We start from the raw sequence: 57,671 nt of genomic DNA, 5'->3' as shown, positions 1-57,671 counted from the left end.
AGAAGAAAAGCGTATAAAAACGAAGTGGGCAATTTGTAACAATGCTTTACCAAAATATAAGAAGCATCCTATTCTTCGCGTCATAACAGACTTTGAATATGATCAATTTACAGAAGAAAGTATAAAGTCGTTTTTTTCGAAAGAGTATAAAGTGTCCAATTATGCTGATCGCATGGGATATAGGCTTGACGGAGATGTTTTAAATAGAGTTGAAGAGATAGAAATTTTATCGAGCCCAGTTACATTCGGAACAATTCAAGTACCAAATGGTGGACAGCCTATTATATTAATGGCTGATAGACAAACGACAGGTGGTTATCCGAGAATTGGAAATGTAATTTCAGTAGATTTACCTCTTCTAGCGCAGCTGAAACCAGGAGACTACGTAACTTTTGAAAAAATAACTATGGAAGAAGCTGCACAATTATATATAAAGCAGGAAACAAGTATGAGTCTATTAAAGAAATTCATCGCTTTACGAAGCTGAGATTAGGAGGAAAACATCGTGACTAAAATCGATTTAAACTGTGATTTAGGAGAAAGTTTTGGAGCTTATAAAATGGGGAATGATGATGAAATTCTTCCGTTCGTTTCCTCTATAAACGTTGCTTGTGGTTTTCATGCGGGTGATCCGTCCGTTATGAGGCAAACGGTTGAAAAAGCCCTGCAGAAAAACGTAGCAATAGGGGCACACCCTGGATTTCCTGATTTAATTGGATTTGGAAGAAGGAACATGCATGTTTCAGCAAGTGAAGTATACGATTATGTTTTATATCAAATTGGCGCATTAGACGGATTTGTTAAAGCTGCCGGAGCGAAAATGCAACATGTAAAACCGCACGGTGCCTTATATAATATGGCGGCAACTGATTCGGAAATTGCGGATGCAATCGCAAAGGCAATTTATCATATTAATCCTGGATTATTACTTTACGGATTAGCGAATAGTGAGACATTTATAAAGGCAACAGAAAAATATAATATAACTCTCGTACAAGAAGCTTTTGCTGATCGCACGTATAAGCAGGATGGAACTTTAACGAGCCGTACAGAAGAAAATGCTCTTATAAAAAATGAAGATGAAGCAATAAAACAAGTACTTCAAATGGTGAAAGAAGGGTATGTAGAATCGGTTAATGGGGGGAAAGTAGCAGTTCAAGCGCAAACGATATGTTTACACGGGGATGGAGAGAAAGCAGTCCAATTTGCGGGAAAAATATACAGAACATTCGAACTTAATGGTATTTCTATATGCGCACCAAATAAAGTGAAACGTTAATTAGCGGGATTAAAAATGAGAGGAAGTGTTAAAATTGGTGAAATTAATTGGGATTTTACTTGTTGCGGTTGGGTTTTTATTTAGGCTAAATACACTGTTAGTAGTTATGGTTGCGGGTATTGTTACTGGTATGGTTTCAGGCTTAAGTTTTTATGATGTGATCAGCATGTTCGGTAAATTTTTCATAGAAAACAGATATATGTCTATGCCAATCATATTAACTTTACCGGTAATCGGAATTTTAGAGCGTTATGGTTTAAAAGAAAGAGCAGAAGCACTTATAACGAAATCAAAAGGAGCAACAACTGGAAGAGTATTAATGTCATATTTTACGATAAGAGAATCATCAGCAGCACTTGGACTAAATATTGGTGGTCATGCGCAAACGGTAAGACCGCTTGTTGCGCCAATGGCAGAAGGAGCTGCGCAAGGTAAATATGGTAAACTCCCTGAAAAATTGAGAGAAAAGATAAAAGCAAATGCAGCAGCTGCGGAAAATACAGCTTGGTTTTTCGGAGAAGATATTTTTATCGCAACTGGTGCCATTTTATTAATGAAAGGGTTCTTCGATTCAGTAGGTATGCATGTCGGTGTATGGGATATGGCGCTTTGGGGCATTCCAACTGCGATATCGGCACTTATTGTGAGCTGGATTAGGTTTAGAAGGTTTGACAAGTATATAGAGAAAACAATGAAGGCAGAAGAAAACCAAGAGAAGGAGGCTATATAAGATGAACATCATAACAATGGATACAATTTATTATGTATTAGGTATAATCGTTGCATTTATCGCTGTTCGTATTGCATTTGATCGTGAGCATCCAAACCGATTCGGTTCTAGTTTATTTTGGGCATTGTTTGCAGTTACATTTTTATTCGGAAATGTAATCCCTTCGTTTTATGTTGGCTGTATTGTGCTTGTTATGGTTGTTTTGGCTTCATTAAATAAAGTAACAAAATCCGAGGAGAAAGAAGTACCAGTACAAGAACGTGTGAAACATGCTGAGAAATTAAAAAATAAAATTTTTATGCCTGCAATATTAATACCTATTTTTACAATTATCGGAACGTTAACGTTAGGAAAAATCAAATGGGGAAATGTTGCACTTGTTGATCCTGATAAAGTAACATTAGTTGCATTAGCGTTAGGGGCATTACTTGCATTCATTGCGGCGATGCGTATTACAAAAGCGAAAATAACAACGCCTGTTCAAGAAGGAAGTAGGTTACTACAGGCTGTCGGTTGGGCAGTTATTTTACCACAAATGTTAGCAGCACTTGGCGGTATTTTTGCGAAGTCTGGCGTAGGACAAGTCGTTTCGGATCTAGTCGGACAAGTGTTACCGACAGAGTATCCATTCGTTGCTGTTATGGCCTATTGTTTAGGAATGATGCTATTTACAGTCGTAATGGGGAATGCATTCGCAGCGTTTGCAGTAATCACTGGTGGAATCGGCTTACCTTTAATTGTGCAAATGCACGGAGGAAACCCAGCAATTATGGCAGCACTCGGTATGTTTGCTGGATATTGCGGAACGTTGCTTACTCCAATGGCAGCAAACTTTAATATCGTACCTGCGATGCTTTTAGAATTGAAAGATAAAAATGCAGTCATTAAAGCACAAGTACCAATTGCTCTTTCCATTTTTATTATAAATATGTTTATTATGTACGGCCTTGTATATCGTTTCTAATTAGGAGAGTGAAACTATGAAAACAGTATTAGTAACAGGATTTGATCCGTTCGGGGGAGAAAGTATCAACCCAGCTTGGGAAGTCGCAAAAAGTTTGCATGAAAAAACAATCGGAGAGTACAAGATTATTAGTAAACAAGTTCCAACCGTATTTCATAAATCAATAAGAGTATTAAAAGAGTATATAGAAGAGTTGTCGCCTGAAATGATTATATGTATTGGACAAGCTGGGGGCAGACCAGATATTACGATAGAGCGTGTAGCAATTAATATTGATGATGCAAGAATTGCTGATAATGAAGGAAATCAGCCGGTGGATATGCCGGTTGTAGAAGAAGGACCTAATGCGTATTGGTCTACACTTCCGATGAAAGCAATCGTGAAAAAACTTCGCGAAGAAGGTATACCGTCATCAGTTTCACAAACTGCAGGTACATTCGTTTGTAATCATTTATTCTATGGTCTCATGCACGAACTAGAAAAACATGATAAGAAAATAAAAGGCGGATTTATTCATATTCCGTTCTTACCAGAGCAAGCGAGTAACTATCCAGGTCAACCGAGTATGTCACTTTCTACGATTAGTAAAGGGATAGAATTGGCAATTGAGGTAGCGACGGAAGTTGAGGTGGATATTGTGGAAATTGGGGGTACGACGCATTAAATAATAGTAGATTAAAGAGGGCTGATGCAGCCCTCTTTGTGGGTTTGTATTTTGTAATTGAAGATGCAGTATAGAATATAAAGGGAAAGGTTGCAATGGGAGTATTCTAACAAATATGGAATTGTTCCAAATAAAAGGGAACTTTTTAAATAGTTTCTTAATGATGTAGAATTTTCGTCTATATGAATGGATAAAAAGTTAAGTTCTGATAAACTCAAAGACATACAAAGTAATGATTTTAAAATGGTGTGATAAAAATATCACACCATTTTTATGTAAAACAAACAGAGTGAATTTTTTCCATTAGTAAAGTATAACTGGGTAAGAGATAATCATCAGAATTGTTAATTGTACTATGATTTTTCAAAACTGATAAATTTAAATATAAGTACGGTAAGAATGCGATATTTATCTAACTTTTACAAAAAAGAGTAACCCATTTGGCTACTCTTCACATAGAAACTTGTATTTGTTCATTTCAATAAGAGACCGTTATTGAAGTCCCTTCATGAAATTTTGGATTTTTGATGATAATGTAAACAGCAGGATGCTAACTAAAATGGAGATAGCACCAATAATACCAAAGTAAATTGCTTCTGTTGCAGGATTATACAGTTTAACAACTTGGGCATTTATTGCTTGCGCAGACGCAGTTGATAAGAACCATAAGCTCATGGTTTGCGAAGAGAAAGCAGCTGGAGCCAGCTTCGTCGTTATTGATAACCCTGAAGGAGATAAACAAACTTCTCCAATTACAATTAAAAAGAAGCTAAGGACTAACCACATAGGATTCACTAAAGAGTGAGTACCGTTGATTAAAGCCGGAATAATCATAACTAAGAATGATAAACCTGCAAATAGCAATCCAATAGCGAATTTTTTTGCCGTTGAAGGCTGCTTCTTGCCTAACTTTATCCAAACCCATGCAAAAATCGGGGCAAGCGTTACGATAAAGATTGGACTTAATGATTGGAACCAAGCGGAATGCAATGTAATTCCATTGAACTGTAATTGAGTTCGTTGATCCGCGTATGTCGCTAAGATAATAGCACCTTGTTCTTGTATAGACCAAAATATTGTAGCTGCAATAAAGAGTGGTATATACGCAAGAAGACGAGATTGCTCTACTTTTGTTGTTTTAGGACTACGATACATATAAATGAAATAATAGGTTGGAATAACAATCCCTAAGATACTAATCAGGAATGTAAAACGATTTATAGTTAACAACCCAGTTGGAATTGTAACCACACCTAGCAATGTTAATACAACCAGACCAACACTGAAATACTTAATAGTCTTTTTTCTTTCCGAATCTGATAATGGATTAGGTACTTGCGTACCGACTAGACCAAGGTTTTTCTGTTTTGTTCCAACAAATACCCCTAACCCAATTGCCATACCAATTGCCGCAACTCCAAAACCAAGGTGGAAATTATATTGCTGACCTAATGTTCCGACAACTAAAGGTGCAAGTAAGGCACCTAAGTTAATACCCATGTAGAATATACTGAACCCTGAGTCACGACGCGCATCTGTTTCACTGTATAAACTTCCTACGATGTTCGATATGTTAGGCTTTAACAACCCTGTTCCTAGAACTAAGAAGACCATAGAGATAAATAACGCACTTTTACTACCCGGTAAAGCTAAAATAAGATGGCCAATCATAATTAAAACGCCACCAAAGAATACGGTTTTACTTGGACCAAATAAACGATCCGATATCCATCCACCGATAATACTAGACATGAACAGTAAGGAACCGTAAATTGCCATTATCGAGGTTGCGGTAGATTGTTCAATTCCTAATCCACCTTTTGCGACCGAATAGTACATATAATACAGTAAAATAGCTCTCATTCCGTAATGAGAAAACCTTTCCCAAAACTCAGTGAAGAATAAAGAGAATAATCCTTTTGGATGCCCAAAAAATCCTGTTTGAGGAATACTTTGAACAAGTTCGTTTTTTTCTTTCATAATGTTAATATTACCCCTTATTAATTTTTGATATTATACAAGTATAACTTAAGAGGCTCCCGGTAGTCCATAACTATCTAAGCCTACCGATGAAGAAAAGCAGCCTTCTGGCTGCTTTCTAAATGATAACTTTATTTTAATTGAACAGTAGTTATCTTTGAAACTTTAATTACACCCAAAAAAGTTGGAGGTTAATTCATGCAATGAAGTAAGTAAAATGAATTGTACAACACCTACTGTAAACAACTGGTATAATAAGTATAGCAATATACATAGAGGTGATTTTTGTGCAACAATTTGAGGAAGTACGTTCGATATTAGAAAAAGCGAAGAAAATTACGGTGCTGACAGGTGCTGGCGCAAGCACAGAAAGTGGTATCCCAGATTTTCGTTCAGCAAATGGATTATATGCTGATGCGAATGTAGAGATGTATTTGTCAAGAGGCTATTATAATAGAAATCCGAAAGAGTTTTGGAAGCATTATAAAGAAATCTTTCAAATTAATACGTTTCATCAATATAAACCGAATCGTGGGCATCGCTTTTTAGCGGAACTAGAAGAACAAGGGAAAGACATAACGATTTTAACGCAAAATATTGATGGTTTGCATCAAGTAGGTGGTAGTAAACATGTAATTGATTTACATGGAACACTTCAAACTGCGCATTGTCCGAAGTGTAAAACGGGATATGATTTACAATATATGATTGATCATGAAGTACCGCGTTGCGGGAAGTGTAATTTCATTCTAAACCCAGATGTTGTTTTATACGGAGATACGTTACCACAATATCAAAATGCGATAAAACGTTTATATGAAACAGATGTACTTCTCGTAATGGGAACGTCACTCAAGGTACAACCTGTCGCTTCATTCCCAGAAATCGCAAAGAGAGAAGTAGGAGCAACAACAATTTTAGTAAATGAAGAGTTAACAGGGCAAGAATACAATTTTGATTTTGTTTTTCAAAATAAGATTGGTGAATTTGCCAAAGGGTTATCTTCGATTAAATAAGTTTTTGTTTTCGTAAAGAAACTGAGGTGAATGATGTCCACCTCAGTTTTTTTGTATGAATTATATTCATGTTATTGCGTATAAGGGGAATGGTAATAAATAGGATGAGAAAATCAAAAACTGAAAATTAAATCTTTTATTTCTTTTGTAATTAATATAAAATTCTATATATAGCATATAAATAAATTTAATACATAATGGTTCATGCGTAGAAATGTTAATAGAATGAAGCGAGGGAGCAAAATGAGACAGAAAAAGGAGAAACAGAAACAGTCGAAAAAGAAAAAGACTCATATTCCATTTCGGTTAAATGTACTATTTTTTATCGTTTTTCTTTTATTTTCAGCTATTATTATTCAATTAGGTAAAGTACAAATCATCGACGGAGAAACGTATCGAAATGAAGTGAATAAAAAGGAAGATGTAACGGTGAGTACTCCAGTTCCGAGAGGGAAGATGTTTGACCGGGAAGGGAAAGTTATTGTAAATAATAAACCGTTACGAACTGTTACATATACGAAGATGAAAGGAGTGGACTCAAAAGAGGTTTTAATAGTGGCAAGAAATTTAGCAAAGCTAATTGAAATGCCGCAAGAAGATATGGACAAGTTAACAGAGACAGATAAAAAAGATTTTTGGATGCAGTTAAATGAAAAACGCGCAGCAACAAAAGTAACGAAAGAAGATGAGAGTAAATTTAGGAAACAGGAAATAGAAGGGAAAGACTTAGATAAGAAAGTAGAAGAGTTGAGACGAGAAAGAATTACACAAGAAGAATTAAACGAGCTTTCGAAAGAGGATATAGAAGTACTAGCAATTAAAAGCAAAATGAATGCGGGATATAAAATGACGCCACAAATCGTCAAAAAAGATGTAAGTCAAAATGAATATGCAGTAGTGAGTGAAGGATTATCGAGCTTGCCAGGCGTAGATACGACTGTGGATTGGGAGCGCGAATATCCAAATGACAAAATACTACGTTCTGTACTTGGTAGTGTTTCTACTGAGAATGAGGGATTACCAAGGGAGCAATTAGACTATTATTTAGTGCGAGATTATAACCGAAATGATCGTATTGGTAAGAGTTACATCGAAAAACAATACGAAGATGTGTTACATGGAACGAAAGAACAGTCTAAAAATATTACGGATAAAGCTGGAAATATTATTCGGACTGAAAAAGTGACAAAAGGAAAAAGTGGAAATAATTTAATGCTAACAGTTGATATGGATTTGCAGAAAAAAGTGGAGGAAAGTCTTGAAAGGAATTTAAGGGCATTTCATTCTTCTGAACCGATGATGGATCGTGCATTCGTCGTTATGATGAATCCGAAAAATGGTCAAATTCTATCATTAGCAGGAAAGAAAATTGTAAATAAAGATGGCGGGATGCAAATAGAAGACTACGCTTTAGGAACGATGATAAGTTCTTACGAGTTAGGATCAACGGTGAAAGGAGCTACGGTATTAGCGGGATATCAAACAGAAGCTATTAAGCCATATACGCATTTCTTTGATGCACCAATGTACTTTAAAGGAAGTTCGAAGCCGAAGAAATCGTGGAAAGACTTTGGAGATATTGATGATTTAAGAGCATTGCAAGTTTCATCCAATGTCTACATGTTTAATACGGCGTTAAAGATTGCGGGGATTGATTATGTACCAAACAATCCGTTAGATATTAGGCAAGAAACATTCAATAAAATGCGCTATTACTTTAGACAATTTGGTTTAGGTGTACCAACCGGTATTGACCTTCCAAATGAATCGATTGGTCAAATGGGTAGAACAGATAATATACCTGGTTTTTTACTTGACTATGCCATTGGACAATATGATACATATACGCCGCTTCAGCTTGCGCAATATATGTCAACGATTGCAAATGGTGGTTACCGAATGAAACCACAAATTGTACAAGAAATTAGAGAGCAACCGAATAGACCAGAGGAAGTCGGGAAAGTTATGCAATCGATGGAACCAGTCGTGTTAAATCGAGTGGATATGGATCTTTCATATATAAATCATGTGAAAGAAGGGTTTAGAAGGGTTTTCCAAGAGGTAGATGGGACCGGTGCTGGAACTTTTAAAGGTTTACCGTATAAACCGGCTGGGAAAACAGGAACAGCAGAAACAGTGTACGGTGGAGAAAGTGATATTGGAAGAGATGAAAACAACTATCGAAAAAAATGTTATAATTTAACTCTCGCCGGGTATGCGCCATATGATGCTGATCCGGAAGTTGCTTTTTCTGTTGTTGTGCCATGGGTAAATAATGATAAATCAGGTATTAATTCTGCAATTGGTAAAGAGGTTTTGGATGCATATTTTGATTTAAAAACGCAGAGATCGGGTGTAAGTCCAGTCCCAGTAACACAATAGCCGAGTAAGGCACAGTAAAAAATTCAAATTGTAGTATATCACTGCGCAAATGAACAGGTGCAGTGATATATTTTTGAGTTAAAAAGTGTTTTGATAAGGTGGGAATGGATATGAAAGAGGAGAATAAGAGAGGTTGGGGAAAGTACATACTATTTATATTTGTCCTAGTAGTAACGTACCAGTCTTTCACTTTATGTAAAGTGGAAGGAAAATCAATGCAGCCAACTTTACATGAAGAAGACTACGTATTTGTAAATAAAGCTGCGGTACATTTTTCTAGCTTACAGCACGGAGAAATCGTCATTATTAAGGAAGAGGATGAGTCGAAATATTATGTGAAACGTGTAATAGGGCTTCCTGGTGACGTAATTAACATAACGAATGGAACTGTATACGTAAATGACAAAAAGCAAGATGAACCTTATATAAATAAAGAATTATATAACAATACACAAGTGTTTTATAATTTTCAAAAGACAAAGATTCCGCCAAATAAGTTATTTGTAATGGGAGACAATCGTGAACAAAGTAAGGATAGTCGAAATGGTTTAGGATATATTGAAGAAGATAATATAATAGGAAAAGTGGAATTTGTGTACTATCCTTTTTCGAAAATGAAAATCATAAAATAAGTGGGGATTCACAAAACCCCACTTATTAAAGTTTCACTTTATCCCGCATTAACGGGCAGTAAGACTCCCACTTTAAAATTCAGCTGGGGCAAAGAAGTTAGGTGGGAGATCAACTGCCCGTAAAAGCCCGATTGGTGAAGGCTAATAATCAGTGGGGGATGGACAAAACCCCCCACTGATTAAAGTTTCACTTTATCTTCTTTAAAAAACCTTTTGGATTAAATGATATGAAAAACTTATGTTTAGATTCATCGATTATGAAATTGCTATTTTTAGTTAAAAACTCTTCCACAGCTTCCATTGGGCCAGGGCCCCAATCAGGAAGGAGAGGATTTCCGTTAATACTTGTATCTTCTACAATAATGTAACTGCCAGTGGTTACAATAGATTTATAAAGTAAGAGTTCTTTCGATACATGTTCTTTACTATGATCAGAATCTAAAATAACTAAAATCACATCATCAGGTTTGCGCATACTTAATATTGATTGGACGGCCTGTACAGAAACAGATGAAGCTGTTAAATACGTAATTCGATTATGGGATGGCCGATTTGGTTGCGGAGTTATATCGATAGTAAGTACGTGACCTTTTCCAATTAAATCTAACATAGAAGCTAAAAACAGTGCACTACCACCGTAAAAAGTTCCGCATTCAATAATTAAATCAGGCTTTAATTCGTATAATATTTCTTGATACAAAAAGAGATCAGAAGGAAGTTTGCAGATTGGAACCCCGAACCAGTGTGTACCATGTAACCAAACGTTGCTGTCGTAATATTGTTTTAGAAATTCGCTACTAATGTTATCGATTTTGAATTCTCCTTTCTAAAAAGGATTCTTTCATACGTAAAGAGTTTACGTATGAAAGTTGTACTATATATTATGTGGTAAGGGATTATAAGGCGAGTGTTTTCACGTGAAAATAAGCCAAATAACACATGTGGAAAATGAATTGCTTACAAAAGAAGATGTAAATGAAAGGAAATGATCGTATGTATAAGTACACAATTTGCTTCATTAGAAAAGGAGATAGAATACTTTTACTAAATAGAAACAAGAAGCCGACAATGGGAATGTGGAATGGTGTCGGAGGGAAAATAGAAGAGTATGAAACGCCATACGAAGGAGTCATTAGAGAAACCTTTGAGGAAACAGGAATAGAGCTTCCAAGTGTAACGTATAAAGGGAATGTTATTTTTAAAGTTAAAGACGAACCTTTGGGTAGTGAGGGAATGTATGTATTCCTAGCTGATTTACCAGATGGAGTACATATTGATACGCCAGTAAGCACTCATGAAGGTATATTAGAATGGAAGTCAATTGATTGGATATTAGATGGTGATAATAGAGGTGTAGTTAGCAATTTGCATAGATATTTACCGACATTATTAAGTGAGGACAACAATTTAGAGCATATATTCATATATGATAATCGGAATATTATTGATTACAAAACTACACTTTTGATAGAAGATAATACGAAAAAACGATATGAAAAATATCTCGTTTCTCAATAAGAGAAGAAACGTTAAAATACGAAGAGAAAGCCAAATTCTTTATGGGAATTTGGCTTTTTACAAGGAATGCTAATTCAAATTTTACTCTTCATAATTTGCTTTAATAATAAAGCGGTGTTGCTTCACATCGAAATATCCTTTTTGCAAGATGATTTCATGTATGCGATACAATTCCTCGGTATAGCTGTCTACTGTAAATTCAGGAATTTGCCACGAAATTGCTTGCAAGTAATAGACAACAGCACCGACATCATAAAAACGCTGAAGAGGGAATTCTTCTTTCGCTTCTAAAATAGTAAATCCATTTTGTTCTAATTCACTACATGCCGTTTCGAGTGACCAACTTGAAAATTCGCTATTCAGCGGTGTGCCAAACTGCTCATTCAGTTCCGCACAATCAAGACCACCGACTTGTTGTGTAAGAAATGTTCCATTGATGGAAAGACTTCTTTTCACTTCAGAAGCAGAATAGGATTCATGTTGATTCACAATTAAATCAAACTGACCATCTTGAAATGGTAAAGCAGTATCATCAGTCACTTCTACGACTATAACTCCTAAAGGTTCTAATTTCTTTCGTGCAATTGGGACATTCGGAGCATAGCCCTCAGTCGCATAAATAGTTGACGGGAACGGTTGTAACATAGATAAAAACTCTCCGCCACCAGTCCCCATATCTAGCATTGATTTTGCACGTTGCATAAGCTGGAAAGCAGTGCTACCGTATGACCATGATAGGGGCTCGCTATTCATACGGCCAGTTTCTGAAATGAAAGAGAAATCCCAGCCGCTAAAGTTAGTCTTTGCACTTTCTAATAGTGCTGAAAATAATGGATCACGTTTCATAATATGTCCTCCTATTTCGTTAATGAATGATATAGTAAGAACAGAGAAATGGAGGACCTCTTGTAAAGATGAAGAGGTTTTACGTTTCGTGTTCGAATAGATTCATACAAATTCGCTCCTTGCGATAATGATTATTTATATATTCGGGATAATCGAGTGAAAATCCTTTGAACTATAAAGGGAAGGTAGATATTTAATGAAGAATTGGATTGAGTTTACAGACGAAGAGTACGACCGAATATGGGATAGGGTATATAGTGATTTTGAGTTTTCACCAAGTATATCTATATTCCCATCATTTAAGGTGCCAAGTCCTTTTATAACATATGATATTTCTCATTACTTTGGAGAATCGGTAGATTTAAATGTATATGACGATCTGGAAGAAAAAGCATTACTAGTTTTTAAAGAGAATACAGTATCGAATGAATATATAATGGCACTTGATTGGCAACATGAATGTTACTGGGTAAATCCACATTTAAAGTTTGATAGAAATGAATTTGATGAGTGGACAATCCCGATTTTTCCAAATGGAGATTATTATTTCTTTATTCAGAAGGACTTTAAGTGGGGGTATTTAGGCCATCCTTGGGAGAAGAGTATAACGATATTTGGAAAAGAATTAATAGATGCTTTTGATCAACATAAACCGGAAATGTTTCATAAGATTTTAAGGCAGGGTTAATGTTTAAAAGAGAAAAAACGTTTATACTTCCAAATGAAGTATAAACGTTTTTATTATTAGCTGTTTTCATATAGATTGTTGCTTTCTTTACAAATACTTAAAAACAAAAATCTTTTGGTAAAGTGCCATTTTTTATCACCGTTCTTAATCCATGTTTCATAATCCAAGGATTAACAGGATGGTTTTTATCGAGTAATTCTCGCAACCATCGAAAAACGAGTTCGTTATCTTCTTTAGTAATATCATTAATGTGATTGGCTACAGATTTTTGAACATACTTAGAAGGGTCATTCATTAATGGCTCAAGAAGCTTTAAATTATTTTTGAAGTCACCTTTCAGAGCTCCTATTTTTTTTGCCCAAGGAAGCCCTGGTCTAGTACCTTCTGAAACTAATCTCCTGATGTGGCTGTTTTCATCACGTAACCATTGCTGCAATATGTCCAAGGTTTCTTCATGGTATTTTTCAAGATAAGGACGAATAGCATATTCAGAAGTATTTCTTTTTGTTATTTCATACATTGCGTTGAATGAGGAGTCAAAATCGTTAAGCCCATATTTTTCAACGTATTTTGCGATAGGCATATACATATAACCCTTTGTAAATGTGCCGACTTCTGTTGTATTTTCTGGTCCTAATGTTTTCAGTAGTATATGTATTGCTTCATTAAAATCTTTTTGTAATGCATTGTGTAATTCATCTGCTATTACTTCTATACGTTGCTTTAACTCTAAATTTTCAACTTTACATGTTACGGTAGATACAAAGTTTCTTTTAGAGAAATTAGGATCGTGTTTACAAATAGAATCAGCCATTTTTTCTGCTAATTCTTTGTTAAATAAAAATTTTAACGGAACATATTTGCCCATTTTTTCACCCCATTGGTCGGATAAAAACAATGTTTATTTTTTAATCGACAATCCATACACCAACGTCTCACTAGGAGTCGTAATACTAAAACCTGTCGTCTTATAATCAAGTTTCACCGTATCACCAGTGTAATCTGTCGTGAATGAATCCATTTGTACGATAAGCTCCGCATCTTCATATACAACATCATCCGCATTATATGTATCCCAAATTAAATCGACATCAACGAAAATACTGCAAGAGTTTGTCATAGTTCCTCTAATGCGAATGATCTTTTTGTCTTCACGTTCTAGTCTATGTATAGCTGCTTTTGCTTCATCAGTAATACGAATGTTCATGTAATCCCAACCTTTATTTATATTTCCTCTATTATTGCAAAAACAGGAGAAATAGGGAAGGGAGAAGCATTGCATTAAAAAAACGAGCAAACAAATTTGTTTGCTCGTTTTGCTATACTCTATTTCAGTTCACATTTATCAAGTGGAATGACTTTCGTTTTCTTAGTAAATTTATAGCCTAACCATAGTACTAAGAAGAGTGGTAAACCGATGTAAGAAACGAGTACACCGTTCCAGTCGATAGATGCTCCTGTAAATGCTCCGTAGTTTTGACCTAAAATAACGATAACACAAAGTGTAAATGCAAAGATTGGACCGAACGGGAACCATTTCGCTTGATATGGTAAATCTTTCAAATCTTTCCCTTGTGCAATATAAGCTTTACGGAAACGGTAATGACTAATAGCAATCCCGACCCAAGCAATAAATCCTGACATCCCAGAAGCATTTAATAACCAAATGTATACAACACCGTCACCGAATAAAGAAGCGATGAAAGCGACGCTACCAACTACTGATGTTGCGATTAATGCGTTAACAGGTACACCACGGCTATCTAATTTTCCTAAGAACTTAGGTGCTTTTCCTTGGCGAGCTAAATCCCAAAGCATACGAGTTGATGCGTACATTCCAGAGTTACCAGCGGAAAGTACTGCAGTTAAAATAACAGCGTTCATAACAGAAGCAGCGAAGGCAACACCCGCTTTTTCAAATACAAGTGTAAATGGACTTACTGTAACATCACTTGCTGCAAGGCTTTCAGTCGTATAAGGAATTAATAAACCGATAACGAGAATTGCTAAAATGTAGAATAATATAATACGCCAAAAGATAGAACGAATTGCTTTTGGAATATTGCGTTCTGGATCAGCAGTTTCACCAGCAGCTACTCCTAATAATTCAGTTCCTTGGAATGAGAAACCAGCAGCCATAAATACACCGATAATTGCCATGATGCCGCCATTAAATGGTGCATCTGCAACAGTGAAGTTTTTAAAGCCGACAGATTCGCCGCCCATAATTCCAAAAATCATCATAAAACCGACAATTAAAAAGATAATAATAGTAACTACTTTAATAAGTGCGAACCAATATTCAGATTCACCAAAACCTTTAACAGATAAATAGTTTAAGAGAAAAATAATAGCTAAACAAAGTCCACTCCAAATAAGAGAAGGGGTATCTGGGAACCAAAATTTCATAATTAATGTTACGGCCGCTAGTTCAGCTGCAATCGTAATTGCCCAGTTATACCAATAGTTCCATCCAAGTGCAAAACCAAGTGATGGATCAACAAATTTTGTTGCATAAGTACTAAAAGATCCAGTAACAGGCATGTAAGCCGCGAGTTCTGCTAAGCTTGTCATTAAAAAATAAACCATAATTCCAATTGCGGCATATGCGACTAATGCACCGCCAGGACCAGCTGAATGGATAACACCACCACTGGCAAGAAATAATCCGGTACCGATTGTACCACCGAGAGAAATCATCGTAAGGTGACGAGATTTTAATCCGCGTTTTAATTCACCTTGTCCTTGTGTAGTTTGCGTTTTAGAGGTAGATTGATTTGTTGCGCTATTCATGTTCAACACTCCTTTTCTTGTAGGTTAGGAAGGAGCGGGGGAGAAAAATACAAAAAACCGCCAAAGGAATTAGGCGGAACGTTTCACAAATAACCACCCCATCATACCCTTCCGTTAAGATAGCACACCACGTTTACACGGTAATTTTGTAAACGTGACAGTTCTGTTCCTTTCGGAGACAGCCCCAGCTCATATTTCCAGAGAAGAAATATAAACTTCGGCAACTTTTCCTTTCAAACGGAGTCAGTGACATTCGCTGTGTCTCGTCCATTTTACTTTTAAAAGTCGCAACCTCTACCTCATCGGATTGATGAGGATTTATAAATTGCTATGATTTTTAATATATGGCAATTGTAATGATTTTCTGAATATATTGCAAGGGATTTTGTTAGGAAAAGTCAAAAAATATCGGTTATTGTATAGGAAACGCTTGCAAAACTCCACCCGAACCTACTTTTATGTAACAATAAGCAAAGAAAAAATTGTTATACAAATGTTTCGCAAAAAATATTGAAAAACCCTTTAAAATTAAAAGAAAATTCAGAAAATATAATTCGACATAACTATTAAAAGGGGATTATTCCTTAAATTCGTTTCAAAGAAATAAGTATAAATCCGATAAATAGAATGAATATTCTTTTTATTTCCGATAAAATTGAGGTATTGTTTAATTGAAAAGGGGATATCATTATGAAATTAGAAACGGAAAGATTATATATAGTACCGTGTACAGAAGAATGGATTCAAATTGCGAATAATCAAGGATACAATAGTGGCCCACATATTGTAGGGCATATAGAAAATGTGAAACGAGATGCGGCTTCATTACCGTGGGGACCGTGGTATGTTATTCGGAAAGAGGATGATGTGGTTCTAGGTGATATAGGATTTAAAGGGAAACCGAATGAGCAACATACAGTAGAAAATGGTTATGGATTTATTGAGAAATATTGGAATAAAGGGTATGCAACAGAAGCAGTTAGTGAATTAATGAAATGGGCTTTTCAAACAGGGGAAGTGAAAACGATTATAGCGGAGACACTCCTTGATAATTATAGCTCCATTCGTGTATTAGAGAAATTACATATGAAAAGAGTAAATAGTACTGAAACGATGGTCAATTGGAAAATAGAAAAATAAAAAATACCGCTCGAAGTAAATCGGGCGGTATTATTATTAATTATGGTAACATTTGTTTTTGATCTTTCGGATAGCCGGCTGTCGATACGTTAGAACGATTGGAATGATTACGAACAGCAATAAAAATAGATATAATAACGACAAGACCAACTGCAACGTAAGAAAGTGTAATAATAGTTGGATCTACTTTAAATGTAGTAAGCAGTGTACGTATATTCGTAAAGATAATAAGTCCGCCAACGAGTACGCCAAGTAAATGAGAAGGAACGATGCGTACTAACCATGCGGCGATTGGTGCGGCAACAATACCACCAAGCATGAGGGCAAATACCCAAACCCAGCTTATTTGTTCCCAGCCAAGTGAGATGAAAAAGCCGATTGTTGCAGCGAGTGAAACAGGAAATTCGCTCGTATCTACAGATCCAATAACTTTTCTAGCATCATTTCCTTTTGCAAGAAGAACAGGTGTCGTAATAGGTCCCCAGCCACCACCGCCAGTTGAATCAACGAATCCTGCGAACAGACCGAGTGGTACAAGTTGTTTTGCAGACATACGTTTATTTGAAGCAACAATTTGTTTTTGAATGATGAATCGTAATAAAATATAAACCCCTAAAGTAAATAAAAATATGGAAATGTACGGTTTAATTAAATCACCAGGTAAATTGCTTAAAAAACATGCCCCAATAAATGCGCCAATTGCTCCTGGTAATGTAAGTCTGGAAACTGTATATTTATCAACGTTTCCAAATTTGATATGAGATGCACCAGAAGCGGCGGTTGTAACGACTTCAGCTAAATGAACTGATGCGGAAGCTACAGCTGGTGCGATACCAAACATTAATAATAGTGAGGTAGACGTTACCCCGTACGCCATACCAAGTGCGCCATCAATCAATTGAGCGAAAAATCCAATAATAGCAAAGACAATTAATTTCTGCATAAATAATCCCCCTGTAATAATAAATGAAAAAGACACTTTTCCCGTATGAGAAAAGTGCCTTTGGTTTTTCCAATCAGCAATAATTAAATTTGTTTTATTATAATACACATTAATCGTATAAATCAACTGGGTTTTAAAGTTTTTTGAATTGAACGAAAGAAAAATAAAATATACAATAAAAGGATGGAGAGAAAGGGGAGAAAGACTATGTTAGCATTTGATCATCTCGTTCACGCAGTGCATTGTACACCGGAGGAAGCGGCAAAACAAATGCAGGAGCATGGATTTCATACTGCATTAGGCGGTGAGCATACGACTTGGGGTACTTGGAATAGTTTATGTTATTTTGATTTATCATATATAGAATTTTTAGCAGTTCAGCATGAAGAAAAAGCGAAAGAAGCAGAAAATCCATTAGTACAAGAAACAGTGGTGAAATTAAAAAATGGAGAAGGGATGCTACAAATCGCAATTCGAACAGATGCAATTGAAGAACTAGCAGTTAAATTTAGTAAGCACGGCTTACATACGATAGGACCATTTGAAGGGAAACGGATGAGAAAAGATGACCGGCTTTTAGAATGGAAAATGTTATTTGTAAAGCAAGAAGAGAATGGACCGAAATTACCATTCTTTATACAGTGGAATGAAACGGATGAAGAAAGAAGAAACGATTTACGTAAAATAGGGACGATCACTGAACATAAAAATAAAGTACAAGAAATTGAAACGATTCATTATACGGTGAAAAATGTTCGAGAAACAGTGCGGAAATGGAAAGAAGTAATGGAGCTAACTGCAAATTCAATCATAAAAAATGAAAAATGGAATGCTGAGTGTCAAAGTGTATCGTTTGGTGATGTTCATGTGCAGTTTTGTGAACCAGTTGGAGAAGGGCTAGTACTAGAACGTTTGAAGCATCATGGCGAATATCCATTTGCAGTGGAGTTTAAAGGGGAAAATAAACGAGAGTATGAAGTGTTAGGTAGTTTGTTCGTATATTGATAGAGGTGAGTTTTGTGGAAGAAATGTTAAGAGAGATAGAAAGAAAACTAGAGTGGTCACGTATTGTAAAATGTACAGCAATTACAAAAGGTTTTTCACACGAAGAGAAGTATAAAATTGACCTAGAGAATCGAGAAACTTATTTTGTAAAAGTGTGTGATTCTGCTAATTATGAACGAAAACAAGAAGAATATATGTATATGAAACAATTGGAGTTATTACATATTCCAACGCCGAAGTTAATTCATTTCATAAAACTTGAGGGATTAAATAAATGTGTTCAAGTATTTGAATGGACCCAAGGTGTAAATGGTCAAGAGAGCTTAAGCAAGCTATCGGTGGAAGAACAGTATAATGCAGGAAGAAAAGCAGGGGAAATATTAAAGAGAATTCACTCGATAGAAAGAGAAAGTGCAAGTAATAAATGGGAAATATTTAGGTGGAATAAGTATGAAAGGTACATAGAGGCATTAGCAGATTATGAGGTGAATTTTCTGGATTTGAAGCCAGTATTAACCTTTGTAGAAAATCATAAAGACTTATTGAAAAATCGGCCTATCACATTTTTACACGATGATTACCACCCAGCAAATAGTATGATTCATAATAATGAATTTATCGTTATCGATTTTAGTGGATATGATTTTGGCGATCCAATACACGATTTTTATAACGTAGCGATTTTTACTACAAGAATAAGCAAACCATTTGCGGTTGGACAAGTTCACGGTTATTGCGGAAGCGATCCGTCACTCTACTTTTGGAAACTGTATTCATTATATGCAGGGATGACATTCCCAGCGGATATCGTATGGACAAACCGAAGCACGCCACACTTAGTAGAGGATATGAAAGAAAGATTGAACCGAATTATAGAAGATCATAATCATTTTTCATCTTATATTCCAAAATGGTATCAATCACAACATGAGGATATAATAAACAATAAATAACGGAGGGATTCATTTGGATAAAATTGCGGTAATTTCAGATATACATGGTAATATTCCGGCATTAGAATCTGTACTGAAAGATATTAAATTAAGAGGAATTGAACGTATTATTTGTCTTGGAGATTTAGTAGGAAAAGGTCCGCATTCTAGCGAAGTAATTGAAATCGTTCGTAAAGAATGTGAAGGAACCGTAATGGGAAACTGGGATGATTTCATTACAAAACCGACTGAATTTGAAGCGTTAAAATGGCATCAAAAACAATTGTCAGAAGAACAAAATGAGTATTTAAGAAGCTTACCATTTTCAATCGAGTTTTATATGAGTGGGAAACTGATTCGTATGTTCCACGCTTCACCAAGAAGTTTATATGAAAGAATTCAACCACATGCAACAAGAGAAGAGCGTATTAGTATGTTCGAAAATAGTGAGCTCACAGAGAATATAGAAGGGGAAAGAAAACCAGATGTCGTTTGTTACGGTGACGTTCATCAGGCGTATGTGCAAAATTTTAGAGGGAAAACGCTATGTAATGCTGGTAGTGTAGGTAATCCACTTGAAATTACACAAGCTTCCTATTTAATTTTTGAAGGAACATACAATGAAAAAGAAGCAGCAAGCTTTTCCATTCAACTCGTACGTGTACCATATGATATTGAACTAGCCATCCGACTAGCTGAGGAGCTGGATATGCCAGAAATTGAAGAATACAATCAAGAATTACGGACTGCTTTATATCGAGGTTTTAAGGGGAAATAAGGAAAATATAAATCAATAAAAATATATCTATCATAACTTAAAATATATCAACGATTTTTTTCAATATATCGATTTACCAACAAATAGCGATAAAATTAATTTACTGCAATTATATTATGTAAACAATATACAGGAGGGAATGTCATGCTCCGAAAACAATACATGAAAGAAATTGCTGATCATATTTTAACGTTAAAATTAACCCATCCAATAAGAGTTGGAGTAAATGGTATAACAGCTTCAGGAAAGACAACATTTGCAAACGAACTGGCAGAGGAAATGAAAAATCGGGGAGTGCAAGTAATACGCACCAGCATTGACGATTTTCATAACCCGAGAGTGATTCGTTATGCACAAGGAAAAGAGTCCGCAAGAGGGTATTACGAAGACGCACACGATTATACAGCTTTCAAAGAAAGGCTATTAAAACCTTTAGGACCTAACGGGAATTTACAGTATGAAACGATTTCTCATAACTTAATAACAGACATGCCTGTACATAATACGCCGCTAGTGACCTCGCCAACTATGGTGCTAATAGTAGATGGAACATTTTTATTGAAAAAAGAAATTGAGTATCTATTTGACTATAAAATTTTCGTAGATACAGATTTTGAGATTGCGAGAAACCGTGGTGCAGAGCGCGAGACTGAGGCTTTTGGAAGTTATCAAGAAGCAGAGAAAATGTTTATAAACAGATATCATGCAGCTTGTAAGATGTATATAGATGAGCATAATCCGAAAGAATGTGCAAATGTTATATTTCAGAATAGTAATTTTGATGATCCGGTAGTTGTATTTAAATGAATTTAAAATCGTTTATATAGCAAAAAGTTCGTGAAAGGGGATGCGTGGGGTGGATAAAAAAGATAATCCGAACGATTGGCCTGTATGGGCGAATGAGTCAGTAGAGATAGTTAATGCAAATCCTGATTGGCAAGATAAAGGACGATGTGAAGAACAGCAACTTTATGAACTGCTTACTCCTCTCGGTATTAGCAAAGTAATACATATAGGAAGTACATCCATACCTGGTTTACCTGCAAAACCTATCATTGATCTAATGGCTGAAACAGACTCATTTGATAGAGTGCTCGATATTTCAGCAAAATTGGCTATATATGATTGGCATTATGTAGGCCCGGAATTAGATGAAAGACCTTGGAGAAGGTTCTTTGTGAAAGTGAAGAATAATAGGCGTGTAGCTCATCTGCATTTGATGGTTAAAGGAACTGAACGATGGGAGCAACAACTTTTATTTCGTAACCGCTTACGAGAAAATCCACAATTAGTTTACGATTATTCAAATCTAAAGCAAGAGTTAGCTAAAAGGTTTAACCAAGATAGAGAAGCATACACAAAAGCTAAAACAGAGTTTATTAAACAAGTTCTAAAATGATTTAATTTTTGATTGTAAATACGTTTGAATACAAATGAAAAAAATACTTTATTTTATAAATTAAACTTACATGAAATGCATGTGAACAAAGTGAGAAGCTTTGGTGTTCCAATGTATTTCCTTTTATTTCTCGGGAGAAATTTATATAATTGAATCAAGTTCATAGAAAGATAGGGACTAAAACTATATTAAAAGTCGACTTAATTTTATGAGGGAAATTACAGGGGATAAGGCGAAAATAAGTTAAAAAACGTAAAAAGGGGATAGGGAATATAATGACAGAAGTACTAGAACTAAAAGAAGAATTACAACAAATTCAAAATAATAATTATGCTGTGCCAGAAGATGTAGATGCATATCCATATGCACAGTGGATGCTAGATTATATCGGATCACCTGATGCTGAATTACGTGATGATTTGATTTATAGTACGCTTCACAAATGGATTACAAATGATGTATTTAGACAAAAAGAATTACGAGGATTAATGTTACAAGCGATTAGTCCTGATTATTTATTTTATAAAATTGGTGAAAAGGGCACAGATTCTGTATTTAAACGTGCGTTCTCCGTATTAATTCCGCCGCTTATTTTATCTGTTCATGAAAGAGAACCACTGTTATCTGAAGAACAACTGTATAGTGTGGCAGAACAAGTTCTGGAATATGTCTATTTAGAAGAAGATGTAAGAGGTTACGTAGAAGGAAAAGGCTGGGCACATTCTACTGCACATGCGGCAGATGCACTAGATGCTTTAGCACGTACAATACAAAATCGTGAGTTTTCATATGCAATACTAGCTGCTGTTCGTCAGAAGGTTCGATTGAATGACTACGTATACATACACTTTGAGGATGAGAGATTAGTAACGCCAATTATGTCGTTGCGTAACCAAAATATTTTAACTGAAGAAGAGTGGAGCAATTGGCTACATAGTATAGCAATTGTTGAAGATATCCCACATCCTCAACATGCTATTTTAGTACAAAATATTAGAGCTTTCTTAAGAAGTTTATATTTCAGAGCTTTAGAGAAAGAGGGCGCTACTGCCTTTACAGATGATATATTGGAGACTTTGAAGGATTTGCGTAGGTATTAAAAAAGGCCTTTGAATTGGAAATTTTAAAAGAAATCCATACTTAGAAACAAAGAGAAAATATTAATTTTGAAAAATTTATTAGAAATTTATTTTTACATTGTACCCTTTCAATATAGGTTGAAAGGGGTGTCAAATGAAAAAATTATTGAAGATAGTAAAGATTATATTTTTTGTGTGTAGTAGCATTATTTTTCTTGGAACAGGCGCTGTATTTATATATCATAACTATCAATTAAGAATGGAATCGAAATTAATGAACAATGAAGGGGAACTTGTTAATTTCAATAATAAAAAAATGAATGTTTATAATGAGGGGAGCGGGAAGGATACGTTTGTATTTATGGCCGGATCTGGAATTGCCGCTCCTGTTTATGAATTGAAAGGATTATATAGTGAATTTTCGAAAGAAAACAAGATTTCTGTAATTGAGAGGGCTGGTTATGGATACAGTGATGTTTTTCATGATGATAGAGATATTGATACGATATTAGAACAAACGAGAGAAGCGCTTATTAGAAGTGGGAATAAACCTCCCTATATTTTAGTGCCACATTCTCTATCGGGTATAGAGGCTATTTATTGGGCACAAAAATACCCAAGTGAAGTAAAAGGGATTATTGGGTTAGATATTGGTTTACCTAATCAGTACGTAACTCATAAAATAGACGAGGTTGATTCATTAATAATAAAAGGGATGAATATTTTAACGGAAATTGGTTTTCAGCGATTAGCTCCTTCTATTACTTATAATCCCGAAGTAATTCAGCAATCCTTTTTAACCGAACAGGAAAAAACTATTTATAAAGCGCTCTCATATAAACAAGCTTTTAATGATGATATGAAGCAAGAACTTTTACAAAGTTACAATAACAGTAACAAATCTAATTCCTTATCATTCCCAAAAGAAACACCAATTTTATTTATAGATGCGATTGCTAGGGAAAATAAAAACTCGAAATATACAAAGCAAAAAAACAGAGATTATGAGGAGTTTGCTAGCAAGTTATTGATAGCTGATGTGAAAAAAATTGAAGGTACACATAGTATTTATTTACACGCTCCTGATGAAATATACAAACTTGCAATGGATTTTATTAATAATAAAGTAGTGAAGAACTAAGCTATTGTTATTTTAGTGATGGAAGGTCTACATAATGAAAGAATATAACATATTAATTGTTGAAGATGATTTGATGATAGGAAATTTATTACAAAAAATTTTGCAGCGTGAGAAGTATAAAGTGTATTGGGAGAAAGAAGGAAAGAATGTTCTAGATGTAATTCATGAAATAGATTTAGTCATAATGGATGTTATGTTACCAGGTGAAGATGGTTATCAAATTACAAAAAAAATAAAAAATCTAGGATTAAATATTCCAATCATATTTCTATCAGCTCGGAATGATATTGATAGTAAACTAAAAGGTCTTACCATTGGAGAAGAATACATGATAAAACCTTTTGATCCTCGAGAATTATTGTTAAGAATTCAGAAAATGTTAGATAATCAATATGGTACTTTCACGCAAATTAAACATTTATTTATAGATGCAGAATATAAAAGGATTTTCATTAATGGTTTGCGTGATGAAGTTGTGTTTACAGCGATTGAGCGTAAAATATTTTTCTATTTGTATGAAAATAGGGATAGAATTCTAACAAAAGAACACTTTTTTGATTACTTATGGCAACTCGAAGATAGAAATCAAAATATCATGAACGTACATATAAAGAAAATTAGGACCAAAATCGATGATAAAACAGGTAACATAATTCAGAACATATATGGAGAAGGGTATAGATTAAATACCTTTATGAAGAAATGAAATTAAAGAAGAAATATCAGTTATTACTATTCACTGCTATTATTAGCGTACCATTGTTATTATTGTCGATTAGTATCTTTGTATCAGTTATTTATAATGTTGCCTTTAAAACTAAAAACAAGAACATTCCTTTTCATGAATCCTTTGCATATCCTACTATGTTAATCATATTTTTATTATCACTATTAGTATTAGCTTTTGTATTTTCAAAATCGATTAATTCATTATTAAATAAAATTAATGTATTAAATCAAACGATTCGAGATTTAGCAAGTGATAAAAAAATCCCTAATATAATAGATGTCAAAAGCGATGATGAAATGGGGGAACTGATTAGATCAGTAAACTTGCTAATAGAAAGAACGACTTATCGAGAATTAGAACTACAACAACAGGAACAAATAAAAAAGGAACTATTAAATAAATTACGGCATGATATTAATACACCCTTAACAGCGGTTAGATTACAATTATATTATTTAGAAGGCGAATACGAAGGACAAGCACAAGTACTTGAATCAATGTATGGGCAGATACAATATATAAGTGATTTAACTAACGAATTTAATATTCAATCTACAGAGACCTTAGAAAATACTTATATTGTGAATGATGAAGTGAATATACATAATTTAATAGAAAATATGATTAAAAAATGGAGCTATTTGTATAGCATTCATAAAATTGAATTAGTATATAATCCACAAGATAAAGAGTTGATATGGAATAGTAATGAGTTATGGATTCAAAGGCTATTTGATAATATTTTTCAAAATGTCCTTAAACATTCAAAAGCTAAAAAACTCAAAATCATTATAGATGAAGATATTGTTTCCTTTAGAGATAACGGGATGGGGTTTGATATAAATAAAAAAGGAACGGGACTTGGTTTGAAAAATATTGAAGATATATCAAAGATGTTCGATATAAAATACACTTTACAATCAAATAGTGAGGGGACTATGTTTTCATTTGAAAATACTAAAGTTTAGAGCAATTTACATAAAACCAACACCTCACAACCATACTAATAAAATGTGTTGGAGGTGAAATTTATGGACAAAAAAGACTTTGAAAAAGTTTATAATGATTACTTACATCAAGGAGAAGAGCAAGCTCAATTTGAAGTAGACAATGAAGTCAATTCAGGAGCAGAACAAATTGTTGCCGTTCGTAAAAATGATGATGGGGATTTAATTGCTTTTAAGACAAGTAGCGGGAGAGAGTTAGATTATATTACTGCTCTTAGTGAAGCGAAATCAGGGAAGTTAGTTCATGTGGACGTATTTCATAAGTATGGTAGAGATATTATACGTAGTGAACCTGATGGAATAAAGGAAAATAACTTAGATAATTTACCTTCATTTTAAACAGGTAAACCTCAAGAAGAGAATGTTCATTTGGATATTCTCTTCTTTGTTTTGCGAAGTTTTCCTTGCAAATAGACGGTTCATTTTTAAAGTGCGATTATACTTTTAAAGAGCACTCTAAACTTCTCTTTATCTTCTGCTGTAAATGGTTTCGGTCCCTTTGTACGCTTACCGCTTTTTCGAACCATTGCACTTAAATACCGTGTTTGTAACAATTGTTCAATGTTTTCATTCGTATACTTATAGCCTTTATGGTGTAGAACGATACAGCCTTTTGCTAAAGCAAGCGAAGCAAGACCGTAATCTTGCGTTACGATTAAATCTTCTTTTTTTGCTAACTGCATAATCCGGTAATCCGCAGCATCCGCTCCGGAATCAACATAAATTGTTTCTACTCCTGATGGCTGTTCCGCATTAGAATAATGAGAAAAGCTAGTAACGAGGGTAACAGGAATTTCGGCATTCGTAGCTTCATAAATAATCACATCTTTTACAGGACAAGCATCTGCATCAACATAAATCTTCATTTTATCACTCCTAAAACTAGGTTCGAGTTGATGATAATGGTAGATTTTTCTTTTGTCAAACGAGAAAGCTGTATTTAAAGTTATTTTCCACAAACCAAAATAGCCTCACGCAAACGAGAAATACCTTCCTCAATTTGATCAATATTCACTTTTCCATAAGATAAACGAATATAACCATCTTTCGCGCCGAAAATACTACCCGGCATAAAGGCGATTTCTTGTTTTAAGCTTTGCATGATGAGTTGTTTTTCGTTTATCGGTTCTTTTAATTTTCCCCATATGTAAATACCGCCAGTAGGGTTTGAAAAAGAGATTTTGTCGCGAAGTTGCTCGTTTAAAGCACGGACGATGATGTCTCTTTTTTCTGCTAGTTGTTTTCGTAACGGTACGATATGAGACTGAAATGGTACAGTTTCGAAAAATTGCTGCATAAGCCACTGGGGGAATATGCTCATTCCTAATTCCATTTGGTGCCGTGCATCAGATAATCGCTCTACAACAGACTGCGGAGCGACAAGCCAGCCAACTCGTAACCCTGGCGCAATCATTTTAGATAAGGAATGTACATAAATGACAGTTCCATTTTCATCAATCGATTTTAAAGTAGGACAAGGTTGTTTCTTTTCTAGCGTAAGTAAACTGGACGGATCATCTTCCACAATCGCAATTCGTAAGTCTGCGCAAAGTGATAACAGTTTTTTTCTACGGTTTGGATGCAGCATTGTTCCCGTAGGATTTTGGAAATTTGGATTTAAAAAGATCATTTTAATACGGTGTTTTCTATATAACTCTTGCACATCATCTGGATTAATACCGTGTTCATCGACAGGTAACGGGAAAATACGAATACCTGCTGATTGGAATAGCGGTAAGGAATAACAGTGTGATGGACTTTCGAAAGCGACCGCATCACCTGGGTTTAATAAACATTGTACGATAAGGTGAAGTGCTTGCTGTGCACCAGATGTAATCATAATGGATTGTTCAGTCGCTTCAACTTTTAAATATTCCTTCATATATTTCACTACCGCTTGTCTTAGCGGGAGATAGCCTTGCGGATGATCGTAACTTAATGACTGCGTTAACGGTTGTTCTCGCAAAATTGTTTGTAGTTGATCGTGAGGATAGAGATTACAACCGAGCTCTCCATTTGCGAAATCTATAATGTTCTCATTTTGTTGTACTTCCGCCCGAATATGGCGAAGTAACGGTAAGTTTGGTAAAAACGTGCCACCTTCTACAAAATTTCTCCAGTTCGGCGTTAAAGTTGGAGAAACACCCCACATATGTGTACTTACACGTGTACCTTTACCGGTCGTACTTTCTACAATTCCCATAGCACGTAGTTCATTATAAGCAGTCGTTACCGTACTTCGGTTTACATTTAACTGCGTAGCTAATTTCCGTTCTGAAGGGAGGAAGCTACCTGGGGGAAGTTCTCCGTATGTAATACGTTTTTCAATAAAGTCAACAACTTGCTGATAAATTGGGATTTTACTGTCGTTATCTAGCTTCCATTCCATACAAACGCCTCCGCAAATCTTATATACATTAAGTATAACAAATTGGCTGGGTAAAAAAACAGCCAATTGGACGGTGTTATATCCAGCCAATTTTACTATGCTAAATAGGGAAGGGGAGATTCGGATGAAACGATGGCAAATGGAATGGCTCCTAGTATCAGTAGCATTAGTATGGGGAGCAAATTATACAATTGGAAAGTATGGAGTGGCATATATGTCATCCATTCAATTTAATAGTTTACGATTTTTAGTAGCATCTCCGGTATTATTACTTATTACATTTTTAATGGAACGCTCACTTCGCATTGAAAGAAAAGATTGGTTACGATTAGTAGCAGTCGGTATCGTTGGAACGACAATGTATCAAACGATGTTTATGCTATCTGTAAAATATACTTCAGCAACGAACGCCTCATTATTAATTGCGATGTCACCTATATTTACAGGGATATTAGCAGTATTGCACAAACAAGAACGTTTTTCGATGAAAGTACAAATTGGTTCAATAGTAGCGTTTATTGGTGCAGCATTCGTTTTATTAACAGGGCATACGGGAGGAGCTACATACGAGTATGCGTGGCTCGGAAATGTAATTGGATTAGTCGCAGCAATTGCGTGGGGATGGTATCCAATTTTAGCACAACCACTTATCACAAAATATTCCGCAATGAGAGTCACATCATGGTCTACTTTAATTGGAATTGTACCTCTCGTTATATACTGTTTATTCAACGTAAATACATTAGCGTGGCCAGTAGATATGCCAAGCTGGGGATCACTAGCATATTCAATCGTCTTTGCGACAATCTTCGGACTTGCAATGTGGTATGTCGGTATTAGTAAAATAGGTTCAACGAAAGTAATGGTTTATATGTATCTCGTACCATTGTTCGCAGTTATCTTTGCAGCTGTAACAATTGGAGAGCAAATCAATATGATGCAACTCGTTGGCGGTCTTATAATCTTCATCGGCTTATATGTTGTAAAAAAAGGCGGAATCAAAAAGCCAGCTCTCAATTTGAAAAAAGTAAGTTAGTAGTAAAAATGATCTCTTTCATATAGAAGGAGATCATTTTTTATTTCGTAATAAAAGCGCTTGTTCAACAGCCCATTTTTGATGATCATGAATTAAATGTTCTATAGCAAGCGATGGAGACATCCATTGTAAAATATGGTCTTCTTCATGAACTTCAACTTCATGTATCTTTTGTGCAATGTAAAAGAACCCATCGTTTAAATAATATGTATCCTCTTTTTCGGCATAAAAATATCGTGCTGCATTACCGATATAACGATCAATTTCAATTGCCCAACCTAATTCCTCTAGTAATTCCCGCTGCAAACATGCTTCTTTCGTTTCCGTACCTTCTATACCGCCACCAGGTAAAAAGTAATGTTCTCCTTTTTCGATGATAGCTATTTTTGAGCAAGCATTATTAAAAATAACAGCATAGCAACTTGGCCGTAATACATACTGAACAGTAGGTTCTTTATAACCAAATGTAAGTTTTGAAATCATAAAACACGACCTTTCTCTATAAAATACATAAAAGGAATATTAAGGTAAATGTAGAATTATATAAGTATAATCTTATAGGAGTGGAGTGATAACAACATGATAAATCGAAAATGTTCAAGGTGTAAAGAAATAACAGGTACAATACATGGTGGTAAAAAAATTAAGGGAGAATTTTTGTGTGAAGATTGTCTACAAAAAGGAATTGCGAGCGGGGAAATCGAATTATCACAAGTGGAAGAAGAACAAACTTCGTATCTTTCTATAAAAATATTAAAAATAATGAGTGTTATTTATTTAATAGTATCTATTATAACTGCTTTTTCTGCTGGAGCACTTATACAGGATCCAGGGCTTGGTGGAATATCATTTTCAATAACAGGTGCAGTTGGTGTTATGGTAATTGGATCGATATTCCAGTCTGTTCTTGTATTTTCAGGTATTTGGGTATTCATTCTGTTAGTCGAAACGGTTATTAAAATATATGAAAAAATGAAGTGAGTGAGAGGGAGAAATACATGCGAGTAAGAAATATTCAAGGGGAAGATTATGTAAATATTCATTCTGTATTAAATGATTGGTGGGGCGGAAGAGATATGGCTAGTATGTTGCCGAAGTTGTTTTTCGTCCATTTTCAAGAAACGAGTTTTATCATTGAAGAAGATGGAAAAACGTTAGGTTTCTTATGTGGATTTTTTTCACAAACGCATAAAGATGAAGCGTACGTTCATTTTATCGGTGTAAATCCGAAGTTTAGACGAAAAGGAATCGCATCGACGTTATATTCTTATTTCTTCGATGTCGCTCGTGCAAATAACCGTAAAGTTGTAAAAGCGATAACGTCACCAGTTAATAAAAAGTCAATTGAATTTCATCAAGAAATCGGATTTCAAATTGAAGCTGGGGATGATGAAATAGAAGGTGTATCCGTACATACAAATTATGATGGGAACGGCGGGAGTAGAGTTTTATTTTTAAAAAATGTGTAAAGTAGGCTGACGTAAAGTTAGCCTTTTTGTTGTGAGGAGGGATAAATATGGAGAGTTCTCAAAGTAGAAACGAGTATTTACGACGTGTTTATAAAGTGCAAGACTATATAGAATCACATATAAATGATTCACTTTCAATTGAAGATTTAGCTAATGTGGCAGGATTTTCAAAATTTCATTTTCATAGAATTTTTAAAGGGATGATGGATGAGCCGTTATCTCGGTATGTGAATCGTTTGAAATTAGAGAGGGCAACACACCTTCTTACTTATCGTACAGATATGACGATTACAGACATTGCGTATTACTTCGGGTTCACAGATTCAGCAGTTTTCTCCCGGACATTTAAAAGTTATTACGGAGTAAGTCCGTCTCACTATAGAAATCACAATAGCAAGAATTGCAAAGACGTTAGCGAAGGTTCTCAATACAATGTAGGTAAGAAGGTTCGAGGAGAGGTCGAAATTGTAACAGCGAAAACTGTAAACGTTGCATACATAAGACATGTAGGTACATATAAAGATTTAGCTACAGATTTTCCAAAAATGATAGAAAAACTATTTCATTACGCATCGAAGCAGAAATATCATGTATTCGAGGATACAAAGGTACTAACAATTTACCATGATCATCATGAGTTTACAGAAGACTATCATTTAAGAACAAGTCTATGTATAACAATTCCGGATGGAGTAGTAGAAGGAAATAGCGAAATGGGACTAATGACAATACCTGCAGGGAAATATGCAGTAGGTCATTTTGAAATATACCAAGATGAATATAAAGGGGCATGGGATTTCTTATACTTCGAATGGCTCCCCAATAGCGGATATAAGCCGAGAGATTCGTATCCTTTCGAAGTATATAGAAATGATCCAAGGCAGCACCCGGAAAATAAACATATAGTCGATATATATGTACCTATCGAGCCTTTTTAATTGTAGATTAAGGGGGAAGAGCAATGAAAACTGCTGAACAGTTAGATTGGACTATAAAAGAAAACTATAAAAATATAAATGGTGTATTAGTTGTACAAAAAGGTAATGTTACTTTTGAAAATTATTATAATGGTTACGGTCCAGATGATGCATGTCATGTAGCATCGGTCACAAAAACGATAATCTCTGCGTTAATTGGGATATGTATAGATAAAGGATATATCAAAAGTGTTAATCAAAAAGTAATAGAGTTTTTTCCTGAATATAATATTAAGGCATCTGAAGTAACAGTTCGGCATCTACTTACAATGATAGCTCCATATCCTTATATAGACTGGCAGGAACCGTTAGAAGAACTATGTACACAAATGGACTGGGTGAAGTATACGTTAAATAGGGCAGGAAAAGGTGGAGAAATTGGACCTTTTAAATATTCATCTGCAGGAGCTCATTTACTATCAGCAATTATTACGAGTGTAACAGGGAAAAGTGCTCGTGAGTTTGCGAACGAATATCTATTCCAGCCTATCGGCATAAGAGAAATTCCAAACTACAATATGAAAGCATTTGGATTTGATGACTTATTCGGAAAAGATGTAAAGGGATGGGTTCACGATCCAAATGGTATTTCAACTGGCGGATGGGGACTTACGTTAGCAGCTAGAGATATGGCTAAGTTTGGACAGATGTATTTGAATGAAGGTATTCATAATGGAAAGAAAATTCTTTCAAAATCGTGGGTACAAGAATCAATAGCGATGAATTCAAATCAATACGGTTACTTATGGTGGTTACGAGAAGAAGATGGGGGCTTTTCATACTGTGCCATGGGTGATGGTGGGAATATGATTTGTTGTATACCAGAGAAGGAATTGGTGGTGGCGATTGCTTCTGAAATTGTACATGAAGCGGAGGATATATGGGAATTAATTAAGCGATGCCTATAGTAAAAGAAAAAATCCTTTTTTGTTTATTTTGTATATTTGCTACTAATTCTAGCCTACTAATTTAGCTGTTAATGCAAATATAATTATATTTATATAATAAAAATATTTCATGTATAAGTATAATATGTTAATATCATAGCTGGAATGGAGAAAGGTATGTGCATTTTCCGCATGAATAAATAGGGTGTTTTGTTGTAAGAAGGGAAAAGGAAGGTATTTAGGTATGTATGGTATTTTTATGTTTTTATTAGTATTAGGAATGATAATCAGTGGGTTATTCATTGTTAGATTTCATAAGAGAATGGACTGGCAAAAAAGAATGAAAGCAATTGTAGCATGTCTCGGATGTTTTTCAGTTGCATTCATTTGTATTGTATTTGTTCCGAAAAAGGACACTTTTACGGTAAATGAATCGAAAGTAAGTGAGGAAACGACAAGTAAAGAGGATTCAAAAAAAGAAGAAGTAACTTCGTCAGATGAAGTAAAGAAAGATAAGGAGCCTATATATAAAGAGTATAGTACAGAAGAAATAAAATCTTTGTTTATTACTGGTATGAGTACTAAGGAATTTGATGATAAAAAAGAAGAGAGTAAAATAAAAGTACGAAATTATAATAACTATAATCCAGCTGGATTATACACATTTGATACTAAAGAGGGACAAATTGTAGCAGTAGTATTAAATGCAAAGGAAGTAATTAAAGTTGAAACATTAAATAATCAAGAATTATTAGGGAAGTTCATTAAAGATGAAGAAAATAGGATGAACGAAGAAAAAAGAATTGCAAATGAAGAAGCGAATAAGCAATTAAAGGAATTATATGAAAGTAAAAAGAATAAAATGGAAGGTTCTGGAGACTCAGTCACAAATAAAATGCAACTAAATTCAGGATTAGTATTCTTTGATTTTAATAATACGGGTTCAAGAAACTTTATTGTACATCTAAAAGATAGTAGTGGTAATACGATAGAATTGCTAGTAAACACTATCGGAAATTATTCAGGAAAAGTATCTACTGCTATTCCGGTAAGTGGAGAATATTATTTAGAAGTAAAATCAAGTAGCAACTGGAATGCTACTGTAACACAAGAAACACCACCTGTATCTAAAAAGGTTCCAGGTACGATTAATGGTCATGGTGATGACGTAGTTTTCATCGATGTTCCAAGTGGAAACCACATTGTTAAATTAAAACATACAGGTTCAAGGAATTTTATTATTAAAGTGAACGATCAGAATTTGTTAGTAAATAAAATTGGTACGTATGAAGGGTCATCTTCTCAAGTTTTCAAAAATTCAGGGATGTATAGTTTTGCGATAAAAGCAGATGGTGATTGGAGCATTACAATAGAGTAGTATAATGTATTTATATCTCTTTTAATAAAATGAAAAGTTAATATAAAAAGAAACCCTTTTGATTAATTTTTCAAAAGGGTTTCTTTTTTAGCTCTCGCTACATTAGGAATTAAAAATGAAAAATTAAAAGATGCGAAAGAGGGAACTTAGAAATTGTAGTGAAAAATAAAACATCCCCGTAATACCTTTTTTCTGTAATTGTTAACTATTCTTTAACTTTTCGATGTATAAGGTACATCACGCCGAGCACAATTGCTAGCAAGATAAATTTAATTAATTCTGTTAGGCTGGCATCCCACTTGTTTTGCACTACATCTGTTAAATAAAATACATTAAACATACCATGTAAAATTGCGGGTGATATTACAGAACCGCCATATTCTCTCGTGTACGTCAAAATTATAGATAATATAAATAATAAAGAAAGATAACTTAATATTCCTACAAGCCGAAACTCATAATTTTTATAAAAGATTGCTACTGGTAAATGCCATGAAGACCAAAGTGAAGCTGTAATAATAGCTGTTTGCATGAATGAATATTTTTTTCGTAAATAGTAATGAAAATTCCCTCGCCATATAATCTCTTCTAATACTGCAGATAAAGATCCAATTGTAAGACCAACGAGCAAGAGAAACCCTAATTCATCCCAATGATGATATAAGAACTTTATATCATAAATATAAAAATAAAAATGGAGACATGGTCCTAGAAGTAGTGGCAATAATATAGAGAAAATTAGTGTTTTTATTTTTGGACGTGAAAATCCAAATGTATGAATTATTTTTTGTTTCTTATATAATTTTTGATATAAAATAACAGCTAAAAGCGGAACAACCATAGTAAATCCTAAATAATTACGACCATTTTCTATGTTCAGTAAGATAATATATATAAGTGATGTGAGACAATAAATACATAATGTTGAATGATAAACTATGCTTCTATTAATATTGTTCACCTACCTAAGTATATATAAGTTGTTAATCGAATATCCGATATTTTAATTATATATGAAATGAAAATAGACGGAATGAAAAATTTCATAAAACAATTTTGTTTTAAATTAACCGTCTACTCCCATATTTAAAAATTGAACAAGTTGATCATTTAAATAACTGGTACTATAAGAAAAATCATTTTGATACCACTCAATAATGATGCCAATAATTGCATTCGCTTGGTAGGAACAATAAAGTGAATGGTTCACTCTTTCTTTAAGCAAAGCCTCTTTATCTTGAAGTAACAAATGCTTTATTTCCTCAAAAAATAAATAATAGTACATTAAAGGAACCTTTTTGGAAAAAACAATTCTATAGAAAGTTTTATATTTTTCGATATGATGAAAAATCCGAATTGTAGAAGGATCTAATTTACTAGTTTTCAATACTGATACGTAGCGATAAGGTTCTTGATAAGAACGTGTCAAATCTGCTGTAATTTCTTTAAAATACTCCTCAAATAAATCTTCCACTTGTTTATAATGCAAGTAAAATGTACCACGATTTATTTTGGCTTTTCTGCAAATTTCCGAGATAGAGATGACTTCTAAAGTTTTTTCGTTTAATAATTCTAGCAATGCGTTATGTAACGCCTCTTTTGTTTTCACAATACGCATATCTGTACGCATCATTTTTTCACCTCTTATTGAACACATTTCTTACGATGTGTTAATTATTGAACATTTATCACTTTTTTGCTCATTGTAAGCGCTCTTTTGTATTATTATAATTTTTATTGAACAACTGTGCAATAAAAGACAAAGGGGGCCGATTCAAATGAGATTAAAAGATAAAGTAGCAATTGTCACTGGTGCTGCGTCAGGCATGGGGAAAGCAATTGCAGAAGGTTATGCAAAAGAAGGAGCAAAAGTCGTTGTGTCAGATTTAAACTTAGAAGGGGTTCAACATGTAGTACAAGGAATTAAAGCTACAGGTGCAGAGGCCATTGCTGTTCAAACAAACGTTACCTCTGATCAAGATATTCAACGTCTTTTCGATGAAACAAAACAAGCTTACGGGAAATTAGATATTCTTGTTAATAATGCAGGTATCATGGATGGAATGGAGCCTGTTGGTGAAGTTTCAGACGAACGCTGGGAGAAGGTTTTCTCTGTGAATACAGTATCTGTAATGAAAACAATGCGTATTGCAGTGAATCTATTCTTGGAACAAGGACACGGTACGATCGTCAATAATATTTCTGCAGGTGGATTATACGGTGCACGTGCTGGTGCTGTTTACACAGCATCTAAACATGCAGTCGTTGGCCTAACAAAAAACACTGCCTTTATGTATGCGAACAACAACATCCGTTGTAACGGTATCGCTCCTGGAGCAGTCATAACAAACATTGCTTCTACAATGACAAATGTGAGCGAATTTGGTGCGAGCCGCCAAGCATTAGGTATGGCAATTAATCCACGTGCTGGACAACCAGAAGAAGTTGCACAACTGGCTATCTTCTTAGGTTCAGACGAAGCTAGTTTCGTAAACGGACAAGTGATTTCTGTAGACGGCGGCTGGACTTCATATTAATTTTAATTCAAATATATAAAAGTAAATAAGTTTTGAAAAAGTAATGCTCCTGTCAATTTGGCAGGAGCATTTTCCGTATAAATAAGCATTTTCATAGATTGGGTGACTTTACGCTATAGAGTAATGAATAGACATAAGGAATAGAGGTTTGTTATTAATTGAATGTAAATTATGTTTTGGGAATGTAAAATTTTCCATACCTAATTTTATGGCGTGTTTTTCTAAGTATAATGAAAATACTAAATGTTTCCGTACATATGTAAACTCTAATTCAAACATCATTAGTTAATTTCCTTAATGTATCTCGATGAATTAGGTTCACTCAGTAATTGCATAGTAAAAAGAAAAGTCCATTCATGTCTAATAAAAACCATTAAAACGGTGGCAAATGGAGAAATATCTAATTCACTATTTTTTAAATGCGGAGGATATATGAATCTAATACTAAAAGAAATAGCAGTGAACAGAAAAGTATTCATTATGTTATTTATTGGATTTGTGTTAACGATATTGCCGATACTTATAGCTATATCAATTCGAGATTATTATGATGAAAAATTTTATGACAGTAAAAATGGTCACTTTAATTATTACTATTCCATTCAGCTTACGAGTATAGGGGAATTGAGTTTTAATGAAATTCAAGAGTTAGCAGAAGCTAATTTTAAAAACGCTAGTGTGATTACAAATGATATCAATAGTAAAATTCCAGATGTAGGTCATGTGACTATGATTGGTCTAATTAATAATAAGGGCTGGTCTCCGCCGTTAATAAAAGGTTCTAGTATTGAACTGGATGAAGAAAATAGTGTGATTATGGGGAAGAGGCTTTATAAAGATTCTGAAACAATACAACTATTTAGTAGAGAGTATACAGTTAAAGGTGTGAGTGGAACTAATACTGGATATGGATATGATGATAAAATTTTCGTATCTCTAAATAACATGCCCGATGAGATTAAACGGCGTATACAAAATGAAAATATATTTCAAATGATAGTCAGGTCTAACGAAGACCCTGAAAAAGAGATAGGTACATTCATTCAGCATGTTAAGCAAAATAACAAAAATTTAAATATTAAAGTTGTAAATGAAAAAGAAAATTATGAGAAAGAAAAAAACTCGAGTCAAGCCCTGACAGAACAACTTGCTCTTCCGTATAGACTAATTTTTATAGCTGTAATTAACTGCATAATTGTGAGTTATTTTTGGATTTATACGAAGAGAAGGAGTATCTCTTTAAGGAAAGCTTTGGGAGCAAGCAGTTTGGATCTTTTTGTATTTATATTTAGCCAATTATTCATATGTGCAATCTCTGCAGCAATCTGCGCGATATGTATTCAATGGGTGTTAAGTACACTTAGTAAAAGTATTATTCATTCTATAGGTTTTCACATTAGTATAGACTTCTTTCATATTGTGATGAGTGTATGTATTTCTCTTCTTATTTCTTTCATCACCTCGGTCATACCATTCATTCAAATTATTAACATTGAACCTGCTAAAGCCTTAAAGGAGTGAATCGTATGATGAGAATAAAAAGTGCTCTTATGGCCCTAAAGAATAGGTTACTTATTTCTATACTTCTCTTAATACAATTTACGTTTGGATTAACAACAATAACTCTTTCTGTTAATTCTTTTTATAATTTTTATTACCTTGGAAACAGTTCCAATTCGATGCTAGATTTAGAGAGTACATATTTAATTACTTTTGATATGACTACTGATAGGTTGAAAGAAGATCGATTTAATAAACAACAAATTGAAGAGGTATATGATAGGATTCAACATAATAAAGATGTAGTTTCGTATGGCACATACGAGGAGAGGGTAATTGAATTAACTTCAAGCAATAAAGAACTCCAAAATAATATGGTTGATGATTTGACAAATAAAACATTTCACGATCAAAGCCCCACTATTCATTCAATCACAGTAGATGAAAATTACTATAAACTATTGAATTTACCTGTAAAGACTGGACAAGGTTTCTCTCATCCAGATTTTCAACAAAAAAGTGAAGAGAAGACTAACGTTCTGGTCGGTTCTTACTTTAAGAAATATTTTCAAATAGGGGATACAATCAATGATCAATATACGATTATTGGTTTTTTGCCAGAAAATAAATTCATTGTAAATAATAACGGGTCGAATGTATATCTGAAGTTAGAAAAAGCGATGTTACTACCCATGCCGATTGATAGATATGAAAATTATGAATCGATGTTTTTAAGATTACATCAAAGTACGATTCTAACTTTACGAAAAGATGCAGATATAAAAAAACTACAAGAAACGATTCAACTTAAAGGAAACGACGTTACGTTATACGTAAAAAATTTAGGAGAAGAAATAAATGAAGATGTTACTAGTAGTAAAGATTCTGAAATTATTGGACTTATAGTAGGAAGTCTAATTATTTTATTTATAATGGCGGGAATTGTCGTAACAACAATCGTTTCCATAATAATGAGGAAGCGGGAATTTGGTATTAAAATGGTCCTTGGAGAGAGCAAGTATGGCATGTTATTTCAAATTGTTTTAGAAAACGTATGTATTGCGATAGCCGGCATGGTTATGTCCATAGTGTATTTTCTCTGGGGATATGAGGCTCATCTACAATTTTCAAAGGACTTAAATGCGGCATCTGTACTAGACTTAAATTTAAACCTACCTATATTATTTTTAGTATTCCTATTCTTACTTCTTATCATCATAGTTTCAAATTTTATTGTTTTCTTGTTTATTAGGAAGCTTGAACCAAAAACATTAATAGGTGGGATGGAATAATGAGTTTAATTGAATTGAAAGACATTAAGAAGGTGTATAGTAACAAAAACCATAATACGTTCGCGTTAAACGGTATAAACTTAACGATAAATAAGGGCGAAATTATAGCGATAATGGGTCGATCAGGATCGGGGAAAAGTACTCTATTAAATGTTATAGGGTTAATTGATTTGCCAAATGAGGGTGAATATACGTTAAATGAAAAAACATTAACTGAAATTAGAGCAAATAAAGTTCATAAAACAAGAAATGAAATGATTGGATTTGTTTTTCAATATTTTGCGTTGTTAAAAGAACATACTGTACTGGATAATGTAGCACTACCACTCACATATAGAAAGCTAAAGCAACGTGAAAGAGAAAATAAGGCGAAGTTCTACTTAGAAAAAGTAGGTTTAAAAGAACATTTGCATAAAACACCGGACGAGCTTTCAGGTGGACAACAGCAGCGAGTCGCAATTGCTAGAGCGTTAGTAGGCGAACCAGAAATAATTTTGGCTGATGAACCGACAGGGAATTTAGATAGAAAAACAGGAGAAGAAATTATGAATCTGCTATTACAACTAAATGAAGAAGGACGAACGATTATTATTGTAACGCATGATATTGAGGTAGCGAATAAGTGTAATAGAATTATTGAGTTAGTTGATGGGGAAGTTGTGCGGAGTTAAAGAATGAGAGTTAATAATTATTTATTATTTAAGAAACCATGCTGATTAACTCTTCAAAATGGTTTCTTTTTATTTTATAGAATTAAAATTGAAGTAAAAAGCTACATCCACCCGTAACTTTTCAGAGCAAAAAATCGTTTAACAAAAGAAAGGATTTTCAATCACGAATGGGGGAGAAACATGAAGATTTTAATTCTAGGCGGTACACGTTTTTTAGGAAGAGCTTTCGTAGAAGAGGCTTTAAAAAGAGAGCATGAAGTTACATTATTTAATCGCGGAACAAATAATGAGATTTTTCCTGAAATAGAGCAGTTAATCGGTGACAGAAATGATGATGTTTCAAGTTTAGAAAATCGAAAATGGGATTTGGTCATAGATACGTGTGGATTTTCTCCTCACCACATTAGGAATGTAGGAGAAGTACTTAAAGATAATATAAAGCATTATACATTCATCTCAAGCCTTTCCGTATATAAAGATTGGATCCCGCATCACATAAAAGAAGATTATAAATTACTACCTGAACCACCAAGTGATAAGGTAAAAGCTGTAGAGAATGGTGAAATATCTCCTTATGAGTATTACGGTGCGCTTAAAGTATTATGTGAAAAAGAAGCAGAGAATTATTGGCCGGGTCGTGTTTTACACGTAAGAGCAGGACTTCTTTCAGGAATGTTTGATTATACAGATCGGCTTCCATACTGGATTGGGCGTGTAGAAAAGGGAGGAAAAGTGTTAGTTCCAGGAAGGAAAGACCGTCCAGTGCAGTTCGTTGATATAAATGACGTCGCAAGCTTTGGACTAAACATGGCAGAAAACAATAAAGTAGGTACATTTAATGTAACGGGTCCGAAAGATGAGCTGACGATGGAAGAGCTATTAAATATGAGTAAAAAGGTTACGAATAGCGATGCTGAATTCGTTTGGATCCATGAATCATTTATGAATGAGAATAAAGTACAGCCATGGACGGAAATGCCATTATGGCTTCCCGAAACTTTTTCATTAGAAGGTGAAACAGATCCGTGGAAAGGTGGATTCTCTATTAATATAGAGAGCGCAGTTAAAGAGGGTCTTACTTTTAGAAGTTTAGAAGATACTGTTACAGACGTGTATGCGTGGATGAAGAGTATGGACGAATGGGAATTAAAAGCAGGTATTTCAATTGAAAGAGAAAAGGTGCTGTTAGATAAGTGGTATGAAATAAAGAGAGCTTAAATAGGAATCTTATGAAAAAAGGACTCTGTCTATTGGTTAAACAGAGTCCTAATATTAGTCTACCACTCAATCGGTTCTTCCCCGTACATTTCCCATAGCTTAGGAAACATCTTTTTCAAACCTTCTTCGTCATCTTCATCCCAGTCTAACTCGATATCAACTTCCTCAAATTCTTCATTTGATAAGACATGGTATAGTGTAAAGTATGTATCATCTTCATCCCCAGTCTTCTCCATATATACTTCTTGACCGAAGTATAGCGTAAGTTCTTCAATTTCTGGAACATCATACTCACTCAAATTTTCTAATACAGGAATTAACCGTTCTGGATCTTCAATACATGCTTCGTAAGTCTCTTTTCCTTGATATAATAACCATCCACGGAAATAATCAAAGCTATCATCCGAACAACCGCCCATAATTATATAAGCAGCCGCCCATAAGTGAGACGTATAGGAAGCTTTTAAAATATGGTGCATATGTGTGTCAAAAGCTACAATTTCATGTACTGTACGTTTAGCAAGGTGAGAAGTGAGCCATTCTATTTGTTCTTCTTGGTCTTCGCCTTTCGTTTTTGCACGAGCGATTATCTCCCAAAATTCTTCTTCTGTTATCGTTTTTTCTTTTATGTAATCTTCCCCTAGAATAGGGTCGGTATATCCTTTTTTTCGTTTGGAAGCGATTAGTTTGTTAGCTTCTTTTATGCATTCTTCTTCTGTTTCAAATTCTTTCGCTTTCACACTACCAGCTGTGCCAATTTTTCCGTAAAACACAACGTAGTCTCTATCTTTCACAACGATTTTCCAAAACTTATTTGATTTCTCAGTTTGCTGGATTAATAACGTTTCCATTCGTACCCCCATATTGCTTTTCTAGTATGCATTGTGATTGTAACATATGTATAAATACCTGTAATGACGAAAAGGTAAGTGTAGTTTTCGGAAAGTTCGAAAACCATTGAATGAAATAGAAAAATTTAGTAATCTTATTTGTACAGCACATAAATAATAGTTTTGTAATGATACATTGGAGGGGTTTGTTGTGGATCTTACATTTAAAGTAGAAGAAACATGTTTTAATTACCGAGTCGGAGCAATTTGTAAATATGATAATAAAATACTTATCCTTCAAGATGAAGGTGAAGAGTATTGGTACGTACCAGGCGGAAGAGTGAAAATGCTAGAAAATAGTGAAGATGCGTTAAAACGAGAGCTTGCAGAAGAACTAGGCGTACCTATTGAAGTGAAGAGATTAATATGGTCAGTAGAAAACTTCTTTACACTTTCTGAGCGAAAGTTTCATGAGATTAGTTTTTATTATGAAGTAGAATTGCATGAATTACCTGCAAATGGGGCGGATCAATATATTCTTGAAGAAGAAGGTAGAAAATATTTATTTAAGTGGGTGCCGGTAGAAGAGTTAGATGCATATAACTTACAGCCAGCGTTTATAAAAGATAAAGTAAAGGATGTATCAGTTCATACAGAACATATCGTGTTACAAAAGTAAGCGTGCTTGGAGGGGAAAACGGTGAAGGGGACTAAAAAAGAGATACATATAGATGATAAAGTCATTCGTTACACACATATCGAAAAAGGTTCTAATACAATTTGTTTTATGTTCTCAGGTTCAGGCTACAATTATGACAAGCCGTTATTTTATTATGCAACGATGCTTATGCTTGAAAATAAAATAGATGTAGTACATATTCATTATTCCTACGATGGACAATTAATGGAAAAACCAATGGAAGAAGTAACGAAAGTAATGATGGATGATATTAATCCTATCATTAATGAAGTGCTAAGAAATGGACAATACAACGATTCGATGTTTTTAGGAAAATCACTCGGAACAATCCCGATTGCGAATGATTTAATGAAGAGAGAAGAATACTTACAGTCAAAAATGATATTACTTACACCTTTACTGACGTTTGATTCGATTTTTGATTCTATCTTACATAGTCATCACGACGGGCTTTTAGTAATTGGAGACAAAGATCATCAATACAATGCAAGTCAAATGGAGCAATTAGATCAATCGAATCTAAAGATTAAGATTGTCAAAAACGCAAACCATTCTTTAAATGTTGGGGAATTTGAAACAGAGAATTCAATGACAGCTATAGCAAAAATAATAGAAAAACTTGAAGAAACAATAGAAACAATTAAAGTTTGAATGAATAATAATTATAAAAATACATGAAAAAGAGGTGCTTATTGCACCTCTTTTTTTATGTTCAAATTTTAATTCCTATGAAGCGAAGCCAGCATTAAATAGGAATATTACTTTTCTTTTTCCTATAAAAAGCGGATAACAATTTTTAATAGTAGTTATTACAATTTAAATACGGAAAATTCAGAATTTTTTTTAGAAACTTAGGAGGAGGTATTTGAAAGCGTTTACTGATATTGAAATACAAGAAAGGGAAAATTCCCATATAAGGAGGCTATTAAGATGAAATCGATTAACCCGATGAATGTGATAGACGAGAGTCGTATTCATTCCATGCATATTTGGTTAATATTTTGGTTGTTTATCGTAATTGCATTTGATGGATATGATGCTGTTATTTATGGAGCAACAGTACCTTCGCTCATTAAAGAGTGGGGAATATCGGATGTTAAAGCAGGGGCAATTGGTAGTTATACAGCTATAGGAACAGCAATTGGTGCTGCTTTTTTTGGCTTATTAGCTGATAAAATAGGCCGTAAAAATATCATAATAGTAACTACAATCTTATTTAGTCTATTTACATGTCTATCTGGTTTTGCGAACGGTCCTGTAATGTTTGCGATTTTTCGTGTTATCGCAGGTATAGGGCTTGGCGGAGTTATGCCGAATGTAATTGCTATAGCAACAGAATTCTCGCCGAAACGAGTTCGAACTGCTATTGTATCTTTTATTTTTTGTGGATATTCAGTTGGAGCAATGGTAGCGGCACTTACAAGTCGTTCCCTTCTTATGACAGCCGGATGGGAGCCAGTTTTTTGGTTAGCAGGAATTCCGTTATTGTTTATCCCGTTTTTAATGAAAAGTATTCCTGAGTCTGTTGGTTTTCTATTAATGAAAGGAAAAATAGAAGAAGCTAAAAAAGTAATAGCTAAGGTAAATCCACAATTAAGTAAAGATGCGGCAATTGAATTTACAAAACCATCAACTAAAGAAGCAGGATCTCCTGTAGTTAAGTTATTTGAGGAAAAGCGTGCCGTAAGTACAATTATGTTTTGGATTTCATGTTTTAGTGCTTTCGTACTCATCTACTCTATGAGTACATGGTTACCAAGGCTTATGATGCAGTCAGGATACGATCTTAAATCAAGTCTCACATTTACAGCGGTCATGCAAATTGGAGCTATTGTTGGAACACTCATATTCGGTCCAATAGTAGATAAAATCGGATTTAAAAAGGTACTTGTCCCATTATTTTTCTGTGGAGCAATTGCGTTATCACTCATCGGCTTTGTAAATAATATGTTTTTTGGGTTTTTGTTAATTTCAGTAATTGGCGCTTCTTCTGTCGGACTACAAAATATGTCAAATGCATTCGTTTCTCAATATTATTCTAGTAATATGCGCTCAACAGCAGTAGGAAGTACAATGGCCTTTGGGCGTCTTGGAGGTGTGGTAGCTCCAACTTTGGTAGGTATTCTTCTTTCCATGCATTTATTGCCTCAATATAACTTTGCAGCAATTGCGACTGCTGCTGTAATCGGTGGTATAGCATTGTTATTTGTTAAGGAAGAACATGGGATTTATTATAAAGAGAAAAAAGAGATTGCTAGTGGAAATAACAATGTAACTACAGCAAAATAATGAATGATCAATCCCGGGGATACATTTCTTCGGGATTTGCATTTGTTTGGTGAATAATTAGAATATTTACTTTTATTTTATGTAACGTTTCTTATACAATAGATAGAAAAGATGAAATGGGGGATGGGCGTGTCTAGTAATAAGAGAGAGAGATTAATGAAAAGAATAGAATATCATCTGCGAAATACATCAAGACAGCTTATTAAAATCGATACGGAAGAAGAGGCGCTTCAGTATTTAACTCATTCCTTTTGCGCAGAATTACATTGTGATTTCGTTGCTGTAATTATTAATGAAGGAGGACAGTTTTTGCCAAAAGCATGGAGTGGAAATTTAACTTCTTTAGCTTCAGCGTTTCCGCTTCATGCTGATGAATGTTCTTCCAAACTACAATATCAAAGCATAACGGATCAAACGGCAGATGTACCAGAAGTGTGTCTTCTATCTGAAACATTGAAAAGTGCTGGTGCGGAGACTTGGTTTACTGTCCCGTTAAAAGATGATATCCAGCATTTTGGGTTTTGTATTGTCGCCTTTTTAAGTCATGTCCCGCTTTTAGATATGGAAATATCATTTGAAGAGTTTGGAAAAGATATAGCAGTGGCCATAGCTGTCGCAAGGCAAAAAGAGTCGCAGTTGAAAAAGATTGAAGGCTTTGGATGGATTAGCAAAAACCTGTCACTAGATGTTCCGTTAGAAAAGCATGTATATGAAGTAACTTCTAAAGCGGGAATTGAAACAAATTCGCATTTTGCATGTATTTATCTGTATAACGAGGCTGAAAACTGTTTTGTTTTTCAACCACCATCATATGGAGAAATGAGAAGGCCATACAAAATTATGGTTGAGGATAAATATGTATTAAAAGAGCACTTTCCATTTTTTGAAACGATTGGTGGTGAACAGTTTACTTCCCCAATCATTATTGATATGAAACCGATTGGAGTATTACACGTTGAAAAGAAATGTGAAGGGGTTTTTACGGAAGCAGATTCAAAATCACTTGAAATGATTGCAAATCATTTGGCCACTATATTAGATAATGCAAGATTATATAATGGCGAGAAAGAACATAAGCAACGTCTTCATTTTCTATTGGATTATCAGCAAGCGTTATTAAAAGAAACGGTCGATGATAATAATTTTGAAGGTATTACAACAATGCTTGGTAGTCTGTTTCAAGATACAGTATTTATTTTTGATAGATTTATGCAACCTATAGCATTTAATGATGAAAAGGATAGTCGCTTAGCAGAACATTTAGCTGAACTAACGAGAGAAGAACGTAAAAAGCAAAGATTTACTGATACTTTCCAAATTAATGATCCGAATAATAGTGATTATTGTTTTTCGTTTTGGATTATTAATGGGGGCGGTAATTTTTTAGGTTATTTAGCAGTACGAAGATCTAGTGGAGGGATGGATGAATTTGATCAATTAACGGTTGATTTAGCCCGAAATATATGCTCCATCCAGTTTATTAAACAAAAGCTAGTTCTAGATACGAAAGAACAGATGAAAGACAGTTTTATTAGTAAATTATTAACTGAAAAAATTGAGGATCGAGATAATATTTTGCAATATGCCAACTTGTATCAATGGAACCTTTTCAAAAAACATCGAATCGCTGTATTATCAATTTCACTTGATGAGAAAGAATTAAAAAAAGGAAACTTACTTGAACAACAAGCGAAAAAGTCACTTATATGGGACTTGATTAAGACGCGTCTTCCAGAACTTGGGACAGGCATTTTAGCAGTATCCCATAATGATGAACAACTTTTAATTGTTCCTATTGAAAACGAGAAAAAAAGCGTTGATACATTTTGGGAATCGATGTTTTATAGCATAAAAAAATGGATTGGCTCATCACCTATAGGCTGTCGTGTTTTATTAGGGATTGGCGGTGTTACAAAACAATTGGAAGACTATTATATTAGTTATCAGCAAGCTATACAGACTTTAAATATTTTAGATAGTCGCTTTCGCAAACAGGGATTTGCGCTATTTGAAGATCTAGGATCGTATGCCATTTTACATCATTTAAACCATCCAACCGCTGTAGATCTTTTTGTAAAGAAACAAATTGGTCCACTGATTGAATATTCAGAAGGGAAGAATATTGATTTATATAATACATTACATGTGTTCTTACAAAACAATGGAAATGTAAAAAGTGCTGCAGAAGAACTTTTTATTCATAGAAGTTCTCTCTTGTACAGGTTAGAAAAAATTGAATCACTCATTTCAGTTGATTTAAATCATGCGGAAGTGAGATTTAATTTAATGATGGCGTTAAAGCTTTATGATATGCATGGTGAAGCAGTAGGTTAATTGAAGTTTATACCTTAAGTAGTGTACTAGCTTGATTCGATAAAAGGAGATTTCTATATAGAACGAAACCTCTTTTTATTTTTTTATATAATTGTTTTTCAAAACTTGTTACACTATAAAGGTATTTGAAGCAATTTTCGATTTGAAGGTGATATGTATGAAGAAATATAAAATAGGAGAAGTAGGAAAGGAATTTGGAGTTTCAATAGATGCTTTAAGGTTTTATGAAAAGAAAGGGTTCCTAAAACCACAAAAAGACAAAGATAACGGTTTTAGATTTTATACATATGAGGATTTTGGAGTGTTTTTAGCAATTAGAAGCTTTAGACAAATGGGATTCCATGTTAAAGAAATTGGATCGATTTTTAACGGTTTAGAATATGATGACATAATGAAAAAATGTATTGATAAAATAGCTGAAAAAAATGAAGCGATAAAACAGTTAGAATTAGAAACAAAACAAATAAATGAATTTATGAACTTATTACAAGAATATAAACAAGAAGATAAGCAATGGGTGATAAAACCAGCCGGCACTTATTATTTTCTCAAACATGTCCATTTAAATGAAGGAGCGTTATGTGAAAATCCACTATTAAAAAAGTGGTTGAATTTCTTGCCAACAGTTTCCACAGTATTATGTATTCCACTTGAGGAATATAAAATGAAAAATATAGATAATAGTTATTGGGTAATGGCTATCTCTGAATTAAAGATGAAAGAGTGGCAATTACCGATTGATGATTCAGTTTTTCAAATAGATATGGGAGAGTGCTTGCATTATTTATATGAAAAAGACGTAAATGAACCGTTATCATCATTGATATTAGATGAACCACTACATATTATGCAGGAACAGGGATACGCTCTTAACGGAGATATTTTATGTCGATACGTTTGCGAAACAAAGAGTCAAGAAAAAACAGATGAACATTATATTATTATGATTCCTATTATTAAAACAAAAAGTGAATTCATACATTCAGAGGTATAGAAAAGAGCATTTGATTGTTAGACATTGTCTACAATTAGATGCTCTTTTTCAGCTATAAAATGCTTTCAAATCAATTTATCCCGCATTAACGGGCAGTAAGACAGTAAGACTCCTACCTCAAAATTCGGCGAATGCGAGGGAGTTAGGTGGGGAGATCAACTGCCCGTAAAAGCCCGATTGGTGCGGGCTGATAATCAGTGGGGGATGCCCCCACACTGATTAAAGTTTCACTTTATAAAAAAATATGAATAAAGATATTGACCCTAGTCTTAGACCATAGTTTATATTGAAATTATAAAGAAAGCGTTTGCATCGATAAACGATATGCAAATTGCTTCATACAAATATTGGAGGTTTTATATTATGAGAAATATCGTACTTTTATGTAATGCAGGAATGTCTACTAGTATGTTAATGAACAAAATGAAAGGGTATGCAGAATCAGAAGGTTATAACTGTGAAATTAATGCTTATGCATTAACTGAGGCACCAAATGTTGGTCCGGCAGCTGATGTGATTTTATTAGGACCACAAGTTAGATATGCATTAAACAATGTGAAAAGCCAATTGCCAGAAAAGCATATTGAAGTAATTGATATGGCAGCTTATGGCATGTTAGATGGAAAAAAAGTAATTGAGCGAGTGAAAACCATTTTAGGTGATTAATAGTTTATACATTGGGAACGATTTACGAGCCTTACACGATTTATGTCAGTTATGAAAAGTACATATTCTGAGGGAGGTCATCGTCTGAAAAAGATAAGGAAATTTCCAATTTTATGTATGGTAATAGGGAGCCTGGCAGGTGGTTTGGTACTGTCAGGATGTTCATCAGAAAGCAAAGATAAGGCTTTGAAAGACTCAGATATAACACTTATAACGAATGTTCTTCCATATGGTGAAGTAGGAGCTACCGTCGTTTGTGATTTTGGAGATACAATAGATAGCTCAAAATTAACAAAAGATAGTTTCAAAGTTGAGATGGAAGTGAATGGGAAACCTCAAAATAGAAAAATAAATAAAGTGTACACAAATGATAAAGCTGAAGTATCAGAGACTTCAAAAGACGGACAATACGTCGTGATTGAATTAGATGAAAACGATAAATATGCATCTACCTCAACATTTAATGAAGAAAAATTTTTAAGTACAAGAGATAATTTAGATTATAAGTTATCTCTTACGAAAGAAATTAAAACAAAAGAAGGTGCAACTTTTAAAGCATCTGAACAGAAAAATAAAATTTCAAATGTAGTTACTCCTGTTGTAGATGATTTTAAAAAAGGCGTATATCAAGATGCATCTGGAAGCAAAATGCAATATAGACTTTTTGAGCCTAAAAAAGAATCTAACAAAAAATATCCACTAGTCTTATTTTTACATGGATCGGGTGAACGAGGTAATGACAACTATATGCAAGTCGTAGGAAATGAGGGCGCTGTAGCATGGGCTAATCCAGAACAGCAAAAGAAAAACCCTGCATATGTGTTAGCTCCTCAGGTTGAAGCAGCTGAAACTCTTACAGCATATTGGACCGAGGAACCTAACTATACTACGATGTTGAATTTACTAAAAGAAACCATCGATAAATATGATATTGATAAAAATCGCATATATGTTGTTGGTATGTCCAATGGTGGAATTGGGACTTGGAATATTATTAAGAAGAACCCAGATCTTTTCGCAGCTGCTGTTCCGATTTGTGGAATAGGTGATTTGCCGGAAAATAAGCTTGTCAGTGAATATGAACCGATGCAAGATACTTCAGTATTCAAGGATATTAAAGATATGCCAATTTGGGTCTTCCACGCAGAAGATGATCCGCTAGTTGATGTGAGATATAGCAGAGATGCTGTACAAGCTATTAAAGAACTAGGTGGTTCTTCGGTCAAATATACAGAATATCCAACTGGAATCGTTAAACCAATGGGACATTTCTCTTGGGTACCAACTTTGCAGGATAAAGAGATGATAAATTGGTTGTTTAATCAGTCAAAATAATTTTTAAATATCTTTATTATAAAAATATCATTCTACTCATGTGGTGGGTCCATGCATATTTTTATAAGCCCATAAGGAGAGTCCATAATGAATAAAAAAATGTTATCGTTCTGCCTAATAGCCTCTTTATCCGTTTCTCTATTTGGGTGTTCACCTAATAAAACAGAACAAGTTAAGGAGAAAAAAGAAGAAAAGCCGGTTGAGTTTTATTTAGTAAGACATGGAAAAACGATGTTAAATACGACTGATAGAGTACAAGGTTGGGCAGACGCACCACTTACAAAAGATGGTGTTGTAGTAGCTGAGAACCTTGGGAAAGGGTTGAAAGAAGTTAAGTTTGAAAAGGCATATAGTAGCGATAGTGGACGTGCAATAGAAACAGCGAAAATTGTGTTAGATCATAGTGGAAATAAAGATATGAATATCAATCAAAGTAAAAATTTGCGTGAAGTGTGTTTCGGTGAGTTTGAAGGGGAGTTAAATCATACTTTTCGGGAAAAACTTGCGCAAGATAAAAATATGACCTATGAAGAATTTATGAACAATTTCGATATCGATATTATGCAAAATACTGCAGCGAAGATTGATAAGAGTAAACAGGCTGAAGATACTGAAACAGTCACAAAGAGAATGAAAAAAGAAGTTGATCAAATTGCAAAAGAAGTAGCAGAAGATGGCGGCGGTAACGTTCTTGTTGTGTCACATGGTATATCTTTAATGGACCTGTTATATTCAATATCGCCTGAATCCTTAAATGAGGTTGAAGAAGGATTAGGAAATGCAAGTGTTTCAAAAGTTGTGTATAAAGACGGGAAATATAAAGTTCAATCTGTAAATGATATGAGCTATGTAGAAAAAGGTAAAAAATAGACTTGAAAAAATCCATAAATGTTGGAGGTAATTATGAAACTGTTAGAAGGGACTAAAAACGGACTAGAACGAATCATTACACCACTAACAAATTATCTCGGAAATAGTAAAGTAGTAAATGCTATTACATCAGGAATGATGATGACAATTCCTGTTACGATCGGTGTTACATTATTTGCTATTTTAGGTAATCTACCATTTGAAGGGTGGAAAGAATTTTTAATTCAAATTGGTGTATATACGCATATGCAAGACATGATTAGTGCGACATTAAGCTTGTTAGCAGTGTATATGGTTGTCATTATCGCTTATTCCTATGCGAAAGAGGAAGGCATGAATGGAATGACAGCTGCTGTTATAGCGCTAGGTAGTTTCTTATGCTTAATGCCAATGTCAATTAAGGTTGGAGAAGAACAAATTCCGGCTATTTTAAATCAGTACTTAGGTAGTGATGGGATATTCGTTGCCATGTTTGTCGGGGTTTTCACAAGTAAACTGTATTGTTCATTAAAAAGGAAAAATATTGGAGTGAAATTGCCAGAATCAGTACCTCCGATGGTAGCTGATGCGATTAATCCTGTGTTTATTTCAATCATCATTTTCACGCTTATCTTCTTTATTAGAGTAATATTTGGCTATACGCCATATGAAAATATTTTTAACTTTGTAAGTCAAGTTATAGCGTTACCTGTAAAATTCATTGGATCGTCTGTTTGGTCAGTAATTGCTATCTTTACTTTTATGAATATATGTTGGTTCTTCGGTTTACATCCAGCACCAATTATAAATGTATGGTATAGTGCGACGGCTCCATTATTTACAGCAGCAATTACAGCTTTCGCTTCAGGAACACCATTTTCGGAAATTCCTTACTTAGCATTTAGCTTGATGCATTTTGCAGTTGCCATTGGTGGAACAGGAAATACGTTAGGTTTAGCAATAAACCTACTATTTGCGAAATCGGAGCAATATAAATCACTTGGAAAAATCGGTATCGTCCCAAATATCTTTAATATTAATGAGCCGATTGTATTTGGATTACCGCTTGTTCTGAATCCAATATATTTTATTCCATTAGTAGCATCTTCGATAGTTGGCGGGTTAATTGGTATCGTATTCCTTAAAATCACGGGAATTTTATCTACCTTTAACCCACTTATTGAATTGCCATGGGTAACACCAGCACCATTTGCAGGTTATATTTCTGGTGGTTGGTTACTATTAATCATGACGGTATTAATTATTATCTCTCAAATTCTACTATATTATCCGTTCTTTAAAATGGGAGATAAGAAAGCTTATGAGGCAGAACAACAAGCAGCAACTGAGCAATAATAATGTATCCCTCAAAAGCCCGATTGTTGTGGGCTAGTAATCAGTGGGGATGAACGAAACCCCACTGATTGTTTTTTGATTTATAAAAATAAAAAAATGTTAGGAGAATCGTTATGGAACAAAATGAATTAGTAGTATTTAAAATTATATCAACGGTAGGTAGCGCACGATCTTCATATATTGAAGCAATTCAAGAAGCAAAAATGGGTAACTTTGAACAAGCGAGACAATTAATGAATGAGGGTAGTGAAACTTTTATTGAAGGCCATAGAGCGCATGCTGGACTGATTAGTAGAGAAGCGGCTGGTGAAAAAGTAGAAGTTAGCTTATTACTAGCACATGCAGAAGATCAATTAATGAGTGCAGAAGGATTTAAAATTATAGCAGAAGAGCTTATAAGCGTTTATGAAACATTTTTAGTGAAACAAGTTTAATATAAAGTGAAACTTTAATCAGTGGGGGGTTTGTTCATCTCCACTGATCATCAGTCCGACTCCCACCTAACTTCTTTGCTCCACCTGAATTTTGAGGTGGGAGTTTTACTGCCTGCAAATAGCGGATAAACAAACTATAACAATACTATTTTTGAAAAGGAAAGGTAAAAATTATGCTCAATAGTTCATTTAAAAAAGACTTTTTATGGGGAGCTTCCACAAGTGCTTACCAAGTAGAAGGAGCCTATAATGAAGATGGAAAAGGCCTTTCTGTTCAAGATGTGAAAGTTATTCCTGAAGGTACGTCAGATTTTACAGTTTGTAGTGATCATTATCATCATTTTAAAGAAGATGTGAAGCTTTTTTCTGAATTAGGGCTAAAAGTATATCGGTTTTCAATAGCTTGGACTCGAATTCTTCCAAATGGTACGGGAGAAGTGAATGAAAAAGGTATTACATTCTATAGCAATCTTATTGATGAATTGCTGAAGCATGATATCGTACCGTTAGTAACGATGTATCATTTTGATTTACCGTATGAATTAGAGAAAAAGGGTGGATGGAGTAACCGTGCTACTATCGATGCATTTGTTGCATATTGTGAAATCCTGTTTGAACGTTTTGGAGACCGAGTAAAGAATTGGTTAACAATTAATGAACAGAACATGATGATACTACATGGACAGGCTGTTGGGACATCGATAGTATCTCAAAAAGAGCTATATCAACAAAATCATCATATGCTTTTAGCTGAGGCAAAGGTAACAAACTTATGTCACGAGATGATACGTGATGCAAAAATTGGTCCAGCACCAAATATTAGTTATGTGTATCCGAAAACATGTAAGCCGAATGATATAATTGCAGCTCAAAATTGTAACGCAATTCGTAATTGGCTATATCTCGATATGGCTGTATATGGTAGATATAACAATATAGCCTGGAATTTCATGAAAAGCAAAAATATCGAACCAGTCATTCTAGAGGGAGATATGGAGATTCTATCTAGTTCAAAACCAGATTATATAGCGTTTAACTATTATTCTTCTATTACTGTTAGTGAATATGATGAGAACTTTGTAATTGCTGAAGCTGCTGATCAACAAATTGAAGTAGGTGAAGAAGGGTTCTTCATGGGTGACGATAATGAACATCTAGAATTAACCGATTTCGGTTGGGAAATCGACCCAATTGGCTTCCGAGTTACATTAAGAGAAGTGAATGATCGTTATAACTTGCCAATTATCGTTACAGAGAATGGGATAGGTGCTTACGACAAAGTAGATGAAGATGGATCAGTGAAAGATCACTACCGAATTGATTATTTGAAAAAACATATTGAACAGATGGAATTGGCAATTGCAGATGGAGTGGATGTAATTGGTTATTGCCCTTGGGCGGCAATCGATTTAATTTCTACGCATCAAGGTTTTAGAAAAAGATATGGTTTTATTTATATAAATCGCGATGAAGATGATTTAAAAGATTTAAAAAGAATAAAGAAACAGAGCTTCTATTGGTATAAAGAAGTTATTTCATCAAATGGGAAAGAACGATAGCATATAGTTTCGAATTTCACATCATAGAGTGCGTACCTCAAGGTAAAATTATTTATTTTGAGGTGCGCATTTTTTATATGAAAAATAAAGCAGTTTGAACCGAAATGAATACCATCAAAATGTACGAAAGAAATATGTATATTTCCTACACTATGTATATACAAAAACTTTTTGGATATAGATATAATTTATTTACAGAACATTTAAAAAGTTATTCGAGGGGGTAGAAGAATGGCGATTCAAACAATTGGTATTGTCGGTGCAGGATCTATGGGGTCTGGCATTGCAAATTTAGCCGCATTAAATGGGTTTACAGTTATTTTACATGATATTGAAGAGCGTTATTTAGATAATGCAATACAACGTATGAATGGTTTTATGACTAAGAGTGTTACAAGAGGAAAGATGACGGAAGAAGATAAAGAAAAAGCGCTTGGCCGAATTCGACTCACTACAACTTTAGAAGATATGAAGGATGCGGATGTAGTTATTGAAGCCGTATTAGAAAAATTAGATTTGAAGAGGGAAGTGTTTGCAGCTCTAGATCGAATCGTTCCTGAAGGGGTTATACTTGCAACGAATACTTCATCCATGTCTATAACAGAGATTGCTTCAGCAACGAACCGTCCAGAACGTGTGGCGGGCATGCATTTCTTTAATCCCGCACAACTTATGAAACTTGTAGAAGTTGTTCGTGGTTATCGAACGAGTGATGAAACAGTCGAAGAATTGAAAGCGCTATCTAAAGGGCTTTCGAAAGAACCAGTTGAAGTAAAGAAGGATTCCCCAGGATTTATTGTGAATCGAATTATGATTCCGCAATTTATAGAGGCAATTAAATTGTTAGAAGACGGCGTTGCCTCTGCAGAAGATATTGATAAGGCTGTTACACTCGGTCTTAATTATCCGATGGGGCCATTTACACTTCAAGATTTTGCAGGTGTAGACATTGGTTATCATGTGATGGAGTACTTCAAAGAAGAATTAAATAATGATCAATACGCGCCGCCGCTTCTTTTAAAACAGCTAGTTAGAGCAGGTAGACACGGCAAAAAAACAGGTGCAGGTTTTTATGATTATGAATAAAGAATGGGGGATTAAGTTATGAATTATGAGTTTTTAATTTGTGAAATTGAAAATAGAGTTGCGATCGTTACAATTAATCGACCACCTGTAAATCCATTGAATACACAAGTGTTTCATGAACTTTCCGGTCTATTTGGTGAACTAGAGGCAAATGAAGAAGTACGAGTAATCGTTCTTACAGGAAGCGGAAGGAAGGCATTTGTCGCAGGCGCTGATATTAATGAAATGGCAGCACTTGATCTTGTCGGTGTAACCAAAATGAATAAGACTTCACGAACAGTATTTAGCAAAATTGAAAATATGTCAAAACCAGTTATTGCTGCGATAAATGGATTAGCTCTTGGTGGTGGTTTTGAACTTGCACTCGCATGTGACTTACGCATTTGTTCGGATCAAGCAAAATTCGCTTTTCCAGAAGTGGGACTCGGAATTATTCCTGGAGGCGGAGGTACACAGCGTCTTCAAAAGATTGTCGGCCAAGGTATAGCGAAAGAATTACTCTATTTCGGAGATATGTTTGATGCGCAGCGTGCGTTCGATTTACATATTGTCAATAAGGTAGTAACTGCGGAAGAGTTGTTTGAGTTTGCAAAGGAATGGGCGTATAAATTAGCAAAAAAACCACCAGTAGCACTTCAAATGTTAAAAACGGCGGTAAATGTAGGAAGTAATGCTGATCTTGAAACAGGCTTAATCATTGAAAGTACCTGTTTTGGAAATGCTTTCGCAACAGAGGATCGCAAAGAAGGATTACAAGCATTCGTTGAAAAAAGAAAACCAGTATATCTAGGGAAATAATGAGGTGAATGGGATATGAAAGAAATTGTTTTATTAGAGGGAGCGAGGACTCCGTTCGCTGAAATTTCGGGATCGTTTCGAGGATTAAATGCAACAGAATTAGGGGCAATTGCGGCTAAGGAAGCAATACGAAAAGCATCTATATCTGCTGAAGATATTAATCAAGTTGTATTTGGTAACGTTCAGCAGTCTAGTAAAGATGCACATTTATTGGCAAGGCATGTTGGTTTAAAAGCTGGAGCGCCTATTCATGTCCCAGCTTTGACGATTAATCGTCTTTGCGGAACTGGTGTTGAATCTATTTTAACAGCAGCTCGTTATATTCTTAGCGGGGAAGCAGACGTTGCACTTGCCGGAGGAACGGAGAACATGAGCCAAGTTCCGCATGTAATACCTGGAATGAGATGGGGAAGTCCACTCGGCGGTCCGGCTATAGAAGATTGGTTATGGGATGGTCTGTATGATACGTATGGTAAATGTACGATGGGAGAAACTGCAGAAAATTTGGCTGCAAAATATAACTTAACGAGAGAAGAAGTAGATCAGCATGCACTCTCTAGCCATGAACGAGCTCTTTTAGCAAGGGAGAAAGGGTATTTAAAAGAAGAGATTGTTCCAGTAACAGTGAAAGGAAGAAAAGGAGAACAGGTCATTGAAGAAGATGAGCATATCCGTCATACGAGCTTAGAAAAACTTGCAAAGCTAAAGCCGCGCTTTGTGGAAAATGGTGTCGTAACTCCTGGTAGTGCAAGTGGGATGGTAGATGGTGCAGCGGCAGTTGTTTTAGCATCAAGCGATTATGCAAATGAAAGAGGATTAAAACCGATTGCTAAGCTCATTTCTTGGGCTGTTGTTGGAGTAGAACCGAAGTATATGGGGATTGGACCGGTTCCAGCTATTCAAAGTGCATTAGAAAAAGCGAATCTAACTTTAGCAGACTTAGATTTGATTGAAATTAATGAAGCATTTTCAGCGCAGTACTTAGCTTGTCAAAAAGAATTAGGGTTCGATCTTGATAAAGCGAATGTAAATGGAGGGGCAATTGCGATAGGCCATCCACTTGCTGCGAGTGGAACAAGAATTTCTCTATCCTTAATTTATGAATTAAGAAGAAGAAATAAAAAGTATGGGGTATCCGCTGTTTGTATTGGCGGAGGGCAAGGAATTGCAGCGATTTGGGAAGCGTTGTACTAGAAAAACCAGGGAGAGTCCTTCCTGGTTTTCCTACATCGTTTGTCCTGCTATAAGTATGGGATAAAAAACGCGAGCTAGTAGGTAAGACGATAGAAAGTGAGTGAGAGAATGAAAAAGAATAGGAACTTATTAGCGGTGTATGAGCTGTTAGAATTTGTTACTTCATCTTATGGTGAAAAAGAAGCGATATATGATTTAACGAGACGAATTACATACAAACAATTGAAAAATGAAGTAGATTGTTTGG

Annotated in this window: 60 protein-coding genes and 1 riboswitch (2 of these 61 running past the window's edge); of the genes, 47 read left to right on the top strand and 13 right to left on the bottom strand. The window is 34.6% G+C overall.

Going from position 1 to position 57,671, the window contains the following annotated elements; genetic code table 11:
* The 5 genes in view from MKY70_RS16320 to pcp are tightly spaced (at most 34 nt apart) and all read left to right on the top strand, a layout consistent with a single transcriptional unit that may run on beyond the window.
* A protein-coding gene (locus MKY70_RS16320) for a 5-oxoprolinase subunit C family protein (protein WP_088031519.1) crosses the window boundary here: on the top strand, nt 1-487 show its 3' end. 503 nt of this gene lie to the left of the window's left edge; 487 of the gene's 990 nt are visible here — the last part of the coding sequence; the start codon falls outside the window, past its left edge; its stop codon occupies nt 485-487.
* Nucleotides 488-505: 18 nt separating this feature from the next.
* Nucleotides 506-1,279 carry a 5-oxoprolinase subunit PxpA gene (pxpA, locus tag MKY70_RS16315; protein ID WP_341074535.1) on the top strand — a complete coding sequence of 258 codons (774 nt, stop codon included), beginning with the start codon at nt 506-508 and terminating at the stop codon, nt 1,277-1,279.
* 34 nt (nt 1,280-1,313) lie between these two features.
* Entirely contained in the window at nt 1,314-2,009 is a 696-nt protein-coding gene (locus MKY70_RS16310) for a DUF969 domain-containing protein (RefSeq protein WP_002127994.1), read from the top strand.
* A gap of 1 nt (nt 2,010) precedes the next feature.
* Nucleotides 2,011-2,973: a DUF979 domain-containing protein gene (locus MKY70_RS16305; protein WP_033709246.1), complete on the top strand. Its 963-nt coding sequence runs from the start codon at nt 2,011-2,013 to the stop codon at nt 2,971-2,973.
* A 16-nt stretch (nt 2,974-2,989) separates the two neighbouring features.
* A complete protein-coding gene (pcp, locus tag MKY70_RS16300; protein ID WP_088031517.1) occupies nt 2,990-3,637 on the top strand; it encodes a pyroglutamyl-peptidase I in 648 nt (215 codons plus the stop codon).
* Nucleotides 3,638-4,129: 492 nt separating this feature from the next.
* Here the strand turns inward: pcp and MKY70_RS16295 are convergent, their stop codons facing one another.
* Complete coding sequence (locus tag MKY70_RS16295) at nt 4,130-5,617, bottom strand: peptide MFS transporter (RefSeq protein ID WP_016101120.1); 1,488 nt, start codon at nt 5,615-5,617, stop codon at nt 4,130-4,132.
* 287 nt (nt 5,618-5,904) lie between these two features.
* On the opposite strand from MKY70_RS16295, the gene MKY70_RS16290 reads away from it, so the two are divergent.
* From MKY70_RS16290 to lepB, 3 genes are all read left to right on the top strand, one after another.
* The gene (locus MKY70_RS16290) at nt 5,905-6,633 is read left to right on the top strand and encodes an NAD-dependent protein deacylase (RefSeq protein WP_140152316.1); all 729 of its coding nucleotides are present in this window, start codon (nt 5,905-5,907) and stop codon (nt 6,631-6,633) included.
* Nucleotides 6,634-6,858: 225 nt separating this feature from the next.
* Nucleotides 6,859-9,015, top strand: a complete 2,157-nt coding sequence (locus tag MKY70_RS16285; RefSeq protein ID WP_176280910.1) for a peptidoglycan D,D-transpeptidase FtsI family protein — start codon at nt 6,859-6,861, stop codon at nt 9,013-9,015.
* A gap of 110 nt (nt 9,016-9,125) precedes the next feature.
* The gene (gene lepB / locus MKY70_RS16280) at nt 9,126-9,647 is read left to right on the top strand and encodes a signal peptidase I (protein ID WP_078175774.1); all 522 of its coding nucleotides are present in this window, start codon (nt 9,126-9,128) and stop codon (nt 9,645-9,647) included.
* A 187-nt stretch (nt 9,648-9,834) separates the two neighbouring features.
* Here lepB and MKY70_RS16275 read toward each other — a convergent pair whose 3' ends face one another.
* Nucleotides 9,835-10,458 carry a cephalosporin hydroxylase family protein gene (locus MKY70_RS16275; RefSeq protein WP_078178857.1) on the bottom strand — a complete coding sequence of 208 codons (624 nt, stop codon included), beginning with the start codon at nt 10,456-10,458 and terminating at the stop codon, nt 9,835-9,837.
* A 182-nt stretch (nt 10,459-10,640) separates the two neighbouring features.
* On the opposite strand from MKY70_RS16275, the gene MKY70_RS16270 reads away from it, so the two are divergent.
* On the top strand, nt 10,641-11,165 hold the full coding sequence (locus MKY70_RS16270; RefSeq protein ID WP_088031515.1) for an NUDIX hydrolase: 525 nt from the start codon (nt 10,641-10,643) through the stop codon (nt 11,163-11,165).
* Nucleotides 11,166-11,246: 81 nt separating this feature from the next.
* On the opposite strand, the gene MKY70_RS16265 is transcribed toward MKY70_RS16270, so the two are convergent.
* Complete coding sequence (locus MKY70_RS16265) at nt 11,247-12,011, bottom strand: class I SAM-dependent methyltransferase (protein WP_088031514.1); 765 nt, start codon at nt 12,009-12,011, stop codon at nt 11,247-11,249.
* Nucleotides 12,012-12,207: 196 nt separating this feature from the next.
* On the opposite strand from MKY70_RS16265, the gene MKY70_RS16260 reads away from it, so the two are divergent.
* On the top strand, nt 12,208-12,699 hold the full coding sequence (locus tag MKY70_RS16260; RefSeq protein WP_061675355.1) for a DUF2716 domain-containing protein: 492 nt from the start codon (nt 12,208-12,210) through the stop codon (nt 12,697-12,699).
* 97 nt (nt 12,700-12,796) lie between these two features.
* Here the strand turns inward: MKY70_RS16260 and MKY70_RS16255 are convergent, their stop codons facing one another.
* The 3 genes from MKY70_RS16255 to MKY70_RS16245 all read right to left on the bottom strand — a co-directional run bounded on the left by MKY70_RS16255 (nt 12,797) and on the right by MKY70_RS16245 (nt 15,492).
* Nucleotides 12,797-13,567, bottom strand: a complete 771-nt coding sequence (locus MKY70_RS16255) for a DNA alkylation repair protein (RefSeq protein ID WP_341025187.1) — start codon at nt 13,565-13,567, stop codon at nt 12,797-12,799.
* Between the two features lie 33 nt (nt 13,568-13,600).
* Nucleotides 13,601-13,906 carry an iron-sulfur cluster biosynthesis family protein gene (locus tag MKY70_RS16250; protein WP_016091687.1) on the bottom strand — a complete coding sequence of 102 codons (306 nt, stop codon included), beginning with the start codon at nt 13,904-13,906 and terminating at the stop codon, nt 13,601-13,603.
* A gap of 119 nt (nt 13,907-14,025) precedes the next feature.
* Complete coding sequence (locus MKY70_RS16245) at nt 14,026-15,492, bottom strand: amino acid permease (RefSeq protein WP_016091686.1); 1,467 nt, start codon at nt 15,490-15,492, stop codon at nt 14,026-14,028.
* A gap of 112 nt (nt 15,493-15,604) precedes the next feature.
* Nucleotides 15,605-15,797, bottom strand: a riboswitch (Lysine riboswitch).
* A gap of 385 nt (nt 15,798-16,182) precedes the next feature.
* On the opposite strand from MKY70_RS16245, the gene MKY70_RS16240 reads away from it, so the two are divergent.
* Entirely contained in the window at nt 16,183-16,632 is a 450-nt protein-coding gene (locus MKY70_RS16240; protein ID WP_341025184.1) for a GNAT family N-acetyltransferase, read from the top strand.
* 40 nt (nt 16,633-16,672) lie between these two features.
* On the opposite strand, the gene MKY70_RS16235 is transcribed toward MKY70_RS16240, so the two are convergent.
* Entirely contained in the window at nt 16,673-17,575 is a 903-nt protein-coding gene (locus tag MKY70_RS16235) for a sulfite exporter TauE/SafE family protein (RefSeq protein WP_341025181.1), read from the bottom strand.
* A 207-nt stretch (nt 17,576-17,782) separates the two neighbouring features.
* Between MKY70_RS16235 and MKY70_RS16230 the strand changes: the two genes are divergently transcribed.
* From MKY70_RS16230 to MKY70_RS16185, 10 genes are all read left to right on the top strand, one after another.
* Nucleotides 17,783-18,580, top strand: a complete 798-nt coding sequence (locus tag MKY70_RS16230) for a VOC family protein (RefSeq protein WP_341025179.1) — start codon at nt 17,783-17,785, stop codon at nt 18,578-18,580.
* A gap of 14 nt (nt 18,581-18,594) precedes the next feature.
* Nucleotides 18,595-19,533, top strand: coding sequence for an aminoglycoside phosphotransferase family protein (locus tag MKY70_RS16225; protein WP_341074533.1), 939 nt, complete (start codon nt 18,595-18,597; stop codon nt 19,531-19,533).
* 13 nt (nt 19,534-19,546) lie between these two features.
* Entirely contained in the window at nt 19,547-20,290 is a 744-nt protein-coding gene (locus MKY70_RS16220; protein WP_341025174.1) for a metallophosphoesterase family protein, read from the top strand.
* 144 nt (nt 20,291-20,434) lie between these two features.
* Entirely contained in the window at nt 20,435-21,097 is a 663-nt protein-coding gene (locus MKY70_RS16215) for an AAA family ATPase (RefSeq protein WP_341025173.1), read from the top strand.
* Between the two features lie 49 nt (nt 21,098-21,146).
* Entirely contained in the window at nt 21,147-21,689 is a 543-nt protein-coding gene (locus MKY70_RS16210) for a GrpB family protein (protein WP_107886673.1), read from the top strand.
* Nucleotides 21,690-21,964: 275 nt separating this feature from the next.
* Nucleotides 21,965-22,789 carry a DUF2785 domain-containing protein gene (locus MKY70_RS16205; RefSeq protein WP_088031505.1) on the top strand — a complete coding sequence of 275 codons (825 nt, stop codon included), beginning with the start codon at nt 21,965-21,967 and terminating at the stop codon, nt 22,787-22,789.
* 133 nt (nt 22,790-22,922) lie between these two features.
* A complete protein-coding gene (locus tag MKY70_RS16200; RefSeq protein ID WP_341025172.1) occupies nt 22,923-23,909 on the top strand; it encodes an alpha/beta fold hydrolase in 987 nt (328 codons plus the stop codon).
* A gap of 34 nt (nt 23,910-23,943) precedes the next feature.
* Nucleotides 23,944-24,615 carry a response regulator transcription factor gene (locus MKY70_RS16195; protein ID WP_088031503.1) on the top strand — a complete coding sequence of 224 codons (672 nt, stop codon included), beginning with the start codon at nt 23,944-23,946 and terminating at the stop codon, nt 24,613-24,615.
* Complete coding sequence (locus MKY70_RS16190) at nt 24,612-25,607, top strand: sensor histidine kinase (RefSeq protein ID WP_088031502.1); 996 nt, start codon at nt 24,612-24,614, stop codon at nt 25,605-25,607. The genes MKY70_RS16195 and MKY70_RS16190 overlap by 4 nt, the downstream gene beginning before the upstream one ends.
* Before the next feature lie 63 nt (nt 25,608-25,670).
* The gene (locus MKY70_RS16185) at nt 25,671-25,985 is read left to right on the top strand and encodes a DUF3892 domain-containing protein (RefSeq protein ID WP_016101130.1); all 315 of its coding nucleotides are present in this window, start codon (nt 25,671-25,673) and stop codon (nt 25,983-25,985) included.
* A gap of 86 nt (nt 25,986-26,071) precedes the next feature.
* On the opposite strand, the gene MKY70_RS16180 is transcribed toward MKY70_RS16185, so the two are convergent.
* Nucleotides 26,072-26,512 carry a YaiI/YqxD family protein gene (locus MKY70_RS16180; protein WP_016101131.1) on the bottom strand — a complete coding sequence of 147 codons (441 nt, stop codon included), beginning with the start codon at nt 26,510-26,512 and terminating at the stop codon, nt 26,072-26,074.
* An 80-nt stretch (nt 26,513-26,592) separates the two neighbouring features.
* Nucleotides 26,593-28,035 carry a MocR-like pyridoxine biosynthesis transcription factor PdxR gene (pdxR, locus tag MKY70_RS16175; RefSeq protein ID WP_088031501.1) on the bottom strand — a complete coding sequence of 481 codons (1,443 nt, stop codon included), beginning with the start codon at nt 28,033-28,035 and terminating at the stop codon, nt 26,593-26,595.
* A 124-nt stretch (nt 28,036-28,159) separates the two neighbouring features.
* On the opposite strand from pdxR, the gene MKY70_RS16170 reads away from it, so the two are divergent.
* Complete coding sequence (locus MKY70_RS16170; protein ID WP_088031500.1) at nt 28,160-29,071, top strand: DMT family transporter; 912 nt, start codon at nt 28,160-28,162, stop codon at nt 29,069-29,071.
* Between the two features lie 33 nt (nt 29,072-29,104).
* On the opposite strand, the gene MKY70_RS16165 is transcribed toward MKY70_RS16170, so the two are convergent.
* Nucleotides 29,105-29,554, bottom strand: a complete 450-nt coding sequence (locus tag MKY70_RS16165; protein WP_088031499.1) for an NUDIX hydrolase — start codon at nt 29,552-29,554, stop codon at nt 29,105-29,107.
* Between the two features lie 96 nt (nt 29,555-29,650).
* Here MKY70_RS16165 and MKY70_RS16160 point away from each other — a divergent pair, with 96 nt between their 5' ends.
* From MKY70_RS16160 to MKY70_RS16140, 5 genes are all read left to right on the top strand, one after another.
* Complete coding sequence (locus MKY70_RS16160; protein ID WP_256485816.1) at nt 29,651-30,052, top strand: DUF3980 domain-containing protein; 402 nt, start codon at nt 29,651-29,653, stop codon at nt 30,050-30,052.
* A 17-nt stretch (nt 30,053-30,069) separates the two neighbouring features.
* Nucleotides 30,070-30,540: a GNAT family N-acetyltransferase gene (locus MKY70_RS16155; protein WP_002066078.1), complete on the top strand. Its 471-nt coding sequence runs from the start codon at nt 30,070-30,072 to the stop codon at nt 30,538-30,540.
* Between the two features lie 47 nt (nt 30,541-30,587).
* Entirely contained in the window at nt 30,588-31,478 is an 891-nt protein-coding gene (locus MKY70_RS16150) for an AraC family transcriptional regulator (RefSeq protein WP_341025169.1), read from the top strand.
* Nucleotides 31,479-31,501: 23 nt separating this feature from the next.
* A complete protein-coding gene (locus MKY70_RS16145; protein WP_341025168.1) occupies nt 31,502-32,425 on the top strand; it encodes a serine hydrolase domain-containing protein in 924 nt (307 codons plus the stop codon).
* 223 nt (nt 32,426-32,648) lie between these two features.
* Nucleotides 32,649-33,782: a hypothetical protein gene (locus MKY70_RS16140; protein ID WP_088031494.1), complete on the top strand. Its 1,134-nt coding sequence runs from the start codon at nt 32,649-32,651 to the stop codon at nt 33,780-33,782.
* A gap of 205 nt (nt 33,783-33,987) precedes the next feature.
* Here MKY70_RS16140 and MKY70_RS16135 read toward each other — a convergent pair whose 3' ends face one another.
* Nucleotides 33,988-34,743 carry a CPBP family intramembrane glutamic endopeptidase gene (locus tag MKY70_RS16135; RefSeq protein ID WP_088031493.1) on the bottom strand — a complete coding sequence of 252 codons (756 nt, stop codon included), beginning with the start codon at nt 34,741-34,743 and terminating at the stop codon, nt 33,988-33,990.
* A 105-nt stretch (nt 34,744-34,848) separates the two neighbouring features.
* A complete protein-coding gene (locus tag MKY70_RS16130) occupies nt 34,849-35,415 on the bottom strand; it encodes a TetR/AcrR family transcriptional regulator (protein WP_088031492.1) in 567 nt (188 codons plus the stop codon).
* Nucleotides 35,416-35,560: 145 nt separating this feature from the next.
* Here MKY70_RS16130 and MKY70_RS16125 point away from each other — a divergent pair, with 145 nt between their 5' ends.
* The 5 genes from MKY70_RS16125 to MKY70_RS16105 all read left to right on the top strand — a co-directional run bounded on the left by MKY70_RS16125 (nt 35,561) and on the right by MKY70_RS16105 (nt 41,000).
* Nucleotides 35,561-36,319 carry an SDR family oxidoreductase gene (locus tag MKY70_RS16125; RefSeq protein WP_088031491.1) on the top strand — a complete coding sequence of 253 codons (759 nt, stop codon included), beginning with the start codon at nt 35,561-35,563 and terminating at the stop codon, nt 36,317-36,319.
* Nucleotides 36,320-36,751: 432 nt separating this feature from the next.
* Nucleotides 36,752-37,840 carry an ABC transporter permease gene (locus tag MKY70_RS16120; RefSeq protein ID WP_088031490.1) on the top strand — a complete coding sequence of 363 codons (1,089 nt, stop codon included), beginning with the start codon at nt 36,752-36,754 and terminating at the stop codon, nt 37,838-37,840.
* A gap of 8 nt (nt 37,841-37,848) precedes the next feature.
* Nucleotides 37,849-39,111 (top strand): ABC transporter permease, encoded by a 1,263-nt coding sequence (locus MKY70_RS16115; RefSeq protein ID WP_341026397.1) that lies wholly within the window; start codon nt 37,849-37,851, stop codon nt 39,109-39,111.
* On the top strand, nt 39,111-39,782 hold the full coding sequence (locus MKY70_RS16110; protein WP_341025165.1) for an ABC transporter ATP-binding protein: 672 nt from the start codon (nt 39,111-39,113) through the stop codon (nt 39,780-39,782). Before MKY70_RS16115 ends, MKY70_RS16110 begins: the two co-directional genes overlap by 1 nt.
* Nucleotides 39,783-39,962: 180 nt before the next feature.
* Entirely contained in the window at nt 39,963-41,000 is a 1,038-nt protein-coding gene (locus tag MKY70_RS16105) for an SDR family oxidoreductase (RefSeq protein ID WP_088031488.1), read from the top strand.
* A 59-nt stretch (nt 41,001-41,059) separates the two neighbouring features.
* Here MKY70_RS16105 and MKY70_RS16100 read toward each other — a convergent pair whose 3' ends face one another.
* Nucleotides 41,060-41,851, bottom strand: coding sequence for a DUF4240 domain-containing protein (locus MKY70_RS16100; RefSeq protein WP_088031487.1), 792 nt, complete (start codon nt 41,849-41,851; stop codon nt 41,060-41,062).
* 190 nt (nt 41,852-42,041) lie between these two features.
* On the opposite strand from MKY70_RS16100, the gene MKY70_RS16095 reads away from it, so the two are divergent.
* The 15 genes from MKY70_RS16095 to MKY70_RS16025 form a co-directional block, all read left to right on the top strand.
* Complete coding sequence (locus tag MKY70_RS16095) at nt 42,042-42,509, top strand: NUDIX hydrolase (RefSeq protein ID WP_088009398.1); 468 nt, start codon at nt 42,042-42,044, stop codon at nt 42,507-42,509.
* A gap of 21 nt (nt 42,510-42,530) precedes the next feature.
* On the top strand, nt 42,531-43,181 hold the full coding sequence (locus MKY70_RS16090) for an alpha/beta hydrolase (RefSeq protein ID WP_088031486.1): 651 nt from the start codon (nt 42,531-42,533) through the stop codon (nt 43,179-43,181).
* Nucleotides 43,182-43,460: 279 nt separating this feature from the next.
* A complete protein-coding gene (locus MKY70_RS16085) occupies nt 43,461-44,819 on the top strand; it encodes an MFS transporter (protein ID WP_088031485.1) in 1,359 nt (452 codons plus the stop codon).
* Nucleotides 44,820-44,948: 129 nt separating this feature from the next.
* Entirely contained in the window at nt 44,949-47,153 is a 2,205-nt protein-coding gene (locus MKY70_RS16080) for a helix-turn-helix domain-containing protein (RefSeq protein ID WP_088031484.1), read from the top strand.
* A 157-nt stretch (nt 47,154-47,310) separates the two neighbouring features.
* Entirely contained in the window at nt 47,311-48,147 is an 837-nt protein-coding gene (locus MKY70_RS16075) for a MerR family transcriptional regulator (protein WP_088031483.1), read from the top strand.
* Between the two features lie 363 nt (nt 48,148-48,510).
* Complete coding sequence (locus MKY70_RS16070; protein WP_088031482.1) at nt 48,511-48,813, top strand: PTS sugar transporter subunit IIB; 303 nt, start codon at nt 48,511-48,513, stop codon at nt 48,811-48,813.
* A 42-nt stretch (nt 48,814-48,855) separates the two neighbouring features.
* Nucleotides 48,856-50,148: a prolyl oligopeptidase family serine peptidase gene (locus MKY70_RS16065; RefSeq protein ID WP_341025160.1), complete on the top strand. Its 1,293-nt coding sequence runs from the start codon at nt 48,856-48,858 to the stop codon at nt 50,146-50,148.
* A gap of 87 nt (nt 50,149-50,235) precedes the next feature.
* The gene (locus MKY70_RS16060) at nt 50,236-51,018 is read left to right on the top strand and encodes a histidine phosphatase family protein (RefSeq protein ID WP_088031480.1); all 783 of its coding nucleotides are present in this window, start codon (nt 50,236-50,238) and stop codon (nt 51,016-51,018) included.
* 33 nt (nt 51,019-51,051) lie between these two features.
* Nucleotides 51,052-52,353 carry a PTS sugar transporter subunit IIC gene (locus MKY70_RS16055; RefSeq protein ID WP_088031479.1) on the top strand — a complete coding sequence of 434 codons (1,302 nt, stop codon included), beginning with the start codon at nt 51,052-51,054 and terminating at the stop codon, nt 52,351-52,353.
* Between the two features lie 113 nt (nt 52,354-52,466).
* Entirely contained in the window at nt 52,467-52,787 is a 321-nt protein-coding gene (locus MKY70_RS16050) for a PTS lactose/cellobiose transporter subunit IIA (RefSeq protein WP_061674867.1), read from the top strand.
* A 173-nt stretch (nt 52,788-52,960) separates the two neighbouring features.
* Complete coding sequence (locus MKY70_RS16045) at nt 52,961-54,346, top strand: glycoside hydrolase family 1 protein (RefSeq protein ID WP_088031478.1); 1,386 nt, start codon at nt 52,961-52,963, stop codon at nt 54,344-54,346.
* 231 nt (nt 54,347-54,577) lie between these two features.
* Nucleotides 54,578-55,432 carry a 3-hydroxyacyl-CoA dehydrogenase family protein gene (locus MKY70_RS16040; RefSeq protein WP_088031477.1) on the top strand — a complete coding sequence of 285 codons (855 nt, stop codon included), beginning with the start codon at nt 54,578-54,580 and terminating at the stop codon, nt 55,430-55,432.
* Nucleotides 55,433-55,450: 18 nt separating this feature from the next.
* Nucleotides 55,451-56,230, top strand: coding sequence for an enoyl-CoA hydratase/isomerase family protein (locus tag MKY70_RS16035; protein WP_088031476.1), 780 nt, complete (start codon nt 55,451-55,453; stop codon nt 56,228-56,230).
* A gap of 15 nt (nt 56,231-56,245) precedes the next feature.
* Nucleotides 56,246-57,424: an acetyl-CoA C-acetyltransferase gene (locus MKY70_RS16030; RefSeq protein ID WP_088031475.1), complete on the top strand. Its 1,179-nt coding sequence runs from the start codon at nt 56,246-56,248 to the stop codon at nt 57,422-57,424.
* 108 nt (nt 57,425-57,532) lie between these two features.
* Nucleotides 57,533-57,671: the start of a class I adenylate-forming enzyme family protein gene (locus tag MKY70_RS16025; protein WP_341025158.1), read on the top strand. It continues 1,418 nt past the right edge of the window; the window shows 139 of its 1,557 coding nt (coding positions 1-139); it begins with the start codon at nt 57,533-57,535; the stop codon falls past the right edge of the window.

Origin of the sequence: Bacillus sp. FSL R9-9492 (genome assembly GCF_038007365.1) — a bacterium.
GTDB lineage: Bacteria > Bacillota > Bacilli > Bacillales > Bacillaceae_G > Bacillus_A > Bacillus_A mycoides.
This window is presented reverse-complemented; position numbering and strand designations above follow the sequence as displayed.

Excerpts from the sequence above, each read along its gene's own strand:
- MKY70_RS16125 (WP_088031491.1), top strand. The coding sequence starts at position 35,561 with ATGAGATTAAAAGATAAAGTAGCAATTGTCACTGGTGCTGCGTCAGGC.
- MKY70_RS16150 (WP_341025169.1), top strand. The coding sequence starts at position 30,588 with ATGGAGAGTTCTCAAAGTAGAAACGAGTATTTACGACGTGTTTATAAA.
- MKY70_RS16060 (WP_088031480.1), top strand. The coding sequence starts at position 50,236 with ATGAATAAAAAAATGTTATCGTTCTGCCTAATAGCCTCTTTATCCGTT.
- MKY70_RS16240 (WP_341025184.1), top strand. The coding sequence starts at position 16,183 with ATGAAATTAGAAACGGAAAGATTATATATAGTACCGTGTACAGAAGAA.
- MKY70_RS16185 (WP_016101130.1), top strand. The coding sequence starts at position 25,671 with ATGGACAAAAAAGACTTTGAAAAAGTTTATAATGATTACTTACATCAA.
- MKY70_RS16305 (WP_033709246.1), top strand. The coding sequence starts at position 2,011 with ATGAACATCATAACAATGGATACAATTTATTATGTATTAGGTATAATC.
- MKY70_RS16055 (WP_088031479.1), top strand. The coding sequence starts at position 51,052 with ATGAAACTGTTAGAAGGGACTAAAAACGGACTAGAACGAATCATTACA.
- pcp (WP_088031517.1), top strand. The coding sequence starts at position 2,990 with ATGAAAACAGTATTAGTAACAGGATTTGATCCGTTCGGGGGAGAAAGT.
- MKY70_RS16215 (WP_341025173.1), top strand. The coding sequence starts at position 20,435 with ATGCTCCGAAAACAATACATGAAAGAAATTGCTGATCATATTTTAACG.
- MKY70_RS16180 (WP_016101131.1), bottom strand. The coding sequence starts at position 26,512 with ATGAAGATTTATGTTGATGCAGATGCTTGTCCTGTAAAAGATGTGATT.
- MKY70_RS16035 (WP_088031476.1), top strand. The coding sequence starts at position 55,451 with ATGAATTATGAGTTTTTAATTTGTGAAATTGAAAATAGAGTTGCGATC.
- MKY70_RS16130 (WP_088031492.1), bottom strand. The coding sequence starts at position 35,415 with ATGATGCGTACAGATATGCGTATTGTGAAAACAAAAGAGGCGTTACAT.
- MKY70_RS16205 (WP_088031505.1), top strand. The coding sequence starts at position 21,965 with ATGACAGAAGTACTAGAACTAAAAGAAGAATTACAACAAATTCAAAAT.
- MKY70_RS16285 (WP_176280910.1), top strand. The coding sequence starts at position 6,859 with ATGAAGCGAGGGAGCAAAATGAGACAGAAAAAGGAGAAACAGAAACAG.
- MKY70_RS16030 (WP_088031475.1), top strand. The coding sequence starts at position 56,246 with ATGAAAGAAATTGTTTTATTAGAGGGAGCGAGGACTCCGTTCGCTGAA.
- MKY70_RS16115 (WP_341026397.1), top strand. The coding sequence starts at position 37,849 with ATGAGAATAAAAAGTGCTCTTATGGCCCTAAAGAATAGGTTACTTATT.
- MKY70_RS16110 (WP_341025165.1), top strand. The coding sequence starts at position 39,111 with ATGAGTTTAATTGAATTGAAAGACATTAAGAAGGTGTATAGTAACAAA.
- MKY70_RS16190 (WP_088031502.1), top strand. The coding sequence starts at position 24,612 with ATGAAATTAAAGAAGAAATATCAGTTATTACTATTCACTGCTATTATT.
- MKY70_RS16295 (WP_016101120.1), bottom strand. The coding sequence starts at position 5,617 with ATGAAAGAAAAAAACGAACTTGTTCAAAGTATTCCTCAAACAGGATTT.
- MKY70_RS16170 (WP_088031500.1), top strand. The coding sequence starts at position 28,160 with ATGAAACGATGGCAAATGGAATGGCTCCTAGTATCAGTAGCATTAGTA.
- MKY70_RS16145 (WP_341025168.1), top strand. The coding sequence starts at position 31,502 with ATGAAAACTGCTGAACAGTTAGATTGGACTATAAAAGAAAACTATAAA.
- MKY70_RS16050 (WP_061674867.1), top strand. The coding sequence starts at position 52,467 with ATGGAACAAAATGAATTAGTAGTATTTAAAATTATATCAACGGTAGGT.
- MKY70_RS16155 (WP_002066078.1), top strand. The coding sequence starts at position 30,070 with ATGCGAGTAAGAAATATTCAAGGGGAAGATTATGTAAATATTCATTCT.
- MKY70_RS16235 (WP_341025181.1), bottom strand. The coding sequence starts at position 17,575 with ATGCAGAAATTAATTGTCTTTGCTATTATTGGATTTTTCGCTCAATTG.
- pdxR (WP_088031501.1), bottom strand. The coding sequence starts at position 28,035 with ATGGAATGGAAGCTAGATAACGACAGTAAAATCCCAATTTATCAGCAA.
- MKY70_RS16040 (WP_088031477.1), top strand. The coding sequence starts at position 54,578 with ATGGCGATTCAAACAATTGGTATTGTCGGTGCAGGATCTATGGGGTCT.
- MKY70_RS16260 (WP_061675355.1), top strand. The coding sequence starts at position 12,208 with ATGAAGAATTGGATTGAGTTTACAGACGAAGAGTACGACCGAATATGG.
- MKY70_RS16200 (WP_341025172.1), top strand. The coding sequence starts at position 22,923 with ATGAAAAAATTATTGAAGATAGTAAAGATTATATTTTTTGTGTGTAGT.
- MKY70_RS16105 (WP_088031488.1), top strand. The coding sequence starts at position 39,963 with ATGAAGATTTTAATTCTAGGCGGTACACGTTTTTTAGGAAGAGCTTTC.
- MKY70_RS16255 (WP_341025187.1), bottom strand. The coding sequence starts at position 13,567 with ATGGGCAAATATGTTCCGTTAAAATTTTTATTTAACAAAGAATTAGCA.
- MKY70_RS16120 (WP_088031490.1), top strand. The coding sequence starts at position 36,752 with ATGAATCTAATACTAAAAGAAATAGCAGTGAACAGAAAAGTATTCATT.
- MKY70_RS16250 (WP_016091687.1), bottom strand. The coding sequence starts at position 13,906 with ATGAACATTCGTATTACTGATGAAGCAAAAGCAGCTATACATAGACTA.
- MKY70_RS16245 (WP_016091686.1), bottom strand. The coding sequence starts at position 15,492 with ATGAATAGCGCAACAAATCAATCTACCTCTAAAACGCAAACTACACAA.
- MKY70_RS16085 (WP_088031485.1), top strand. The coding sequence starts at position 43,461 with ATGAAATCGATTAACCCGATGAATGTGATAGACGAGAGTCGTATTCAT.
- MKY70_RS16195 (WP_088031503.1), top strand. The coding sequence starts at position 23,944 with ATGAAAGAATATAACATATTAATTGTTGAAGATGATTTGATGATAGGA.
- MKY70_RS16165 (WP_088031499.1), bottom strand. The coding sequence starts at position 29,554 with ATGATTTCAAAACTTACATTTGGTTATAAAGAACCTACTGTTCAGTAT.
- MKY70_RS16070 (WP_088031482.1), top strand. The coding sequence starts at position 48,511 with ATGAGAAATATCGTACTTTTATGTAATGCAGGAATGTCTACTAGTATG.
- MKY70_RS16065 (WP_341025160.1), top strand. The coding sequence starts at position 48,856 with ATGTCAGTTATGAAAAGTACATATTCTGAGGGAGGTCATCGTCTGAAA.
- MKY70_RS16075 (WP_088031483.1), top strand. The coding sequence starts at position 47,311 with ATGAAGAAATATAAAATAGGAGAAGTAGGAAAGGAATTTGGAGTTTCA.
- MKY70_RS16270 (WP_088031515.1), top strand. The coding sequence starts at position 10,641 with ATGTATAAGTACACAATTTGCTTCATTAGAAAAGGAGATAGAATACTT.
- MKY70_RS16100 (WP_088031487.1), bottom strand. The coding sequence starts at position 41,851 with ATGGAAACGTTATTAATCCAGCAAACTGAGAAATCAAATAAGTTTTGG.
- MKY70_RS16045 (WP_088031478.1), top strand. The coding sequence starts at position 52,961 with ATGCTCAATAGTTCATTTAAAAAAGACTTTTTATGGGGAGCTTCCACA.
- lepB (WP_078175774.1), top strand. The coding sequence starts at position 9,126 with ATGAAAGAGGAGAATAAGAGAGGTTGGGGAAAGTACATACTATTTATA.
- MKY70_RS16265 (WP_088031514.1), bottom strand. The coding sequence starts at position 12,011 with ATGAAACGTGATCCATTATTTTCAGCACTATTAGAAAGTGCAAAGACT.
- MKY70_RS16160 (WP_256485816.1), top strand. The coding sequence starts at position 29,651 with ATGATAAATCGAAAATGTTCAAGGTGTAAAGAAATAACAGGTACAATA.
- MKY70_RS16230 (WP_341025179.1), top strand. The coding sequence starts at position 17,783 with ATGTTAGCATTTGATCATCTCGTTCACGCAGTGCATTGTACACCGGAG.
- MKY70_RS16140 (WP_088031494.1), top strand. The coding sequence starts at position 32,649 with ATGTATGGTATTTTTATGTTTTTATTAGTATTAGGAATGATAATCAGT.